The organism is Paraburkholderia bonniea (assembly GCF_009455625.1).
GTDB lineage: Bacteria > Pseudomonadota > Gammaproteobacteria > Burkholderiales > Burkholderiaceae > Paraburkholderia > Paraburkholderia bonniea.
This window is the reverse complement of record NZ_QPEQ01000001.1, coordinates 2,471,960-2,529,052: the sequence shown is the minus strand read 5'-3', so window position 1 is coordinate 2,529,052 and position 57,093 is coordinate 2,471,960. Positions and strand designations below refer to the sequence as shown.

The 57,093-nt window shown below is 59.7% G+C and carries 53 protein-coding genes (1 of these 53 running past the window's edge); 35 read left to right on the top strand and 18 right to left on the bottom strand.

What is annotated here, in order from left to right; all coding sequences use genetic code 11:
* The first annotated feature begins 11 nt into the window (after positions 1-11).
* From GH656_RS11170 to nadC, 3 genes are all read left to right on the top strand, one after another.
* Positions 12-1,208, top strand: coding sequence for a DesA family fatty acid desaturase (locus tag GH656_RS11170; RefSeq protein WP_153075947.1), 1,197 nt, complete (start codon positions 12-14; stop codon positions 1,206-1,208).
* A 112-nt stretch (positions 1,209-1,320) separates the two neighbouring features.
* Positions 1,321-2,457 carry a quinolinate synthase NadA gene (gene nadA / locus GH656_RS11165; RefSeq protein ID WP_153075946.1) on the top strand — a complete coding sequence of 379 codons (1,137 nt, stop codon included), beginning with the start codon at positions 1,321-1,323 and terminating at the stop codon, positions 2,455-2,457.
* Positions 2,454-3,356 (top strand): carboxylating nicotinate-nucleotide diphosphorylase, encoded by a 903-nt coding sequence (gene nadC / locus GH656_RS11160; protein ID WP_153075944.1) that lies wholly within the window; start codon positions 2,454-2,456, stop codon positions 3,354-3,356. The genes nadA and nadC overlap by 4 nt, the downstream gene beginning before the upstream one ends.
* A gap of 78 nt (positions 3,357-3,434) precedes the next feature.
* Here the strand turns inward: nadC and nadB are convergent, their stop codons facing one another.
* The 4 genes from nadB to radC form a co-directional block, all read right to left on the bottom strand.
* Positions 3,435-5,033 (bottom strand): L-aspartate oxidase, encoded by a 1,599-nt coding sequence (gene nadB, locus GH656_RS11155; RefSeq protein WP_153075943.1) that lies wholly within the window; start codon positions 5,031-5,033, stop codon positions 3,435-3,437.
* Between the two features lie 260 nt (positions 5,034-5,293).
* Entirely contained in the window at positions 5,294-5,461 is a 168-nt protein-coding gene (gene rpmG / locus GH656_RS11150) for a 50S ribosomal protein L33 (RefSeq protein WP_006050116.1), read from the bottom strand.
* Between the two features lie 10 nt (positions 5,462-5,471).
* Entirely contained in the window at positions 5,472-5,708 is a 237-nt protein-coding gene (gene rpmB / locus GH656_RS11145) for a 50S ribosomal protein L28 (protein WP_153075942.1), read from the bottom strand.
* Positions 5,709-6,113: 405 nt separating this feature from the next.
* Entirely contained in the window at positions 6,114-6,836 is a 723-nt protein-coding gene (gene radC, locus GH656_RS11140; protein ID WP_153076653.1) for a RadC family protein, read from the bottom strand.
* Between the two features lie 248 nt (positions 6,837-7,084).
* Here radC and GH656_RS11135 point away from each other — a divergent pair, with 248 nt between their 5' ends.
* Positions 7,085-7,540 carry an FKBP-type peptidyl-prolyl cis-trans isomerase gene (locus GH656_RS11135; protein ID WP_153075940.1) on the top strand — a complete coding sequence of 152 codons (456 nt, stop codon included), beginning with the start codon at positions 7,085-7,087 and terminating at the stop codon, positions 7,538-7,540.
* A gap of 9 nt (positions 7,541-7,549) precedes the next feature.
* On the top strand, positions 7,550-8,512 hold the full coding sequence (gene ispH / locus GH656_RS11130; protein WP_153075939.1) for a 4-hydroxy-3-methylbut-2-enyl diphosphate reductase: 963 nt from the start codon (positions 7,550-7,552) through the stop codon (positions 8,510-8,512).
* A 273-nt stretch (positions 8,513-8,785) separates the two neighbouring features.
* Here the strand turns inward: ispH and thiD are convergent, their stop codons facing one another.
* Positions 8,786-9,649 carry a bifunctional hydroxymethylpyrimidine kinase/phosphomethylpyrimidine kinase gene (gene thiD, locus GH656_RS11125; RefSeq protein WP_153075937.1) on the bottom strand — a complete coding sequence of 288 codons (864 nt, stop codon included), beginning with the start codon at positions 9,647-9,649 and terminating at the stop codon, positions 8,786-8,788.
* 239 nt (positions 9,650-9,888) lie between these two features.
* On the opposite strand from thiD, the gene GH656_RS11120 reads away from it, so the two are divergent.
* The 8 genes from GH656_RS11120 to GH656_RS11085 all read left to right on the top strand — a co-directional run bounded on the left by GH656_RS11120 (position 9,889) and on the right by GH656_RS11085 (position 16,895).
* Entirely contained in the window at positions 9,889-10,059 is a 171-nt protein-coding gene (locus GH656_RS11120; protein ID WP_153075935.1) for a rubredoxin, read from the top strand.
* A gap of 242 nt (positions 10,060-10,301) precedes the next feature.
* Positions 10,302-11,759: a hypothetical protein gene (locus tag GH656_RS11115; protein ID WP_153075934.1), complete on the top strand. Its 1,458-nt coding sequence runs from the start codon at positions 10,302-10,304 to the stop codon at positions 11,757-11,759.
* A 240-nt stretch (positions 11,760-11,999) separates the two neighbouring features.
* Positions 12,000-12,578, top strand: coding sequence for a YqgE/AlgH family protein (locus GH656_RS11110; protein ID WP_153075932.1), 579 nt, complete (start codon positions 12,000-12,002; stop codon positions 12,576-12,578).
* Positions 12,575-13,015 (top strand): Holliday junction resolvase RuvX, encoded by a 441-nt coding sequence (gene ruvX / locus GH656_RS11105; protein WP_153075931.1) that lies wholly within the window; start codon positions 12,575-12,577, stop codon positions 13,013-13,015. Before GH656_RS11110 ends, ruvX begins: the two co-directional genes overlap by 4 nt.
* The gene (pyrR, locus tag GH656_RS11100) at positions 13,002-13,508 is read left to right on the top strand and encodes a bifunctional pyr operon transcriptional regulator/uracil phosphoribosyltransferase PyrR (RefSeq protein ID WP_153075930.1); all 507 of its coding nucleotides are present in this window, start codon (positions 13,002-13,004) and stop codon (positions 13,506-13,508) included. Before ruvX ends, pyrR begins: the two co-directional genes overlap by 14 nt.
* Before the next feature lie 83 nt (positions 13,509-13,591).
* Positions 13,592-14,614 (top strand): aspartate carbamoyltransferase catalytic subunit, encoded by a 1,023-nt coding sequence (locus GH656_RS11095; RefSeq protein WP_153075929.1) that lies wholly within the window; start codon positions 13,592-13,594, stop codon positions 14,612-14,614.
* A gap of 123 nt (positions 14,615-14,737) precedes the next feature.
* Complete coding sequence (locus GH656_RS11090) at positions 14,738-16,039, top strand: dihydroorotase (protein ID WP_153075928.1); 1,302 nt, start codon at positions 14,738-14,740, stop codon at positions 16,037-16,039.
* A gap of 31 nt (positions 16,040-16,070) precedes the next feature.
* Complete coding sequence (locus GH656_RS11085; protein WP_153075927.1) at positions 16,071-16,895, top strand: lysophospholipid acyltransferase family protein; 825 nt, start codon at positions 16,071-16,073, stop codon at positions 16,893-16,895.
* A 45-nt stretch (positions 16,896-16,940) separates the two neighbouring features.
* Here the strand turns inward: GH656_RS11085 and GH656_RS11080 are convergent, their stop codons facing one another.
* Positions 16,941-17,795 (bottom strand): symmetrical bis(5'-nucleosyl)-tetraphosphatase, encoded by an 855-nt coding sequence (locus tag GH656_RS11080; RefSeq protein WP_153075926.1) that lies wholly within the window; start codon positions 17,793-17,795, stop codon positions 16,941-16,943.
* Positions 17,796-18,082: 287 nt separating this feature from the next.
* Between GH656_RS11080 and rfbB the strand changes: the two genes are divergently transcribed.
* The 10 genes from rfbB (at position 18,083) to GH656_RS11030 (ending at position 31,029) form a co-directional block, all read left to right on the top strand.
* Positions 18,083-19,144, top strand: a complete 1,062-nt coding sequence (gene rfbB, locus GH656_RS11075) for a dTDP-glucose 4,6-dehydratase (RefSeq protein ID WP_153075925.1) — start codon at positions 18,083-18,085, stop codon at positions 19,142-19,144.
* A 9-nt stretch (positions 19,145-19,153) separates the two neighbouring features.
* Positions 19,154-20,047 carry a glucose-1-phosphate thymidylyltransferase RfbA gene (rfbA, locus tag GH656_RS11070; protein WP_153075924.1) on the top strand — a complete coding sequence of 298 codons (894 nt, stop codon included), beginning with the start codon at positions 19,154-19,156 and terminating at the stop codon, positions 20,045-20,047.
* The gene (gene rfbC / locus GH656_RS11065) at positions 20,032-20,583 is read left to right on the top strand and encodes a dTDP-4-dehydrorhamnose 3,5-epimerase (protein ID WP_153075923.1); all 552 of its coding nucleotides are present in this window, start codon (positions 20,032-20,034) and stop codon (positions 20,581-20,583) included. The genes rfbA and rfbC overlap by 16 nt, the downstream gene beginning before the upstream one ends.
* An 8-nt stretch (positions 20,584-20,591) precedes the next feature.
* The gene (rfbD, locus tag GH656_RS11060; RefSeq protein WP_153075922.1) at positions 20,592-21,491 is read left to right on the top strand and encodes a dTDP-4-dehydrorhamnose reductase; all 900 of its coding nucleotides are present in this window, start codon (positions 20,592-20,594) and stop codon (positions 21,489-21,491) included.
* Positions 21,473-22,384: a glycosyltransferase family 2 protein gene (locus GH656_RS11055; protein ID WP_153075921.1), complete on the top strand. Its 912-nt coding sequence runs from the start codon at positions 21,473-21,475 to the stop codon at positions 22,382-22,384. Before rfbD ends, GH656_RS11055 begins: the two co-directional genes overlap by 19 nt.
* 581 nt (positions 22,385-22,965) lie before the next feature.
* Positions 22,966-26,475, top strand: a complete 3,510-nt coding sequence (locus GH656_RS11050) for a rhamnosyltransferase WsaF family glycosyltransferase (RefSeq protein ID WP_153075920.1) — start codon at positions 22,966-22,968, stop codon at positions 26,473-26,475.
* 82 nt (positions 26,476-26,557) lie between these two features.
* The gene (locus tag GH656_RS11045) at positions 26,558-27,523 is read left to right on the top strand and encodes an NAD-dependent epimerase/dehydratase family protein (protein WP_153075919.1); all 966 of its coding nucleotides are present in this window, start codon (positions 26,558-26,560) and stop codon (positions 27,521-27,523) included.
* On the top strand, positions 27,520-29,460 hold the full coding sequence (locus GH656_RS11040; RefSeq protein ID WP_153075918.1) for an HAD-IIIA family hydrolase: 1,941 nt from the start codon (positions 27,520-27,522) through the stop codon (positions 29,458-29,460). The genes GH656_RS11045 and GH656_RS11040 overlap by 4 nt, the downstream gene beginning before the upstream one ends.
* Positions 29,450-30,430 carry a GHMP family kinase ATP-binding protein gene (locus GH656_RS11035; protein ID WP_153075917.1) on the top strand — a complete coding sequence of 327 codons (981 nt, stop codon included), beginning with the start codon at positions 29,450-29,452 and terminating at the stop codon, positions 30,428-30,430. The genes GH656_RS11040 and GH656_RS11035 overlap by 11 nt, the downstream gene beginning before the upstream one ends.
* Before the next feature lie 29 nt (positions 30,431-30,459).
* A complete protein-coding gene (locus tag GH656_RS11030) occupies positions 30,460-31,029 on the top strand; it encodes an SIS domain-containing protein (RefSeq protein WP_153075916.1) in 570 nt (189 codons plus the stop codon).
* Positions 31,030-31,115: 86 nt separating this feature from the next.
* Here GH656_RS11030 and GH656_RS11025 read toward each other — a convergent pair whose 3' ends face one another.
* Positions 31,116-32,126: a methyltransferase domain-containing protein gene (locus GH656_RS11025; RefSeq protein ID WP_153075915.1), complete on the bottom strand. Its 1,011-nt coding sequence runs from the start codon at positions 32,124-32,126 to the stop codon at positions 31,116-31,118.
* Positions 32,127-32,618: 492 nt separating this feature from the next.
* Between GH656_RS11025 and GH656_RS11020 the strand changes: the two genes are divergently transcribed.
* The 4 genes from GH656_RS11020 to GH656_RS11005 are packed head-to-tail and all read left to right on the top strand — an operon-like array spanning position 32,619 to position 37,385.
* Complete coding sequence (locus GH656_RS11020) at positions 32,619-33,464, top strand: glycosyltransferase family 2 protein (protein ID WP_153076652.1); 846 nt, start codon at positions 32,619-32,621, stop codon at positions 33,462-33,464.
* The gene (locus GH656_RS11015) at positions 33,461-34,417 is read left to right on the top strand and encodes a UDP-glucose 4-epimerase family protein (protein ID WP_153075914.1); all 957 of its coding nucleotides are present in this window, start codon (positions 33,461-33,463) and stop codon (positions 34,415-34,417) included. The genes GH656_RS11020 and GH656_RS11015 overlap by 4 nt, the downstream gene beginning before the upstream one ends.
* 8 nt (positions 34,418-34,425) lie before the next feature.
* Entirely contained in the window at positions 34,426-35,454 is a 1,029-nt protein-coding gene (locus GH656_RS11010) for an MraY family glycosyltransferase (RefSeq protein WP_153075913.1), read from the top strand.
* A 41-nt stretch (positions 35,455-35,495) separates the two neighbouring features.
* Complete coding sequence (locus GH656_RS11005; RefSeq protein WP_153075912.1) at positions 35,496-37,385, top strand: polysaccharide biosynthesis protein; 1,890 nt, start codon at positions 35,496-35,498, stop codon at positions 37,383-37,385.
* A 38-nt stretch (positions 37,386-37,423) separates the two neighbouring features.
* On the opposite strand, the gene GH656_RS11000 is transcribed toward GH656_RS11005, so the two are convergent.
* From GH656_RS11000 to GH656_RS10980, 5 genes are all read right to left on the bottom strand, one after another.
* The gene (locus GH656_RS11000) at positions 37,424-38,536 is read right to left on the bottom strand and encodes an MraY family glycosyltransferase (protein ID WP_153075911.1); all 1,113 of its coding nucleotides are present in this window, start codon (positions 38,534-38,536) and stop codon (positions 37,424-37,426) included.
* Positions 38,537-38,562: 26 nt separating this feature from the next.
* Positions 38,563-39,591 (bottom strand): UDP-glucose 4-epimerase GalE, encoded by a 1,029-nt coding sequence (gene galE, locus GH656_RS10995; protein ID WP_425495859.1) that lies wholly within the window; start codon positions 39,589-39,591, stop codon positions 38,563-38,565.
* A 14-nt stretch (positions 39,592-39,605) separates the two neighbouring features.
* A complete protein-coding gene (locus GH656_RS10990; RefSeq protein WP_153075910.1) occupies positions 39,606-40,766 on the bottom strand; it encodes a glycosyltransferase family 4 protein in 1,161 nt (386 codons plus the stop codon).
* 31 nt (positions 40,767-40,797) lie between these two features.
* Complete coding sequence (locus tag GH656_RS10985) at positions 40,798-41,610, bottom strand: glycosyltransferase (RefSeq protein WP_246184305.1); 813 nt, start codon at positions 41,608-41,610, stop codon at positions 40,798-40,800.
* 92 nt (positions 41,611-41,702) lie between these two features.
* Positions 41,703-42,965 (bottom strand): oligosaccharide flippase family protein, encoded by a 1,263-nt coding sequence (locus GH656_RS10980; RefSeq protein ID WP_153075908.1) that lies wholly within the window; start codon positions 42,963-42,965, stop codon positions 41,703-41,705.
* A gap of 269 nt (positions 42,966-43,234) precedes the next feature.
* On the opposite strand from GH656_RS10980, the gene GH656_RS10975 reads away from it, so the two are divergent.
* The 4 genes from GH656_RS10975 (at position 43,235) to waaA (ending at position 48,133) form a co-directional block, all read left to right on the top strand.
* Positions 43,235-44,653, top strand: coding sequence for a phosphomannomutase/phosphoglucomutase (locus GH656_RS10975; protein WP_153075907.1), 1,419 nt, complete (start codon positions 43,235-43,237; stop codon positions 44,651-44,653).
* A 139-nt stretch (positions 44,654-44,792) separates the two neighbouring features.
* Entirely contained in the window at positions 44,793-45,818 is a 1,026-nt protein-coding gene (gene waaC, locus GH656_RS10970; protein WP_153075906.1) for a lipopolysaccharide heptosyltransferase I, read from the top strand.
* A gap of 79 nt (positions 45,819-45,897) precedes the next feature.
* On the top strand, positions 45,898-46,782 hold the full coding sequence (gene kdoO, locus GH656_RS10965; RefSeq protein WP_153075905.1) for a Kdo hydroxylase KdoO: 885 nt from the start codon (positions 45,898-45,900) through the stop codon (positions 46,780-46,782).
* Between the two features lie 55 nt (positions 46,783-46,837).
* Positions 46,838-48,133: a lipid IV(A) 3-deoxy-D-manno-octulosonic acid transferase gene (gene waaA / locus GH656_RS10960; protein ID WP_153075904.1), complete on the top strand. Its 1,296-nt coding sequence runs from the start codon at positions 46,838-46,840 to the stop codon at positions 48,131-48,133.
* A 190-nt stretch (positions 48,134-48,323) separates the two neighbouring features.
* Here the strand turns inward: waaA and GH656_RS10955 are convergent, their stop codons facing one another.
* The 6 genes from GH656_RS10955 to GH656_RS10930 all read right to left on the bottom strand — a co-directional run bounded on the left by GH656_RS10955 (position 48,324) and on the right by GH656_RS10930 (position 53,177).
* Complete coding sequence (locus GH656_RS10955; RefSeq protein ID WP_174769741.1) at positions 48,324-49,910, bottom strand: DUF3443 family protein; 1,587 nt, start codon at positions 49,908-49,910, stop codon at positions 48,324-48,326.
* Positions 49,911-49,940: 30 nt separating this feature from the next.
* Positions 49,941-50,393, bottom strand: coding sequence for a DUF2844 domain-containing protein (locus GH656_RS10950; protein ID WP_153075903.1), 453 nt, complete (start codon positions 50,391-50,393; stop codon positions 49,941-49,943).
* Between the two features lie 261 nt (positions 50,394-50,654).
* Positions 50,655-50,978, bottom strand: a complete 324-nt coding sequence (locus tag GH656_RS10945) for a rhodanese-like domain-containing protein (protein WP_153075902.1) — start codon at positions 50,976-50,978, stop codon at positions 50,655-50,657.
* 75 nt (positions 50,979-51,053) lie between these two features.
* A complete protein-coding gene (locus tag GH656_RS10940) occupies positions 51,054-51,707 on the bottom strand; it encodes a protein-L-isoaspartate O-methyltransferase family protein (protein ID WP_153075901.1) in 654 nt (217 codons plus the stop codon).
* Between the two features lie 157 nt (positions 51,708-51,864).
* Positions 51,865-52,122 carry a hypothetical protein gene (locus GH656_RS10935; protein ID WP_153075900.1) on the bottom strand — a complete coding sequence of 86 codons (258 nt, stop codon included), beginning with the start codon at positions 52,120-52,122 and terminating at the stop codon, positions 51,865-51,867.
* Between the two features lie 113 nt (positions 52,123-52,235).
* Entirely contained in the window at positions 52,236-53,177 is a 942-nt protein-coding gene (locus tag GH656_RS10930) for a CysB family HTH-type transcriptional regulator (protein WP_153075899.1), read from the bottom strand.
* Positions 53,178-53,397: 220 nt separating this feature from the next.
* Between GH656_RS10930 and GH656_RS10925 the strand changes: the two genes are divergently transcribed.
* The 4 genes from GH656_RS10925 to cysD form a co-directional block, all read left to right on the top strand.
* Entirely contained in the window at positions 53,398-55,080 is a 1,683-nt protein-coding gene (locus tag GH656_RS10925; protein WP_153076649.1) for a nitrite/sulfite reductase, read from the top strand.
* Between the two features lie 36 nt (positions 55,081-55,116).
* Entirely contained in the window at positions 55,117-55,650 is a 534-nt protein-coding gene (locus GH656_RS10920) for a DUF934 domain-containing protein (RefSeq protein WP_153075898.1), read from the top strand.
* A complete protein-coding gene (locus GH656_RS10915; RefSeq protein WP_153075897.1) occupies positions 55,647-56,417 on the top strand; it encodes a phosphoadenylyl-sulfate reductase in 771 nt (256 codons plus the stop codon). Before GH656_RS10920 ends, GH656_RS10915 begins: the two co-directional genes overlap by 4 nt.
* A gap of 124 nt (positions 56,418-56,541) precedes the next feature.
* Positions 56,542-57,093 carry the 5' portion of a sulfate adenylyltransferase subunit CysD gene (gene cysD, locus GH656_RS10910; RefSeq protein WP_153075896.1) on the top strand. It continues 447 nt past the right edge of the window, so only the first 552 of its 999 coding nucleotides appear in the window; its start codon is at positions 56,542-56,544; the stop codon falls past the right edge of the window.

Genomic DNA, 57,093 nt, shown 5'->3' with positions numbered 1-57,093 from the left:
GGTAAATGGCCTTGCTGAATTCTCTGCTCGACTTTCTCTCCCACGGACTGCTGCGCTTCTCATGGTGGCAGCTCGTGTTGTATACGCTGGCAGTCACGCACGTGACGATCATCGGCGTTACGGTTTATCTCCATCGCTGCCAGGCGCACCGCGCGCTTGAACTTCATCCGGCGGTGGCACATTTTTTCCGTCTCTGGTTGTGGATGACCACCGGCATGCTGACTGGCCAGTGGGCGGCGATCCATCGCAAGCACCACGCCAAATGCGAAACCGAAGAAGATCCACACAGCCCGCAAACGCGCGGCATCTGGAAGGTTCTGCTGGAAGGCGCTGAGTTATATCGCGCTGAAGCAAAGAACGAAGAAACCATGCGCAAGTTCAGCCACGGCACGCCGAACGACTGGATCGAGCGCAACGTCTACACGCGTTACCCAATTCTGGGCGTGAGCTTGCTGATGGTGCTGAACGTCGCGCTTTTTGGCGTCGTAGGCCTGACCATCTGGGCCGTGCAAATGGTGTGGATTCCGTTCTGGGCGGCAGGTGTGGTCAATGGCATTGCCCACTTCTGGGGCTATCGCAATTTCAATTCATCAGATGCCAGCACGAACATTTTGCCGTGGGGCATCCTGATTGGCGGCGAAGAGCTGCATAACAATCACCATACTTACGCGACCTCGGCGAAGCTGTCGAACAAATGGTTCGAGTTCGATATCGGCTGGATGTATATCCGGATTCTGTCGGCGTTGCGTCTTGCTACGGTGAAGAAGGTCGCGCCGACGCCGCGTTTGAATGCGGGCAAGCTGGTGCTGGATCAGGACACTTTGCAGGCCGTGCTGGCCAATCGCTATGAAGTGATGGCGCGTTACGGCAAGGCACTCAAGCGGGCGTACCGGCAAGAGCTGGCTCATCTGAAAGAAGTGGGTGCACGTGAGAAGTATCAGTTGATGCGCGGTGCGCGAAGCTGGCTGCACAAAGAAGAAGCCGGGCTGAATGAACCGCAGAAGCGCCAACTGCCACAGATTTCTGCCAGCAGCCAGAAATTGCGGACCTATCTCGAGTTGCGCAGTGAACTGGCCGCGATGTGGGAGCGTTCAAACGCTTCACGCGAGCAGTTACTGGTTCAGTTGCAAGACTGGTGCGTGCGCGCGGAACAAAGCGGCATCAAGGCGCTGCAGGAGTTTGCAACCCGGTTGCGACGCTACGCCTAGACCTGAAATCTATTAAGATTCGGTTACGTCACAAAACCCCGCGTTGGCGGGGTTTTTCTTTTGAGGCGCGAGAAATTGCCTCAAATGACACGCTTACCAGGTAGAGGAGACTATGAGTCAGGCGATCAAAAGCGTCGAATATGACCGGCCGCAAGCGTCGGGTTTGACGTGTGGCGTGGGTGAGGCGTGGGCCAAAGTGCCCGATATGCCCTCTGCGGAAGAAAAGATCGCGCTTAAAGCACGCATTCGCGCATTGCTGGCCCGTGAAAAGGCGGTGCTGGTTGCCCATTACTACGTTGATGCGGTGTTGCAGGAACTTGCCGATGAAACCGGCGGTTGCGTGGCAGATTCGCTCGAAATGGCGCGCTTTGGCCGGGATCATGATGCGCAGACACTGGTTGTCGCTGGCGTGCGTTTTATGGGTGAGACGGCCAAGATTCTCAGCCCATCGAAGCGCATTTTGATGCCCGATCTCGATGCCACTTGCTCGCTTGATCTTGGTTGTCCAGTGGCCGAATTTTCGGCTTTTTGCGATGCTCATCCTGACCGTACCGTTGTGGTCTACGCCAATACCAGCGCGGCGGTGAAAGCCCGTGCCGACTGGATGGTGACTTCTTCGATTGGGCTTGAAATCGTCGCCGACCTGCACGCGCGTGGCGAAAAAATCATCTGGGCACCTGACCGGCATCTGGGCGGATATATCCAGAACAAAACGGGTGCCGACATGTTGTTATGGCAAGGCTCCTGCCTGGTACATGACGAATTCAAGGGCATTGAGCTGGATCTGCTTCGCACCGAATATCCGGCTGCCAAAGTGCTGGTCCACCCTGAGTCGCCCGCTAGCGTGGTGGCCTTGGCCGACGTGGTGGGCTCAACCACACAGCTGATTGATGCCGCCCAACGGCTTGATGCAACGCACTTTATCGTTGCAACCGATCTCGGCATCTTGCACAAGATGCGTCTGGCCGCGCCAGGCAAGACTTTTATCGCCGCGCCAACGGCCGGTAACAGCGCAACCTGTAAAAGCTGCGCGCATTGTCCCTGGATGGCGATGAATGGTCTGGCAAATCTCGCGTCGGTGCTGGAGCTTGGGCATCACGAGATTGTCATTGACCCGGCGCTAGGGGAGCAGGCGCGCCGTCCAATCGACCGGATGCTCGATTTTGCCGCGCGTCACAAGAAGCGGGTGCAGACGAGTGGTGATCTGGCACGTGACAACACACTATTTTCGAATGTGGGAGCAGCATGAGCGGCACGCTGAAAAATGCTGACGGTGCCGCTGCTGTGCCGTTGTTGACGCAAATCCGGCTGCAATATGGCAGCGCTTTCGATACGGCGCTGGCTCGCAACGTCGCTGATGCGCTTGGCGAAGATATCGGCCCAGGTGACCAGACCGGGCGTCTGGTGCCAGAGGATGAGGTGCGTGCCGCACGCGTGGTGGTGCGAGAAGCCGCCGTGCTGTGTGGCACGCCTTGGTTTGACGAAGTGATGCGGCAGGTTGAGCCGCGCATCGAGGTGCGCTGGCTTTATCAGGAAGGGCAGCGGATGGTGGCGGATTCTCCGGTGTGCGAGCTGCGAGGACCGGTTCGGGCGCTTTTGACCGCCGAGCGTCCGGCACTTAATTTTCTTCAATTGCTGTCTGGCGTATCGAGCGCGACGCGCCGTTATGTCGATGCCGTGGCTCATACGTCTGCGCGCATTCTGGATACGCGTAAAACGTTGCCGGGCTTGCGTCTGGCGCAGAAATACGCGGTGCGCGCTGGTGGCGGTGAGAATCAGCGGATTGCGTTGTACGACGGTATTTTGATTAAGGAAAACCATATTGCGGCGGCTGGAGGTGTGGGCGCTGCAATGGACGCGGCGCTTGCCCTGAATGCGGGTGTGACGGTGCAGATCGAGGTCGAAACCTTGCTCCAGCTTGAAGAAGCGTTAGCGCATCGGGCGCAATCGGTGCTGCTGGATAATTTTTCATTCGCGGCGATGCATGATGCTGTGCGTATCGCACAAGGGCGAGCCGTGCTGGAAGTGTCGGGCGGCGTCAATTTCGAAACGGTGCGCACGATTGCCGAAACCGGCGTCGACCGTATTTCAATCGGGGCGCTGACCAAAGATGTCCGGGCGACCGATTACTCGATGCGGGTTGTTTGACGGCTCGGGTCGATACGCTTCAGATTTCAGGTAAAAGGCCACGAAGTCCGTGGTACGGCGCATAGGTGGCCTTGATTTTTATACGTTGCGATTGCGAATGTGTTCAGGTGCCAGCACCGTGGGCAGCGCTTTGGGCAGGGTTGCGGGCCAGTCGCGGCTGTAGTGAAGCCCGCGGCTTTCGCGCCGTGAACGTGCGCTATCGACGATCAGCGTGGCAACTTCGACTAGATTGCGCAGTTCGAGCAGATCTCGAGTCACCTTGAAGTTGGCGTAGTACTCATGGATTTCATCGCGTAACAGCATCAGACGGTGCTTGGCTCGTGCCAGCCGCTTGTCGGTACGGACAATGCCAACGTAATTCCACATCAGGCGACGTAGTTCGTCCCAGTTATGGGCGACGACCACCTCTTCATCCGGGTCCGATACACGGCTTTCATCCCAGTCCGGCAAGGGAGCATGCACGGCATGGCCAAAGCCTTCGTGCTCGATTGCCGCAGCCGCTGCCCGGCCCGTTACCAGACATTCGAGCAATGAATTGCTCGCTAGCCGGTTGGCGCCATGCAGGCCCGTGCATGAGGTTTCGCCCACGGCGTAGAGCCCTGCCAGATCAGTGCGGCCAGCGAGATCAGTGACGATTCCGCCGCAGGTGTAGTGCGCAGCAGGCACCACTGGGATCGCTTCTTTTGTGATGTCGATGCCGAACTCAAGGCAGCGCGCGAGGATGGTCGGAAAGTGCTCGTGCAAGAACGCGGCAGGCTGGTGGCTGATATCGAGGTACACGCAGTCGACTCCGCGTTTTTTAATCTCGAAGTCGATGGCCCGGGCGACGATATCGCGCGGAGCGAGCTCCGCACGTTCATCGTGCTGAGGCATAAAACGCGTGCCGTCGGGCAGTTTGAGAATGCCGCCTTCGCCACGTACTGCCTCTGATATCAGGAACGATTTGGCATACGGATGAAAAAGGCAGGTGGGATGGAACTGGATGAATTCCATATTGGACACGCGGCAGCCCGCGCGCCAGGCCATCGCTATGCCATCACCGGTGGCCGTGTCGGGGTTGGTGGTGTAGAGGTACACCTTGCCTGCGCCACCCGTGGCGAGAACCGTGTGCGGAGCTTCAATGGTGACGGTGCGGCTGGTCGAAAGATCAAGCGCATACAGGCCGTGACAACGCCGCCCCGGCAAGCCGAGGCGATCGGAGGTAATCAGGTCGATCGCGTAATGATCTTCTAGCAGCGTGATGTTCGGGTGGCGCCGCACGCGCTCACCCAGCGTGGCGACTACGGCATGACCGGTCGCATCGGCCGCGTGAATAATGCGCCGGTGGCTGTGGCCCCCTTCACGTGTCAGATGGAAGCCGAGTTCAGCCGCGTGGTCTTTAGTGAAAGGCACCCCTTGGCTGATGAGCCATTCGATGGCCTCTCGGCCGTGCTCAACAATGAAGCGGGTGCTGGCTTCGTCGCACAGTCCGCCTCCGGCGCTCAGGGTGTCGCGGACATGGTTTTCGATGCTGTCGCCTGAATCGAGCACAGCGGCAATGCCGCCCTGAGCCCAGTCGCTCGCGCCTTCAACTAACGGCCGCTTGGCCACGATGGCCACTCGCCGGGTTTGTGCGAGATTGAGCGCAACACTTAGGCCGGCAAGACCGCTGCCAACAATAGCGACATCGAAATTCATCTCCGGTAAGCTCCAGTCTCTTGTTTGTTGCCGCTGTAGGGCAGGCCTAAAACGAGACAGGATACGCGTCGTTAGCTGTCACGAACAGTCAGCCGGACGGCGTAGCGAGCAAAAAAAGCGGAGGGAGCAAAGGCTAATTGCGATGCGCGGGCTGCATCAAAAAGTCAGAAGGCAGCATAAAAAGGAAAAGACAAAGCAAAAGCCCCGCATGAAAAATGCGGGGCTTTTGCTTGTTCGAGCCTTTTCAGGCAGAAACCGGATTATTTAATCTTGGTTTCTTTGTAGTCAACGTGCTTGCGGACGACTGGATCAAATTTCTTGATCAGCATCTTTTCTGGCATGTTGCGTTTGTTTTTGGTCGTTGTGTAGAAGTGACCCGTGCCTGCAGTCGATTCCAGTTTGATCTTGTCGCGTGCGCCTTTTGCCATGATTTACTCCTTAGGCCGTTTTGCCGGACTTGCGCAATTTTTCGAGCACAGCATCAATGCCCAGCTTGTCGATCAGACGCATACCGCTGGTCGAAACCCGCAGACGCACGAAACGCTGCTGGCTTTCTACCCAGAAGCGGTGCCATTGCAGGTTCGGAAGAAACCGGCGTTTGGTTTTGTTGTTTGCGTGGGAAACGTTATTGCCGCTTTTCGGGCCTTTCCCAGTTACTTGGCATACGCGTGCCATCAGAGCACTCCTAATACGCTTAAATTCTGAGTTCGAATGCCGCGAAAAACGTGCCCGGAAGTTGGGTTGAACAGAAAAATGCCCGAGCGCTTCGAGCGCTCGTAAAGCCGCCCTACTAACGAAGACACGATGCAATTTCTGGATCGACCTACAACTTCCCGGAATATTTTTGTGACTTTTGAACCGGGTTGGAAACAGGAAAACGCGATTCTAGCAGGAAAAAAGCCGAAAAATCAAACGCTTTTTGCCTTGGCCCGTCAGATGGCTGCGCGGATAAGTGCGTGCGTAAGTGCGTGCGGCAGGCTGGGCATGGGCTGGTGGCGGACTGGATAGATTGATGCACGTTTGTGTGGTCTGCGAGTGTTTCTCGCGTTTGCGACGCACATTGGGCGCTGCCTGCGGGACTTAGCAGAACTCCTGCATTCCCCAGCCTGCCTCGGCAAATGAGTACGTATCCTGCGCGCCAATGACAAGGTGGTCGATCAGTTGCACGTCGATCAGCGCCAGTGTTTCGCGCAGCACTCGCGTCAGTTTATGGTCGTTGGCGCTGGGTTTGACTGCTCCGGACGGGTGGTTATGCGCGACGATCAGGCTTGCGGCGTTCAGTGAGAGCGCCCGGCGCACGATTTCGCGTGGATACACGGCCATTCTGGTGAGTGAGCCGCGTGCGACTTCTTCGCCATGAATCAGCCGGTGGCGCGCATCCAGAAACAGGCAGAAAAAAACCTCATGGGGGCGGCCGCCAATCTGCAGGCGCAAGTAGTCTGCGACCGTCTGCCGTGAGTCGAGCAGTGAGCCCTCGCGGAGTTTCTCGGTGAGGGCTCGCCGGGCGAGTTCAAGCACCGCGAGCATTTGCGCGGTTTTGGCGGGGCCAATGCCGTGCAGGCCGTCAAAATCGGCGGGCGTCGCGTGCAGCATGGCGCGCAGTGAGCGAAAACGCTCAAGTAAAGAGTGCGCCAGCTTGAACACGTTGTGGCCGGGCAAGCCTGAACCCAGCACCAGCGCGATTAACTCCGTATCCGTGACGGTCCCCGGTCCGGTGCTTAGCAAACGCTCCCGTGGCATGTCGCGCTGCGGCCAGACGTCGCTACGGTTCTTCGGCCGCTCAGACGCAAGCTGAGTGGCCATGGCGGGGGAAAGCGGGCAGATTTTGTGTCCCATAGTTGATTCTCCGTAGGATGGCTTGAGGGCGGACGGGCGAAACGAGACGAGACGGACCAGTACGCGCGATACACCCCAGCCAGCGGGAACTATGTGGCTTACAATGTCGCCTTCGTCTGGCGGCGGCAGTGGCCGCAGGCCCGCCACCCAAGCCGTTCATCCGTCAATACCCACCCGCAGCGCGCGCTTGCGTGTGCTGACCAAAGCCATACGCCATGAGCATCATCGACATTTCAGAAGTGAAACCTGGTTCGCATATCACGCTTCATTACCGGCTTTCGCTGGCTGATGGCACCGAGGTCATCAATACCTTTACCGAAAAGCCCGCTACGCTGCTGCTGGGTGCAGGCCAGCTGGCACCGCCGCTGGAAGATATTTTGCTGGGTCTGAAGGTGGGGCACCATTCAACCTTTCAGCTAGCGTCGGGGCAGGCGTTCGGGCCGCGTAATCCTGATCTGGTTCAGCGGGTGTCGCTGGCGACGCTGCGTGAAAACAGCATGATTGGCGAAGATTTCGCCCCGGGCGATCTGGTCGAATTCAATGCACCAGGAGGCGGGCGTTACGCCGGAGTGCTGAAGGAGGTGGGTGCAACCTCCGCGCTATTTGATTTCAATCATCCGCTTGCTGGCCAGGCGCTGGCATTCGAAGTGAAAATCATCGGAATTTTGTAAACAAACACTATGAGCATCATGGATACGACTCTCGCCGAAGCCGAAATTCTGCTGGCGCAGCCGCGTGGTTTTTGCGCTGGTGTCGACCGGGCGATCGAAATCGTTGAGCGGGCGATCAAGCTGCACGGCGCGCCGATCTACGTCCGGCACGAAATTGTGCATAACGCGTATGTGGTCGAGGACCTGCGCAAAAAAGGCGCGATCTTCATTGAGCTGCTCGATGAAGTGCCTGCTGGCAATACGGTGATTTTCAGCGCACATGGCGTGTCGCAGGCTGTGCGTGCAGAAGCGAAGGCGCGGGGCTTGAGGATCTATGACGCCACTTGCCCGCTGGTCACCAAAGTGCATATCGAAGTGGCCAAGATGCGTCAGGAAGGCTTCGACATCGTGATGATCGGCCACAAGGGTCATCCTGAGGTCGAGGGCACGATGGGGCAGGCGGGCGAAGGCATGTACCTCGTCGAAGATATTGCCGACGTCAACAAGCTGGTGCTGGCGGACCCCGAGCGGGTGGCGTTTGTCACGCAAACGACGTTATCGGTGGACGATGCCGCTGAAATCATCGCTGCGCTCAAAGCCCGTTTCCCGGCAATTCGTGAGCCGAAAAAGCAGGATATTTGTTACGCGACGCAAAACCGCCAGGATGCGGTGAAGTTCATGGCACCACAGTGCGACGTGGTGATCGTGGTTGGAAGTCCGAATAGTTCGAATTCAAACCGGCTGCGCGAGGTGGCTGAGAAGCGCGGGATTCCGTCTTATATGGTGGATTCGCCCGACCAGATTGATCCAGCATGGGTCGCGGGCAAGCGCAGGATTGGCGTGACGGCTGGGGCATCAGCGCCCGAGGTGCTGGCTCAGGCTGTGATCGGGCGTTTGCGTGAACTGGGGGTGCGCAATGTGCGGGCGCTTGAAGGCATCGAAGAAAATATTGCGTTTCCGTTGCCGCGCGGGCTGGGTTTGCCTGCTGAATAATCCGAATCCGGCACGGCGTAGCTGCCTGGGCCATGAAAAATTCTTATGGGTGTGGCTGATACGCCTCAAAGCCGGACAGCCTCAGGCCACGACGCTGAAAGAGCGGGGTTCTGTATCTCACAGAACCCCGCTCTTTTTATTTCCGCGCGGTACAAAAAAGAGCCCGGCGACCTATCCATCAGCGGTGAGATTTCAGGGCTCGTGTGGCTGCCATCAGAAGCTAGAGGCCAGAAGCCCGAGCCCAGGCGGCTAGCGCGGAGGGTGAAGCGTGGCTTAATGCCGGGCTTCGTCTGGCGGCGGGGTTTTGTTGGTTGCGGGGCGCGGCGCGTCGTCATCGTTGCTGCGAGCCCAGAAGAAGCGATCGGGCAGACAGGCGCCCATGCCTGGCCGGAACGCCGAACGGGTGGCGCGATACAGATATTCCTGGGCTTCGCGCACGGCTTCGACCGGTTCCTGGCCGTTGGCCAGCAAGGCTGCGATGGCTGATCCCAGCGTATCGGTGAGCCCCATGACGCGCTGGCCATCGCGCTCCCACGTGTCCTGGCGCAACTGGCCGTCGTCGCTATGCAGCGTGTTCACGAGCCGGTGTGTTCCCGCTTCCATCGACAAAATATATTCACAGCCATGCGCGAGTAAGTGGGCAATCGCGGCTTCCAGACTGGGTGCTTCGGCATCGCCATCCGGTTGTGCCAGCGCGAGCAGCGTGGTGTGGTCGGCGACCAGCAACGTGGTTTGCGGCACCAGCAGGTCTGCCATGGCTTCGCGTAATTCGTCAGCAGCCAGCACGTGTTCGTCATCAAGGGTGAAATCAGGCGCGAGAATCAATGGCACGTCGTCGTAATCGGCGACGACTTCAGCGATCGCGCTGACCACTTCAGCTCGTGTGGCGGCACCTACCTTGAACGCCGCGATGGGCATGTCTTCAAGCAGCATCCGGGCCTGGGCGGCAACCGCTTCGGGGTCGAGGCCGGTTACTTCGTCGCAGCTTGCCGAATCGCGCACGGTGTAACCAGTTAGCACGGTAACGCCGTGACAGCCCATGCTGGCCAGCGTCATCAGATCGGCTTGCACGCCACTGCCACCGGTGGGGTCGAAGAGACCGAAGGTGAGAACGATCGGAGGGGAGGCGCTTGGCATGAAAAATGATTGAAAGAAAATGAGAGGGGGAAATGGGGGTGCGTGTCGCGCACGGGGATGCGTGCAGCGTACGTAACTGGCTGGATTATGCGGCCTAAACCGTGACGCGGGCTTTTTTCCCTGTGCGAGGCTGGACGGGGCTAGCAGTATGGCTTGGCTAGGCACTAGCCCGGCAACACGGTACCATCACGGCTTCCGCTGGACGGGATCTCCCCCTGATTTTTCGACACGATACAAGAATGGAATACAAAAGCTGGATGTGCCTGATTTGCGGCTGGATTTACGAAGAAGAAGCCGGTTTGCCTGATGAGGGCATCGCGCCTGGCACGCGTTGGGAAGACGTGCCGATCAACTGGACTTGTCCGGAGTGCGGCGCGCGCAAGGAAGATTTTGAAATGGTCGAGATCTAACCGGACCCGGCCGGGTTGATGTTCTGGTGTCTTTGCTGGTGGGCGTGGGCGCATAGCCGCCGGATCGCGCCGGTAGCCGAGCCGGCATAGACATCGGTGCGGTGTGATGCACTTTATGCACTCTTTTCCGATACCAGCGCCGTGATTGCGCCTCCGGAGGTTGTTCTGGATGGCGCGCTTGGCTGCATGGCTGGTTGTCATTTCGCTGTGTTCTGGCTTGTTCACGTTTCTTGTGTGTACTCATGAGCCTCCAGCCTGCTGTTTCCAATATTCCCGCTATTCCCGCTACTTTGCCTGGTTCACGCGGCGGCTCGATTAATGCCGCGGAGCGTGCGCTGGCTGGCGCGGAGCATGCGCTGGCGCAGCGACGCGACCCCGATATGCTGCTGTCACGGGTGGCCGAGCTTTTGCGCGAAGCGGGCTGGCTGGCGGGTTGCCGTTTTGCCGAGGTTCTGGCGCAGGCTTCGCGGCTGGTGCCGCAAGCCGCCGTTTCTGGCGGAGCAGACAACGCACTGGCACTGGCGAGAGAGCAGGCGCTGAATGATTTTCGGGCGGTACTGGCGCGTCACAACTTGCATGAAATGACGTGCTCGCCGACGCTGTTTGCGCATTATTCGCGGCTGGGTGCGGCTTTGCCGCCCACGGCCGCTGGCGCGGGTTATCTGCTGGAAGATCTCGCGCTGGCAGGCCGTCCGGTGCCGCCAGCCACGCATCAGATGCAGCCGACCCATCGGCTGCTGCATCTGCGGGCGCATTATGAGCGGGCGCTATTGCCGGTTTTGCGTGCTACGCCTGTTGCTGGATCTGGCGCTGGCACTGCAAGCACGCGTCAGGCTGCGTGCGACATGCTCGACGCGTGTCTTGCCGATCTGCGTGGCGCTGATCCCTATGATTTCTGGCGCTTGGCGGTGTCGTGCTCGCAAGTGTTGCGGGCCAGTTCCGCGCCATCGCGGCACACCGATGCGCGGCGTTTTTACGCGCGCTGCAATCTGGCTTTGGCCGATTGCGCCCGGAGCAACTGGCGGCCGCCGCCCGCGCTGGTGCGAAGCATGCTGGCATTGATCTGGCGCGAATGCGCGTGGTCAGCGGCTGGCGCCCATGATCCGGCTCATCTTGAACTTTTGCTGGACTACGGCTTGGTGGCACCCGCTGTAGCGGCGGATTCCTCTGCTGCCACAGCAGTGCTTTGGGAACATGGCACCGACTTGCCCGCCTGGGCCTCGACGCCGCAGCCACGCGAGGCGGGTTCCACCCGTGAGCTGGGTGTCCTCACCGTGAATCTCCATGCGTATGAAGATTTTCTGCAAACCGCTGATGCGTCCATGGTGGCGCTAGCCGAACACACCCAGGCAGCGAGCGATGCCGCCCCGGTTCTTCCCAGCGCCGCTTTTCAGGCGAGTGTCGCCGCCACGCGCCTGGGCAATGCCGCAAGTGCGCTGGGGCTGGGCCATATCGGCTTGCTGGCGGATGCATTGGGGCTGGCATGGCGGATGCAGGCGCACGAAGCCGCCGGGGCAACGAAACGGCGGTCTCAACTGCAGCCCGGCGTGCTGGTATCTGAAACACGCGTGCTGGGTCAGGCGCTCGAAAAACTGCATGTGATGCTGCACAAAGTGGCGGCTGGCGTGGCCTCGCCTGATGGCGGAACGGCCTTTGCGGCGCTGGTGCGCTATCTGGAGCACGTGGAGCGGGCCGAGTAAGCGAGGGGCGGCCGGATCAAGATGCTCCAGCGCTCCAGCTGAAATCCGCATCAAGCTCGCCGGAATGCCGTCCGCAAGCGCTTCAGGCGCTGCTGCGCGCGGATGCTGGGACGCCCGCTGGGGGCGGCGCGCATGATAGAGTGCGGGCTAATCCAAATCACCACTGATGGGTCTGGCAAAACGCTTTCAGCGGCCACGCCGGGCCCATTGTCTTGCTCTGCCTTAGCTAGAATTCGAACCATGTCCACGAGTCCTGATCGCATCAACCTGACCAACCAGTTCTTGATCGCCATGCCGAACATGGCCGACCCCACTTTCTCGGGGACGGTGATCTATCTTTGCGATCACACCGAGCGTGGCGCGCTTGGCCTGGTGATCAATCGCCCTACCGATATTGATCTGCAAGCACTCTTCAGCCGGATTGATCTCAAGCTCGAAATTGAACCCCTGTTGCATGTCCCGGTGTATTTCGGCGGCCCGGTGCAAACCGAGCGCGGCTTTGTGCTGCACGATGCAGCCGGCGGGCATGCGTATACCTCGTCGATGCAAGTGCCGGGCGGGCTCGAAATGACCACCTCAAAAGACGTGCTCGAAGCCGTGGCCAGTGGCACTGGTCCCGAGCGCTTTTTGTTGACGCTGGGGCACGCGGGCTGGGGGGCGGGTCAGCTTGAAGATGAAATTTCAAAAAATGGCTGGCTCTCGGTCGAAGCTGATCCGAAGATCGTGTTCGACGTGCCTGCCGAAGAACGTTTTGAGGCCGCACTCGGGTTGCTCGGCATTTCATTGCCGATGCTCTCAGGCGAAGCAGGCCACGCATGATCCAGGCGGGCCGGCGTGAGGCGACGCTGCTGGCGTTCGACTATGGCGAAAAGCGTATCGGTGTGGCGGTCGGTAACTCGCTGACCAGAAGTGCGCGCCCGCTGGTGGTGGTGCAAAACCGGGGCCGTGACTATCGCTTCGAAGCGGTTGGCAAACTGATCGACGAATGGAAGCCCGATGCACTAGTGGTTGGTTTGCCATTGCATCCCGATGGCGCGCCGCATGCCATGACACAACTAGCCAAACGATTTGGCAATCAGCTCAATGGCCGCTTTAACTTGCCCGTGACATGGATCGACGAACGCTATTCGTCGGTCGAGGCGAAAGCGGAAATCCGCGCTGGCATGGGCCGCGCCGACATGCTCGATGCGCAGGCCGCCAGCATCATTCTTCAGCAATATCTAGACGGACTTTCCGACGATCATGAATTCCATTGACGCCGAAGCGCTGTATCGCGTGCTGCTCGAACAGATTCGCACCGCGCTGAACCAGACGCCTGGCGACGTTGCCCTGGTAGGTATCTATAGCGGTGGTGCATGGCTGGCCGAGCGGCTGGCGCACGACTTGCAGCGTCCTGCGTTTGGCGTCATCAACGTCGCGTTGCACCGCGACGATTACGCGAAAAAAGGCCTGCACGCGCAGGCAAGCCCCACGTCGTTGCCATTCGAGATTGAAAATCGCCACATCATCCTGGTGGACGATGTGCTGTCGACTGGCCGCACTGTCCGCGCGGCGCTCAACGAACTCTACGATTACGGCCGGCCGGCTTCGGTCGAACTGGCTGTGCTGGTTGACCGTGGTGGACGGGAATTGCCGGTTGCGGCGCGCTTTGCGGGCGGAGTGGTGGATTTGCCGGCTGGCACGACGCTCGTGCTGGCTCGCGGCGACGACCAGTGTTTTTCGTTTCACACCGAAGTCATCGAAGCCTGAGTTTTTTGCCCTTTCCCGGGCCGCAAGCCCCCAGGCGCATTGCGCAGCCTACGTTGAATCGTCACGTCTGAAGCAGGTACATCATGAACACCGTTACCCCGGGCCCATCGGGCAGCGCCGCACCAGTAGAGCGTTTTCGCTACGGCTTTCTGAAGGGGCATCCGCAGCTCACCAAAAATGGCGAGTTGAAACACCTGCTGTCGATCGAAGGCTTACCGCACGCGATCGTCAAACATATCCTCGATACCGCTGAACAATTCGTCAGCGTCACCGACCGCGAAGTGAAAAAAGTCCCGCTGTTGCGCGGCAAATCAGTTTTCAACCTCTTTTTTGAAAACTCGACGCGCACCCGCACCACGTTCGAGATCGCCGCGAAGCGGCTCTCAGCCGACGTCATCAATCTGAATATCAATGCGTCGTCCGCCAGCAAGGGTGAGTCGCTGCTCGATACGATCAACAATCTTTCCGCGATGCACGCCGATCTGTTCGTGGTGCGGCACGCATCGAGTGGCGCGCCTTATCTGATTGCCGAACACTGCGCACCGCATGTGCATGTCATCAATGCGGGCGACGGCCGTCATGCGCACCCCACCCAGGGGCTGCTCGACATGTACACCATCCGCCACTACAAGCGCGATTTCACCCAACTGCGGGTGGCGATTGTGGGCGACATCCTGCATTCGCGTGTGGCGCGCTCGGATATCCACGCGCTCACCACACTCGGCGTGCCGGAAGTGCGGGCGATTGGGCCACGCACCTTGCTGCCAGGCGGTATCGAGCAAATGGGGGTGCGGGTGTTTCATAACCTCGATGAGGGGCTCAAGGACGTCGACGTGATCATCATGCTGCGCTTGCAGAACGAACGGATGAGCGGTGCGTTGCTGCCCTCGGCGCAGGAGTATTTCAAAACCTGGGGCCTGACGCCTGAGCGCCTCGCGCTGGCCAAGCCCGATGCCATCGTGATGCATCCTGGGCCAATGAACCGGGGCGTCGAAATTGATTCGCAGGTGGCCGATGGCCCGCAGTCCGTGATCCTGAATCAGGTGACGTTCGGCATCGCTGTGCGCATGGCTGTGATGGGTATTGCCGCCAGCGCCAATGATTAATCAGATGTGAATTCGCAGGTTTGAATGCGTGCGGCAGGCAATGCGTTGCCTGCAGTGCGGTAGACAGGTAAGCCTGGCGGCGCGGTATGCGCCTGGCAGGCAAACGCAGAAAAAAGGCAGCGTATGAAGATTCATATCCAGGGCGGCACGCTGATCGACCCGGTAGCCGGTACCGAGCAGCAGCAAGACGTGTTCATTGCCGCAGGCAAAATCGTCGCGCTTGGCGCTGCGCCAGCGGGTTTTCTCGCGGCCAGAATCATCGACGCTCGAGGCCTGTCGATTGCGCCAGGCCTTGTTGACCTGTCCGCGCGTCTGCGCGAGCCGGGCTACGAGCACAAGGCCACGCTGGAATCCGAAATGGCGGCGGCACTCGCCGGTGGCGTGACCAGCCTCGTGTGTCCGCCCGATACCGATCCGGTACTCGATGAACCGGGGCTGGTGGAAATGCTGAAGTTTCGCGCGCGCAACCTGAACCAGGCGCATGTCTATCCGCTGGGCGCGCTGACGGTGGGCCTCAAAGGGCAAACCATCACTGAGATGGTTGAGTTGACCGAAGCGGGCTGCATGGGTTTTTCCCAGGCGGATGTGCCGGTGCTGGATACCCAGGTGCTGATGCGCGCGTTGCAATACGCGAGCACGTATGGCTACACCGTCTGGCTGCGCCCGCAAGACGCGTATCTGGCGCGCGGCGGGGTGGCCGCGAGCGGTGCGCTGGCGTCACGGCTGGGTTTGTCTGGCGTGCCGGTTTCAGCGGAAACCATCGCGCTGAACACAATCTTCGAGCTGGTGCGCGTCACGGGTGCGCGGGTGCATCTGTCGCATGTGTCATCGGCAGCGGGCGTGGTGCTGATGCGCGCAGCCAAAGCTGAAGGCCTGCCGGTGAGTTGCGATGTGACGGTGAATCACATTCATCTGATCGACGTGGATATTGGCTACTTCGATGCGCAGTTCCGGCTTGATCCGCCGTTGCGCGGCCAGCGCGACCGTGAAGCGATTCGTGCTGGGCTGGCCGACGGCACGATTGATGCGATTTGCTCCGATCACACGCCGGTTGACGATGATGAAAAATTGCTGCCCTTTGACGAAGCGACGCCCGGCGCGACCGGGCTGGAGTTGCTGCTGTCGCTCACGGTGAAATGGGCCGACGAGGCAGGCGTGCCGCTGGCGCAGGCCCTGAAGCGCGTGAGCGCCGCCGCCGCCGATGTGCTGAAACTACCTGCTGGGCGGATTGCCTGCGGTGCGGTGGCTGACCTGTGCCTCTTTAAGCGCGATGCGCACTGGCGGGTTGAACCGCGTGCGCTGAGAAGCCAGGGGCGCAATACCCCGTTTCTCGGTTACGAATTGCCAGCGCGGGTGAGCATGACGATTGTTTCGGGGCATGTCGCGTTTGAGCAGCGGCTTGAAGCGCCGCTTGAACAACATTAAGCCGCACGTGCCACACCTTAGTACTCAAAAGATGAAGCCCAGATGGCGCAAGGTGCGGCTCGTGCTCCATTTGCTGCGCGGTATGTGGCTGGTCGCAACGCGTTTTCCGCAGGCCTCCGATGCGCAGCGGCAAGCGATCAACCAGGCGTGGTCGCTGGGGGTGTTACGGCTGTGCGGCATGCGTCTGGTGGTGCATCACGATGCCGCCCGGCTCGATCATGGCGTGCTGATGGTGAGCAATCACGTGTCATGGCTCGATATCTGCGTGATTAATGCGTGGCGGCCGACACCGTTTGTCTCGAAGGCGGAGGTTCGCGCCTGGCCGATTGTTGGCTGGCTGGCACAGCAGGCGGGCACGGTGTTCATCCAGCGTGAAAAACGCCGCGACGCGCAACGCATCATGCACGACCTGGCCGCCCGGCTGACGGCGGGCGAGCGGATGTGCCTGTTTCCAGAAGGAACCACGTCGTCGGGCCACGCGCTGCTGCCGTTTCATGCGAATTTGCTGCAGGCGGCTGTTTCGGCATCTTGCCCGGTGCAGCCGGTCTGCCTGATGTATGAAGACGCCAATGGCAGGCAATCCACCGCGCCCGCTTATATCGGTGAGATGTCGCTCTCGACTTCGCTTGATGCGGTGCTGCGCGAGGGGCCGTTGACTGTGCATCTGCATATCGGTGAACCGCTTGAGGCGGGTGTCGACCGGCGTCAGCTTGCGGCGCGCGCCCAGGCGGCAGTCGGTGCTGCGCTCGGCAGTTTGCAGGCGCGTGCGGGGGAGGGGGCGCAGGATGACGCGGGGCAGTCGGCTAGCCCGAATGATGCTGTGCCGCCGGCGCTGCCACATGACTTGCTCGCCTAAGCGGGCGGGGGCCGGCCGGGCCGATGCGCTGCAAGAAGACTTAATTTAGGCGCTGTGTGCACGGCAGCCTGGACAGTCAACCTGAGTCAGTTGCCGTTCTGCGGGGACACGCGCCAGCCGCACCGCTGACAACTGATTGCCCCACACACAGCCTGAATCAAGCCCGATCAGATTGTCACGCAGGGTCAGCCCGAGTCCGGCCCAGTGGCCAAATACGACGGTGGTGCTGGCGGTTTTCCGCCCAGGCACGTCGAACCACGGGAAATAGCCCGGGGGGGCGGAGTCAAGCCCGCCGCTCGTGGTGAAATCCATCACGCCATCTGCATTGCAAAAACGCATCCGTGTCAGCGCGCTGCATGTCAGCCGCATGCGCTCGATGCCTTTTAGCTTGTCGCTCCACTGATTGGGCGTGTTGCCGTACAGGCCTGCCAGCGTCTCTTTCCAGTCTGGCGCACGCAATGCGCGTTGCAGTTCTTCGGCGAGCTCCAGCGTGAGTGCCACATCCCATTGCGGCAGCACGCCTGCATGCACCAGTAACAAGTTGTTGGCGTAATGCGCGATGGGCCGGTGCCGGACCCAGTGCAACAGCTCGGCGGCATCGGGCGCGGCCAGAATGTCGCTGATCGTGTCGCCCTTTTTCAGGCTTCGGATGCCTGCTGAAACTGACAGCAAATGCAAGTCGTGATTGCCAAGAACCACCACCGCGCGCTCACCGAAAGAGCGCAGAGCGCGCAACGTAGCGAGTGACTCCGGCCCGCGATTGACGATATCGCCTGCGAACCAGAGGGGCGTCTCGGCAGATGGCGCGGCTTTGGCGAGGAGTTGCTGGAACGGGGTGTGGCAGCCTTGCAGGTCACCGAAGGCGAGTGGGGCAGGGGTGAGGTGCGGGGGAGCAGTCATCGGGCGGCGGCCAAGGGCCAGGGGCAGGCAAGCCGCACATTCTAACGTGCTGTCTTGCGCGGTTCTCCGGCTAGCAGGTGCAGAGGCGCGATCTAGCCCGGTTTGTGTTTCTGGTTTTATCCGCTCCGGCTTTATAATCCCGGCTTCGTCAATATCACGCGTTTGCTCCCTGGTTTCCGGCTATTCAAGACGTTGCCGGGCGGGGCACAAGATCTGCGTTTCACCATTCAAAGTGACGGAAGGACCGCTCGGGACACCACTGTCACGCATTTCTAGAAGGGAATTCCATGATTCTGGTAACGGGCGGCGCTGGTTTTATCGGTGCCAATTTCGTACTTGACTGGTTGAATGCCTCCGACGAACCGGTTTTGAACGCCGACAAGCTGACCTACGCGGGCAACTTGAGAACCTTGAAGTCGCTGCAAGACGATCCCCGGCATATTTTTGTGCGCGCAGATATTTGCGACCGTGACACGCTTGATCGTCTGTTTGCTGAGCACAAGCCGCGCGCGGTGCTGCATTTTGCTGCCGAAAGCCATGTCGACCGCTCGATTCATGGCCCGGCAGATTTCGTGCAAACCAATGTGGTCGGCACGTTCACGCTGCTTGAGGCGGCCCGTAGTTACTGGAACACGCTGGGTGAAGCTGACAAGGCGGCGTTCCGCTTCTTGCACGTATCGACCGATGAAGTGTTCGGCTCGCTCAACGCCACCGACCCGCAGTTCTCGGAAACCACGCCATACGCGCCTAACAGCCCTTATTCGGCGACCAAGGCGGGCTCCGACCATCTCGTGCGCGCCTATCACCACACCTATGGCTTGCCGACACTGACGACCAACTGCTCGAATAACTACGGTCCGTACCAGTTCCCCGAAAAGCTGATTCCCCTGATGCTTGCCAATGCGCTCGCAGGCAAGCCGCTCCCGGTTTATGGCGATGGCCAGAACGTGCGCGACTGGCTGTATGTCGGGGACCACTGCAGTGCGATCCGCGAAGTGCTCGCGCGCGGCAAGCCGGGCGAAACCTACAACATCGGCGGCTGGAACGAGAAGAAAAATCTCGACGTGGTGCATACGCTGTGCGATCTGCTCGACCAGCGCCGGCCGAAGTCAGCCGGTTCTTACCGCGATCAGATTACCTATGTCACGGATCGCCCGGGCCATGACCGGCGCTACGCGATAGACGCACGCAAGCTGGAGCGCGAACTGGGCTGGAAGCCCGCCGAAACCTTTGAAACCGGTATGGCAAAAACGGTTCAGTGGTACCTCGACAACCAGGCGTGGGCTGACGAAGTGGCGTCGGGCGATTACCGCAAATGGGTTGAGACTAACTACGCGCAACGCGCATAAGGCACAGCTATGGCGCGCAAAGGCATTATTCTCGCGGGCGGATCCGGTACGCGGCTGTATCCGATCACCCATGTCGTATCGAAGCAGTTGCTGCCGGTGTACGACAAACCGATGATTTATTACCCGCTTGCTACGTTGATGGTGGCGGGCATTCGTGATGTCCTGATTATTTCGACGCCGCAGGATACGCCGCGCTTTGAGGCGATGCTCGGCGACGGCAGCCTCTGGGGCATGAATATCCAGTACGCGGTGCAGCCTTCGCCGGATGGCCTGGCCCAGGCTTTCGTGATTGGCCGCGAGTTTGTCGGCCACGATCCTTCCGCACTGATTCTTGGCGACAATATTTTTTATGGTCACGATCTGGTAAAGCAGCTTGAGCGTGCCGATCAGGTAGACCAGGGCGCGACGGTATTCGCTTATCACGTGCATGATCCGGAGCGCTACGGCGTAGTCGAATTTGATGCGCAATTCCGTGCGCTTTCAATCGAAGAAAAGCCTGCTCAGCCGCGCTCGAACTATGCGGTGACCGGGCTGTATTTCTACGACAACCAGGTGTGCGATATCGCGGCCGAAATCAAGCCGTCGCCACGCGGTGAATTTGAAATCACCGATATCAATTCCCGCTATCTGGCCAATGGCCTGCTCAATGTCGAGATCATGGGGCGCGGCTATGCGTGGCTGGATACGGGCACGCATGATTCGCTGATCGACGCCGCCACCTTTATCGCCACCTTGCAAAAGCGCCAGGGTCTGGTGGTGGCCTGTCCGGAAGAGATTGCATACCGGCAGCAGTGGATTGATGGCGAACAGCTTTTGCGGCTGGCGCAACCGCTGGCGAAAAATGCTTACGGGCAATATCTGCAAAACCTTCTTACGGACCAAGTCGCATGGCCATCCAAGTAACTGCTACCACGCTTCCTGAAGTCAAAATTATCGAACCGAAGGTTTTCGGTGATGCCCGAGGGTATTTCTACGAAAGCTTCAATGCGCGTGAGTTCTCCGCTCATGTGCAAGCCGGGGTCGAGTTTGTCCAGGATAACCACTCCCGTTCGGCGCGCGGTGTTTTGCGCGGGCTGCATTACCAGGTGGAACACGCTCAAGGCAAGCTGGTTCGTGTCGTTGAAGGCGAAGTATTCGATGTCGCTGTCGACATTCGCAAAAGCTCACCGAGTTTTGGCCGATGGGCCGGGGTCACCCTATCTGCAGCAAATCATCGCCAGCTTTGGGTGCCGCCAGGTTTCGCGCATGGCTTCGTGGTGTTGTCGGAGTCCGCGCAGTTTCTTTACAAGACCACTGATTACTGGTTTCCCGAGCACGAGCGCAGCCTGGTCTGGAACGATCCCGAGATTGGCATCGAATGGCCCATCGACTTCGAGCCGTTGCTGGCGGTCAAAGATGCGGCGGGCAAGCGTCTGTCTGAAGCTGACTGTTTTTCATGAGGCATTCGATGACGATGCGTGAACCCCGCACTATCTTGCTGACCGGCGTGGGTGGCCAGGTTGGTTTCGAACTGATGCGCAGTTTGCAAGGGCTCGGGAACGTGGTGGCGCTTGACCGGAGTCGCCTTGATTTGTCTGATCCAGACCAGATTCGCCGGGTCGTGCGCGAGCTCCAGCCCAGCCTGATCGTGAACCCTGCCGCGTACACCGCAGTCGATCAGGCCGAGAGCGATACCGCCGCCGCATTCCAGGTCAACGCTCACGCGCCAGGCGTGCTGGCGGAAGAGGCAAAGCGCCTTGGTGCTGCGCTGATTCATTACTCGACGGACTACGTATTTGATGGTTCTGGCACGGTGCCCTACACCGAGAACGATGCCGTTGCACCGCAGAACGTTTACGGCAAAAGCAAGCTGGCAGGCGAGCAGGCGATCCAGGCAGTGGGCGGCGCGCATCTGATTTTTCGCACGAGCTGGGTGTACGGTTTGCGCGGCAAGAATTTCCTGAAAACGATGCTTCGCCTTGGTGCCGAACGTGACGAACTCTGTGTCGTGATGGATCAACTGGGTGCGCCTACCTGGTCGCGCACGGTCGCGGTGCTGAGCGCGCATGTGCTGGCCCAGGCGGTAGGGCGCGGTGCGGCGTGGGATGAGTGGTGGCATGAGCATCACGGGATTTATCACCTGAATGCTTCGGGCTCAACGTCGTGGCACGGTTTCGCGGAAGCTATCTTTGAGATGTCTGGCATGACAAACAGGCCTCGCGTCAAAGCTATTGCTTCGGCTTCCTATCCGACACCGGCAGTCCGTCCCGCCAACTCCCGGTTGTCGAACGCCCGGCTGACCAGCCAGTTTGGCGTGCAGGCACCTGACTGGCGCGACGCGTTGCGCCTGTGCATGGCGGAGCGTTGAGCACCTCTCCGCGCGCGGGCGCGGTCGTCATTTTTTATCACCCGGATGCGGCTTGTATCGAGCGCGCCAACCGGCTGGCAGCGGCTATGCCTTGCATCGTGATCGACAACACGCCGCTCATGCTGGAGCAAGCTGAACTGGGCCTGTCTGCTGCTGTTACCTATGTCCCGAATGGTGCAAACCATGGCATTGCGACGGCAATCAACCAGGGCGTTGAGCGGCTGATTCAGGCTGGTTTCGAGAGCGCCATCGTGTTCGACCAGGATAGCGATCCACCGGCCATATTGCTGCAGGACTTGCCACAACTGATCCAGGCCGCGAACACAAAAGATGAGCGTGTCGCGCTCGCCGGACCTGCCTATAGCGACGCCCGTTTGCGCGGCGTGGCACCTTTTGTCCGCTTTGGCTGGGGCAAGCTGACGCGGATCGTCCCTGACGGCCGCGAGCCGATCGACGTTGATTTCCTGATTTCTTCTGGCTCGTGCATCAATCTGCGCTATTGGCGGGAGATTGGCCCGATGGACGACGCGCTATTCATCGACTTTGTTGATCTGGAATGGTGCGTGCGGGCCAAGGCGAAAGGTTTTCGGGTGCTGGGCGTGCCGTGGGTGAAGATGACTCATGAACTTGGCGGCGAACCCGTGCGAATTTTCGGTCGCGCTTATCCGATGCATGGGCCATTGCGCCACTATTACCAGTTCAGAAATGTGATTGCGCTGATAAAGCGTGCTTCGATGCCGCTTACCTGGAAGACGACGGAGCTAGTCAAATTACCGGTTCGCGTGGTGCTTTACTGTTTTTTTCCGGCACGCCGCAGCGAGCATCTGTTGATGGTGTGGCGCGGAGTGTGCGATGGCTGGCGCGGCCGGCTCGGTGCTTACCGGCCACGATGACGTGTGATGGAAGGACGGGTTGGCATTGGTGCTGGCCGCTGATTTATCACCCGTGGTTATTGATCGAGAGGTATTTCTGCTTGATTTGGCCCAGGTTATTGCATTCAGATTAATCCGCATGGCTAGCAGAAAATGCCTTGGCAGGATGTAGGTTTTTAACCCGGCATAGCGCCGTTTCAACGGGTCTGCGAGTGTGCGCCCAGCCGTGCCGAATGGGGTGCGTAAGGTATAATCCGCGTCGCTCTTGTCTGCGGCAACGTCAGGTAATGGTTGCCTTTTTGTAGCGGATTTCAGTTGTGTGGGCGATGTGGCTGGAGCGTTAGCCGACTCATGTGGACTATTGCCATGACGCCGTTTTTGCCTCTTGAGCGTCATGCCGCGGAGATCAAGGCTCATCAGAATAGCGTGAGACGCTTTAAATATTTTGCTGCTTTGATCAAGTGCGCCCCACATTTCACTCTCTTTAATATTTATTCTGAAGTATTAAAGTTTCTACTCCGCGAGAAAGCCTGATCGTTGACTGGCGTATAGCCGCCGGGTCTCTAAAACGAGCACGGAATTATGTACCGAGGAAATCGCAGATGAATCAATTTACCGGCGAACGCATCGTTTCTGACGCTGCCCATTGCGAGCCGACGTTCGCAGGAAAAATGTACCAGGAACACCTTGCCCGCTATGTGTTTGCTTCCCAGTGGACCGGCGGCAAAAGCGTGCTGGATGTTGGCTGTGGCGTGGGCTATGGTTCGCACTGGCTGGCTGAGGCGGGGGCGAAGCAAGTTGTCGCATTCGATCTTTCGGCTGAGGCCATTGCGCAGGCAAAAACGGTTTATGCACACCCCAACGTTCGCTTTGATGTGGCGGCAGCAGACAGCTTTCAGTTTGCTGAGCAATTCGATGTCGTCACGTGCTTTGAATTGATTCAGCATGTTGCTGAGCCCGCTGCCGTTATTCAGCGGATACACCGGGCGTTGAAAGACGATGGCGTTTTGCTGCTGTCAATGTCGCGCGCGCTTGAGCCAAAGCACAGCCAGTCCGATACCCCGGCATTCTCGCTCGACACGTTGCGCAAGCTGCTTGAGCAGCGCTTTCCCGAGGTTCAGTTTTTCTTCACCAACAATCATTTTTCGTCGCTCATCAGCGACCATCCGCCCCAGGTGCTGGAGCATGCGTTGCGCTTGAAAGAACCCTGTGAGCTGCAGCAGGCCAGTTATCTGATCGCGGTGGCGCTGAAGTCGTCTAGTGCCGGTTCCGTGCAAACCACCGCTCAAACCACCGCTCAATCCGGGGTATTGCCGAATAACGGGGCCTACGTGAAGCGGTTTGAACACGGGGTCGACGTTCTGAAAAAAATGCAGAGCGATTCACGTGCCGCATCAGGTGCGCGCCAGGATGATCTGCTGCCCCGTCCAGAGGTGTTCACTGCGTCGCTGGCCGAAGCGCACCAGAAATTGCTGGCGACGGATGAGCACATTCTGCAATTGAGCAAAAGCCTGGAGAAACTCGCCAGAGACTTGGGTAGCGAGCAGCAGCTGGTACCGCTTGCGCACAAGCGAGCAGTTGCATCGGGCTTTGCCGGGTCCGATATATCGACTCGGCTGCTGCTCCAGGAGTTGCAGGACTTGCGCCGTGAATTTGAATGGGAGCGAAGTGAAGCGGGTTATGTCGCGGATGTCCTGAAGCAGGTACAGGCATCGAGAAGCTGGAGGCTGACTGCGCCTTACCGGGCGGTAGGGCGTCGGTTTAAATATCCACTCCGCGTTGGCCGCCGGGCGCTGGAATATTGGCACCAGCATGGCACGCGGGCACTGCTGGGTGCGCTCAAGCGCCGGCTGGACGCTCGGGGGCATGCAGGCGGTAGTGGCCAGAGCGTCCAGTACGCGCAGACGCAACCTCTTGCCTCTTTGCTAACGAACCAGAAATTTGATGTCGTGATGGCGATTGGGTGCTGGGAAGGGGAATCGAAGCGCTATCGGGTCTATAACATCGCCGAAGGTTTGCGTGACCTGGGTTATCAGGTTCATGTGATGCCTTTTTCGGACCTCGCAGAAATCGCGCGCTGTAACGTTAAAAGCCGCGTGGTGGTGCTGTTTCGCGCACCGTTCGAGGCGCACGGTACGGATGAATTTCTGCGTTATGCCAACGTTCGCGGCATCAAGGTGGTGTTCGACGTTGATGATCTGGTGTTCGATCCGTCAATCATCGGCCAGATTGACGGCTTCCGTCTGCTGAGCCCCGCGGAGCAAGCGCAATACATCGAAGGCGTTCACCAGTACCGTGAACTATTGCTGCGCGCTGATCTTGTGACACTGCCGACCGACTATCTGCGTCAGCAGGTCGCGCTGCTGGGCAAGGAGGCAATGCTTATTCCGAACTCGTTGAACACGGAGCAGTTGCGCATTGCCGAAGAGCTGGCGCAGCAGGTTGTGACGCCGCGTGAGTGTGTCCGGATCGGATATTTCAGCGGCAGCCGGACGCACCAGAAAGACTTTGCTCAATGCGCGGATGCACTTTTTGCCACGATGGAAGCGCACCCGGAAACCGTGCTGCGCATCGTGGGTTACCTGGGACTCGAAGAGCGCTGGTCACAGTTTGGCAAGCGGATTGAGCGGTTCGATTTTCAGCCCTATCAGGTGATGCTGCAGGTGTTGCAAGAGGTGGATATCAACCTCGCGCCGCTCGATATCACCAGTCCGTTCTGTCATGGCAAGAGCGAGCTTAAATATTTCGAAGCCGGGTTGCTTGGGGTGCCGACCATCGCCAGCTCGACCGATACGTTTGAGCGGGCTATTGAGCATGGCGTCTCGGGCTACTGTGTCAGCACGCCAGCGCAGTGGCGCGAGAGCCTGGAGAGCCTCGTGACGTCGCCCGCGCTACGCGCCCAGATTGGACAGGAAGCTCACAAACGGGCGCTTGAGCAGTACTCCATTAATCAGGTCGCGCGGCAAGCGGCTCAGGTGTACGGCCTGTCCGAGCCCGAAACAAGCGGGATCAGCAAGGTGCCGTCTCCTGCGCTTTTGCCCGGGCGGTTACGTATTTCATGGGTGATTCCTGGGCTGATTATTGGCGGCGGCGGCCACCGGAATATCCTGCGTGCGGCGTATTTCCTGAGCCAGTTTGGGCACCAGATTACGCTGTACTTCGTAGGCACCGAGCAAGATCCGCATACGCTGAAAGAGCTGATTAACAAGCATTTTTATCCGCTCGACTGTCCGGTCTATCTGTTCAACGGCATGATTCATCCGGCCGATGTGGTGTTTGCGACGCACTGGTCAACGGTGAGCGCGGCCCTGAAAGGCCGCGACGTCGTGAAGGAAATCATGTATTTCGTGCAGGATTTCGAACCCGCTTTTGCACCGATGAGCACCGAATACGTGCTGGCGGAAAACACCTACCGGCTTGGCCTGTATCACATCACCTCCGGCCCATGGTGCGAGGTGCTGCTTAAGCGTGATTACGGTGCGCAGGCCGATCATTTCCGTTTTCCGGTTGACCGCGATGTCTACTATCCCCGGGCTCGCACCTATGCGCGCAAGAACGTGGTGTTCTTCGCCAAGCCCGAAATGCCTCGCCGCTGTTTTGAGCTCGGCGTGATGGCGCTAAGGGAATTTCACCGCTTGTGCCCCGAGGTCGAGATCATCATGTTCGGCTCAAAAAATGCGAGCAAGCAGAACTACGACTTCCCCATTACGTTCCGCGAAGTGCTGCCGACGCTTGATGATCTCGCGCAGATGTATTCGAACGGCGATGTGGGCGTGGCGTTTTCCACCACTAATCCAAGCCTGATTCCATACGAGATGATGGCGTGCGGTTTGCCGGTGGTCGATCTGGCGCGCGGCGATAACGAGGTGAACTACGGCGGCCGGCAGGACATCGCGCTGCTGGCGAATCCGTTGCCGGAAAAAATGGCGCTTGATCTGGCCGCGCTGCTCGCCAATCCGGATGAACTAGCCCGGCGTCGTGAAGCCGGGCTGGCGTTTGTTGGCCAGTTCCCTTCGGAAGAGGAAATGGCGCGCCGGATTGAAAGCCTGGTTCTGGCCCGTGTCGCACCTGAAGTCGTACCTGAGTCGTCGTCCCCAGCTGCTGCCGCATAACCACCGCGGTGGGCTGGGATAAAAGCGCGGGCAACGGGCCGTTGCCCGCGTAGTTATTTTCAATGTCAATGGTCTGGAAATTATGAGCGTATTGATTACCGGCGTGGCCGGCTTTGTAGGCTGCAATCTGGCGCAGACCCTGCTGGAGCAGGGCCAGACTGTCTTTGGCGTGGACAACCTGTGCCGTGGGCGGCGTGAAAATCTGGCGGCCGTGTCGGCCAATCCGCGTTTTGCGTTCAGCGTGGTCGACATGGCTGATCTGGCCGCATACCGCACGGCATTCGAGGCGTTTCATGCCCGCGATCCCGTCACCGAGGTGTGGCACCTCGCGGCTAATTCGGACATTCCTGCTGGTGTGAACGACGCCAACGTTGATCTGCGTGACACGTTCATGACGACCTTCAATACGCTGGAAATCATGAAGTCGCTTGAAATCGGCATGCTGGCATTTGCTTCCAGCTCAGCGATTTACGGCGATCTGGGTTCAGCCCCGCTCGTCGAAGATATCGGCCCGCTACTGCCTATTTCGAACTATGGCGCGATGAAACTGGCTTCAGAAGTGGCGATCAGTGCGGCTGCTGAGAGCTACCTGAAAGAAGTGTTCATCTACCGTTTCCCTAACGTGATTGGTGTGCCCGCGACGCACGGCGTGATGCTCGATTTCGTACGCAAGCTGCATGCGACGCCTGACAACCTCACCGTGCTCGGCAACGGGACGCAGCAAAAATCGTATCTGCATGTTGAGGAACTGGTGGATGCGATGCTGTACATCCGCACGCATGCCAAAGACCGGCTGAATTACTTCAACGTCGGCGTGGATGACGAAGGCGTCACGGTACGCTTTATTGCCGAAGAAGTGGTGCGCGCTGCCGCGCCATCGGCGCAGATCACCTTTGGCGAAGGCAACAAGGGCTGGGTCGGAGACGTGCCGCGTTTTTGCTATTCCATCGACAAGCTCCGTGCGCTGGGCTGGCAGCCCAAGCTCAAATCGGTGGAGGCGGTCCGCAAAGCCATCGGGCAAATCGTCGCGCAAGAGTCGCAGGCATGAAGCAGGTCGTCATCCTGGCGGGCGGAAAGGGCACCCGCCTGCGCGAGCGTCTCGGAGACCGGCCTAAACCCCTTGTGGATATTTGCGGCATGCCATTGCTTGAGCGGCAAATTCTGCTGGCAAAAAAGTTTGGCTTTACCGATGTGGTGGTGCTCGTCAACTATCGTGCCGAGCAGATCGTGGAGTTTTGCCGCGCCAACGCTAACTGGGGGCTCGCGGTTCAATGCATCGATGAAGGCGAGGCGCGTGGCACGGCGGGTGCGGTGCTGAATGTGCTCGATGTGCTGGCCGAAGAGTTTCTCGTGATGTACGGCGACACGATGCTGGAAGTCGATTTCGACCGGTTTCATGCTTTTCATGCAGCGATGCCGGAAACAGCCGCAACGCTTTTTCTGCATCCGAACGATCATCCTCACGATTCGGATCTGGTCGACGTTGACGAAACCGGCCGGGTGCAGCGCTTCTATCCCTATCCGCACGATGCTTCGCGGTACTACCCGAATCTGGTCAATGCAGCGCTTTACTGGGTGCGTAAGGCGTCGCTGGAAGGGTGGCGCGAGCAGCAGGGCATGTTCGATTTCGGCAAGGATTTGTTCCCGCAGATGCTGGCGCGCGGTTTGGTCCTGCGTGGCTACAACAGCCCGGAGTACATCAAGGATAGCGGCACGCCAGCGCGCCTCGACAAGGTGTCGGCTGATTTGCTGTCGGGAAAGATCGCGCGCGCGGCGCTGAGCCAGCCTCAGGCTGCGGTGTTCCTCGACCGGGATGGCACGCTCAACCAGGAAGTCGATCACCTGCACAGCGCGGCCCAGTTCGAGTTGCTGCCGGGCGTTGAGCAGGCGATCCGGCGTCTGAACCAGGCCGAGTACCGCTGCTGTGTGGTGACCAACCAGCCGGTGGTGGCGCGAGGCGAATGCACGCTCGACGAATTGCGGCAGATCCACAACAAGATGGAGACTTTGCTGGGGCGGATGGGCGCGTACATCGACCGGCTTTACTACTGCCCCCATCATCCCGACAAGGGCTTTGAGGGCGAAGTGCCCGAGCTGAAATTTGCCTGTTCGTGCCGCAAGCCCAGCACTGGCATGGTCGATCAGGCGGTGAGCGAGTTGAATATCGAGCGAGCGCGCTCATGGTTTGTCGGCGATACCTCAACCGATATGCTGACCGCCCAGCGCGCAGGGTTGAAGTCGATTCTGGTTGAAACCGGTTATGCCGGGCTGGACCAGAAATACCGGGCAGAGCCGGATTTCACCGTGCCCGATCTGACGGCTGCGGTCGATTTCATGCTTGACCTCTACCCAGCGCTTTCTAGTCAATGCGATAAAATCGCGCAGCATTTACGCCCGGGCGAGATTGTTTATATTGCGGGCCAGTCGCGCAGCGGCAAAACAACTTTTGCCAATGCGCTCAGGTATGCGCTGCAGCGCAGAAATATGAAGGCGCAGGTGCTGAGCACGGATCGCTGGTTGCTTGACGAACCAGCGCGCACGGAAGGGGTGCTGGGCCGGCATGATTTGCCCGCATTGCGTAGCTTGCTCGAAACCCTTGCTGAGCCGTCAACCCGGCCTGCCGAAGTGGTGCTGCCGGCGTATCTCAAGCTGCGGCGCGAGCAGATCAAAGCGGCGCAGACCATTGCCATCGGGCCAGATGATGTGGTGCTTGTTGAAGGGATCATGGCCTTTCATGCGGCCGTTCCGGCCACCTCAAGCCAGCGTTTTTTCGTTGAAATCGATGAGCCTTCGAGGCGTGAGCGCGTGATTCGCGCGTATCTGCAGCGCGGCTTGACGCAGGAAGCGGCAGAAGCGGTGTATGCGCAGCGGCTGGTGGATGAAGTGCCGGTCTTGCTCGCGGCGGCGGGTCAAGCGCCACGAATCTCGCTCCCACGTGCCGTGGCGCACCCAGAAAATATTAGGAATACCACTGATGATAATTAGCCGAACTCCTCTGCGGATGAGCTTTGTCGGCGGCGGAAGCGATCTCCCTGCGTTTTACCGCAAAGAAGGCGGAGCCGTGTTGAGCACCGCGATCGACAAGTACGTGTATGTCAACGTCAACAAGAAGTTCGACAGCGGCATTCGTATCGCTTATTCGAAGAACGAAGAAGTGTCGAGTGTGCGGCAGATCGAGCATCGGCTGGTGCGCGCGTCGATGGAATATCTGAACATCGACGGCGGCGTTGAGATTACGACCATCGCAGACATTCCCTCGAAAGGAACCGGGCTCGGCTCGTCGAGCTCTTTTACGGTGGGTTTGCTGCATGCGCTCAATGCCTATAAGGGACGTTATGTCTCCAGTGAGCAACTGGGCGCGGATAGCTGCCGCATCGAGATCGACATTTGCGGCGAGCCGATTGGACGTCAGGACCAGTACGCAGCGGCCTACGGCGGCTTTAACCTGATGGAGTTCCGGCCGGACGATTCGGTGGTGGTGACGCCGGTGATCTGCGAGCCGATGACCATCAAAAAACTCGAGCAGCACATTCTGGTTTTTTACACCGGCATCACGCGCAGCGCATCGGCGCTGTTGAAGCAGCAATCCGAAGACATCACCAGTGACGAGCGCAAACATCAGACCCTGGTCAAGATGGTTGGCTTGACCTATACGCTGTGCGATGAACTGCAACGCAACAATATCGACGCTTTTGGCGACATCCTTCACGAAAACTGGATGCTGAAAAAAAGCATCACGACGGGGATCAGTACGTCCGATATTGATGGCTGGTACGATGCTGCGCGGGCCGCAGGAGCCAAAGGCGGAAAAATTCTCGGTGCGGGGGCAGGCGGTTTTCTGATGCTGTATGCCCCGCCTGAATCGCATGAGCGCATCAAGCATGCCCTCCCGGAACTGAGTCCGGTAGACGTGGGCTTTGAGCCGCTCGGAAGCAGAATCATTTTTTATCATTAACATTGCGCGGCAACATCCAGGAGCTTTACATGAGTGCATACACTGGCGTAGCAGAGACCTATCTCACCAAGCTGTCCGCCATGCTGGCGACGATTGACCGTAAACAGATTGACGATGCAATCGGCGTGGTGGCGGATGCGTGGCAGCAAGGCCGTCAAATCATTACGCTTGGCAATGGCGGCAGTTCAATGACCGCGTTGCACTTCATCACCGACTGGAATAAAAGCGTATTTATGTACGGTGGCGGCAAGCCATTCCGGGGCCGTTCGCTAGTGGACAACATGGGCCTGGTGATGGCCTACGGTAACGACATTTCTTTCGAAGATATTTTCATTGAGCAGTTGAAGAATATTCTTCAGCCAGGCGACCTGGTACTGGCCATTTCCGGTAGCGGCAATTCAGAAAATGTCGTGCGCGCGGTGCAGTACGCGAACGATAACGGTGCGGTGACGCTTGGCCTGTGCGGCTACCGCGGCGGCAAACTGAAGGAGTTGGCCCAGCACGTGGTGTGGGCCGATATTGACGACATGCAACTGGCGGAAGACATTCACGCGATCTTCGGCCACATGGTCATGCAAAAGCTATGCAAGCAGATTTAAGCGAATCTTGAGTTGCATCGGCGGTATTGCAGGTGCACTTCACCCCGGAGCGCTGGACATTTATCCAGCGCTCCGGGGTGTTTTCTTTAGAGTTTTAAATATCGTCTAAGCGTGCGCAGTGGTGCTGTAACGCGCCATGACAGGGAGTTGAGCATTCTCTCAAGATGCTGGTGTGATGCCTCCAGCTCCTCGTGCGAGGTTTGTATATCCCGTTGGGCCTCGATTAATTGCGTATGAATTTCTTCCATTTTCTGTCGTGCTGCAATAATTTCAGAATTGAGTGGATTAATTTCATCGGGTATGTGCCATGCAGGGCTGGTTCTGGTTTGTGCTTTTCGCGCCAGGCAGGTAATAAATTCAGCTTCTTTATCGAACCACACCTGAATGTCTTTAAACCCAGCGCGTTCACACATTGCCCGGCAGGCAAATTCATTGAGGAAGAAATAATGGCTATAAACGACATAATCTGCCTTGAACATCGGGCACTGAAGTAACATTGCGCCGTTATCGCTTAATTTTTCTCTAATGATTTTCAGCTCGGCTTGAGCGTTTGGCATATGCTCGATCGTATGCCAGATGGTTACCAGATCAATGCCGGCTTTGACCTGATCCAGGTCAGTGCATATTTTGATGTTTTCGGATTTCTCGAAGTGCGGGAGCAGTTTTTCAAGCGCGACCGTGTTGTATTCGATAGCGAATGCCTGCTCGAACTGGAGGGCCCCAGCGGCAGTCGTAAAGCCCATGCCCGCACCGAAATCCATGAATGAAACGCGGCGAAAATCCGGCGGCAAATTTGCCAGGGCGAAATCAATAATTGGCGTGGCTTGTGCGACGCGATTTTTTATCGTTCCCAGAATTTCGCTGGTGACCTGATAAAACTCTTCAGATCCCGTTTTCTGGACATCAGTGTTGTTTCCGGTTTTTATCACACTCAGCAAGTCAGTGATATTAACCAGAGAGGTGCAATACATGCAGGTTGCTATTTCGACTTCATGGCCATGCGCATCAATGCGATCCTGATATTTAGTGAGCGTTCCCTGCATGTCGCAACATGGACAGTGGACATTTGAATATTTTTCAGAAAAGATAGCGGCCATGCTTAACTGCTCCGGTTAAACAACATTTGCGCGAAATGCTGGGCTATTTCATTTTTGTAGTAATGGTTGTAATAATTGTGCGAAATAGAAGCGGCATTACTCCAGGTTCAGAACGGGAAATAATAGCATCATTTTTGTGCATTTTTAATTCCTGCTTCGCCATGACTGAAGCTGCTTTATGGCTCATCTAGTTCATTTGCTTTCTAGCGGTTGATGACGATGGCTGAGCGTCGAAGCGTAAGCGTGAAAGTTGGCCGTCACCGGTATTCGACGTGAGGCCTAGCGTGCCCTTTTTAGTCCTCTTGCCGGTTAAACTCTACGTTTTGCGCATGCCGTTGGCGAAAACGGTGCTGCCCATCCCCCCGTTTTCTGCAGAAAAAATAAAAACGGGATCTGCCTCTGGTGCTGCAGGGCATGAACTTATCGTGCAGGGTGGCCAAACGACACCCTGCTTTTAGTGCGCACCGCTTCGATATGTCTTTTACCTCCCCTATGACCGATCTCCGCACGGCCAACCCCGACATCGACAGTCTGTCTGTTTCGGTTGTCGTCTACCGGCCTGACCTGGCCTTGCTGGCGGCAACACTGCAGAGTCTCGCTGCCGCCTGCCGCTGCTGGCAGGCCTTGAAGCCGGATGCGTCAGTTGAGCTTTGTCTCGTGGATAACGGCGGCCTGACGGGGGCCGATGAGCTGCTCGGCGCACTGCGTCAGCAGGGCATTGCGTGCCGCGTCATGACCGGGCATGGCAACGTGGGCTACGGCCGTGGCCATAACCTCGCGCTTGAGGGCACCCAGACACGGTTTCATCTGGTGCTCAATCCCGATGTGGTGCTTGATCCCGATGGGCTGAGCGAGGCCTTGCGCTTTTTTGCCCAGCATCCGGAAGCGGGTTTGCTTTCGCCGCGTGTGGTGGATGAACACGGGCAGTTGCAATACCTGTGCCGCCGTTATCCCGCGTTGTTCGATCTGCTGGTCAGAGGCTTTTTACCGGCGCGCTGGCGTGCGTGTTTTGCACGCCGTCTGGCCCGATATGAAATGCGCGAGGTGATTAACGAGCGGGATATCGTTTGGGACCCGGCGATTGTGAGCGGCTGTTTCATGCTGTTCCGCACGAACGTGCTGCAAGCACTGGGCGGCTTTGATCCGCGCTATTTCCTGTATTTCGAAGACTACGACTTGAGCCTGCGCGCTCACGACCAGGCGCGCGTGGCCTATGTTCCCGCTGTGCGCGTGCTGCACCATGGCGGCGGTGCCGCGCGTAAAGGGCTGGCGCATATTCGCCGGTTCGCCGCGTCGGCGTTCAGGTTTTTTAACCGGTTTGGCTGGAAGTGGTTATGAGCGCAATTCTGGTGACAGGGGCCAATGGTTTTGTCGGACGCGCGCTATGCCGCGTGCTGCTCGAGGCAGGCCACACGGTGACAGGTCTGGTGCGGCACGCCGGGGTTGGCGTGAACGGGGTGCGGGAGTGGGTGGATGAGCGTGCGGATTTCGCCGGCATTAGCGCTGCATGGCCCGTTGATGTGGCGGTGGATTGCGTCGTGCATCTCGCGGCGCGGGTGCATCAACTGCACGATGAAGCGCTCGACCCCGACGCCGCGTTTCGTGCCACCAACGTGACTGGCGCGCTGCGTGTCGCGCAGGCGGCGCGCAACCAGGGCGCGCGGCGTCTGGTGTTTGTCAGCAGCATCAAGGCCGTTGCGGAAAGCGACGGTGGGCAGCCATTAAGCGAGCGCACGCTGGCATCACCTCAGGACGCTTATGGCCGCTCGAAACTCGAAGCCGAACAGGCGCTGCGCGAATACGGTGTGCAAAGCGGGCTGGAGATCGTGATCGTCCGGCCGCCGCTGGTGTATGGCCCTGAAGTGCGGGCGAATTTTCTGCACTTGATGGATGCGGTCTGGAAACGTCTGCCGTTACCGCTTGGGTCGATTCAAGCCAGACGCAGCCTGGTTTTTGCCGGCAATCTGGCCGACGCGCTGGCTTGCTGTGTGAACGATCCACGCGCGGCGGGCGCATGTTTTCATGTGGCCGATCCTCACGCGCCCACCGTCGCGGAACTGGTGCGCTCGCTAGGGGTTCATTTGCAGCGGCCCGCCCGTTTGTTACCGGTGCCAACTGCCGCGCTGCTGCTGGCTGGGCGCATCACAGGCCGCCTGCCACAGATCGAGCGTCTGACGGGCAGCCTGCAGGTCGACGCGACGCAGATTCAGACCGTTCTGGGCTGGCGGCCACCGTACTCACTTGATGACGGGCTGGCCGCTACCGCGCGCTGGTACCGCTCAACGCATTGAGGCTGGATATGCTGAGGCATTTATTAACAACGACAACGGCTCCAGGCTGGATGATTGCGCTGCTGACGGGCGTCGTGGCAGCCGTGGCGAGCGCGGCCATCTTGAGGCTTCTATTACAGACCGGCTGGGCGTGGCGTCTGGCCACCGATATGCCGAACGAACGTTCATTGCATCTGCGTCCGACACCCCGGGTGGGTGGCTGGGGCCTGATTTCAAGCGCCGTGGCCGCGCTGGTGCTGGTCGCGCCAGCGCTTTGGAGCGTGGCGCTAGGCACGGCGTTCCTGGCGGTGGTGTCGCAAATCGACGATCGCCGTGGGCTGAGTGCCCGGGTGCGCTTCACGGCTCATCTGGTTGCGGTGCTGGGGTTCGTGGCGCTGTATCCGGCACCGGTGCCGTGGTGGGCGCTGGCGTGTCTCGTGCTGTTGCTGCTGTGGCTGGTGAATCTATACAACTTCATGGATGGATCGGACGGCCTGGCGGGCGGGATGGCCTTTTTCGGTTTCACGGGCTATGCGCTGGCGGCGCTCAGCGCCCGCCATGCCGAACTTGATCTAGCTTGGGGCGCAGCAGCTGTGGCAGGGGCCGCGCTGGGTTTTTTGCGCTTTAACTTTCCGCCTGCGCGGATCTTTCTCGGCGATGCGGGCTCAATCCCATTAGGGTTTCTGGCCGGGGCGCTGGGTTACTGGGGCTGGCAGCGCGGCGTCTGGCCGCTCTGGTTCACTGCGATGGTGTTTGCGCCGTTTATTGCAGATGCGTCGCTTACTTTGCTGCGGCGTTTGCTGCGCGGCGAACGCTTCTGGCAGGCGCACCGCGAGCACTACTACCAGCGGATGGTGCGCTCTGGCATGGGGCATGCAGCCACGGCACGCGTGTGGTATGGGGTCATGGCAGCAGGCATAATGCTGGCTCTTTACCTGCTTGATTCCCCTGAGGTCATTCAATGGTGCGTGGTGAGCGCGTGGATGATCTTGCTCTGCTTGCTTGGCCTGGCAGTGGACCGGCGCTGGCACCGTTATCAGGCGTCTTTGTCCGAGTAATTTGAGATTGTTCCTGATTGTTCCTTTGAGATGCGCTGAAGATGATTCGAAATAAAGCTTCGTGGCTTTCCGTCAGTGCTTTTCTGTTCGACCTGTGCGCGGTGGTGGCGGCATGGTTGACGGCTTATATCGTGCGTTTTAACGGTATGGTTCCGCTTGAATTCAGAACGGGTGCGCTGCATTCGTTTGCCTGGGTGCTGCCCACCTATGCGGTGATGTTCCGCATTTTTGGTCTTTACCGCGGGATGTGGGTGTTCGCCAGCCTGCCGGATCTGCTGCGAATTTCCAAAGCGGTTATTTCCGGGGCGCTGGTGGCGATGGTGGTGTCGGTGCTGGTGCAGCCGGTGCCGGTCGTGCCGCGTTCCGTGTTGCTGGTTTCGCCGCTGTTTCTGTTTTTGCTGATGGGCGGCTCACGCGCGCTATATCGCGCGGCCAAAGAGTTTTATCTGTATGGCGGCCTCGTCGCACAAGGCAAGCCGGTGGTCGTGCTGGGGGCCGGGCTGGCGGGTGCGAACCTGGCGCGTGAGCTGTCGCGTTCGAGTGAATGGCGTCTGGTGGGCTTGCTGGATGACGACGTGTCCAAGCATGGCCGCGAAATTTACGGCTACAAGGTGCTGGGCCCCATCGACCAGCTCGCGCCGCTCACCGAAGCCTTCAAGGTGGAGGACGTCATCATTGCGATTCCATCGGCCTCGATCGAAGCACAGCGGCGCGTGGCGACGCTGTGTGTGCGGGCGGGGGTGCGAGCGATGACGCTGCCTGCGCTGACGCCACTCACACGGGGTCAGGCATTTTTGTCACGGGTGCGGCAAATTGATCTGGAAGACTTGCTGGGCCGCGAACCGGTAAAGATTGATACGCCGCACGTCGAAGCCTTGCTGCGCAACCGGATCGTGATGGTGACCGGCGCTGGCGGGTCGATCGGTTCGGAATTGTGCCGGCAGATTTTGCGTTTTGAACCGGCGCAACTGGTGGCCTTCGATTTATCCGAATACGCGATGTACCGCTTGACCGAAGAGCTGCATGAGCACGCGCCGGGCATCGTGGTGATCCCAGTGATTGGCGATGTAAAAGATTCGCTGCTGCTTGACCAGGTGCTGTCGCGCCACACGCCGCACATCCTGTTTCATGCCGCCGCCTACAAACATGTGCCGCTGATGGAAGAGCTGAATGCCTGGCAGGCGGTGCGCAATAACGTGCTGGGCACCTACCGGGTGACGCGTGCGGCGATTCGCCATGACGTCCGGCATGTGGTGCTGATTTCCACCGACAAGGCGGTCAACCCGACCAACGTGATGGGCGCGAGCAAACGTCTGGCTGAAATGACTTGCCAGGCGTTGCAACAGAGCACCACTCGCACCCAGATCGAAACCGTGCGCTTTGGCAATGTGCTGGGCAGTGCGGGCAGCGTGATTCCCAAGTTCCAGCAGCAGATTGCCAAAGGGGGGCCGGTCACGGTCACTCACCCTGAAATCACCCGTTTTTTCATGACGATTCCCGAGGCTTCGCAACTGGTGTTGCAGGCCTCAAGCATGGGGCGGGGCGGGGAGATTTTCATTCTCGACATGGGTGAGGCGGTGAAGATCGTCGATCTGGCACGCGACTTGATCCGGCTGTATGGCTATAGCGAAGAACAGATCCGGATCATCTTTACCGGCTTAAGGCCCGGCGAAAAACTCTATGAAGAGCTGCTGGCCGACGACGAAGCCACCATCCGCACCGAGCATCCCAAACTGCGCATCGCCAAGGCGCGTGAAGTGCCGCTGGCGTTGCTCGATGAACTCCTGCCGTGGCTGATGCAGCCCCGGGTGCCAACTGACGATGAGGTGCGCCGCGATTTGCGCCGCTGGGTGCCGGAGTATCAGCCGATGCTGGCACCGATGCTGCAAAGCGTGCCAGCCGGGGTGAATGGCTTGCATGGTTCCCGCTAAGCCCGGGGGCAGGTAAAAAAAGCGCGTCAGCGCTTTTTTTATTTCTCCTCCGCCTGGCGCGCCTTGCGCACCACCATCCAGCGAGGCGAGCGAAAGCGCACGATGCTCAGATATAGCCAGACATAGGTCGCGGCAAACACCACGACAAAAACAAACAGATGCAGCGTATGACGCCAGAACAGCGTGGCGGGCACGACGGCGACGAGACACAGCAGCCACAGGTACGGTGAAGTGAGCGAGTTGCGCCGGGTGAGTTCGCGCGCGGTGCGAGCCCCCACCACCCAGCGCATCAACCGCTTGTAGACCAGCATATGCAGATGCACGCCGTCCGGGATACCCGGTGACATGCCACGCACGAATTTCTTGCGATAGATCGAAAAACAGGTTTCGAAGATCGGATACATGAAGAGCAGCACGGGATACCACGCGGAGACCTCGTGATTGCGCATCACCAGCAGGATTGACAGTTCGGCCAGCATGAAGCCAATGAAATACGCGCCACCATCACCGAGAAAAATCAGGCCAGCCGGAAAATTCCAGATAAAAAATCCGAGCACCGCGCCCATCATGATGAGCGACGCTGACAGCACCACCGGGTCCGAAACCTGAAACGCGACGTAGGCCAGCGAGGCAAACATCATCAGCGCCACCATCGAAGCCAGGCCGTTGAAGCCGTCGATGATATTCACCGCATTGGCGAGCGCGGCCACGGCGAGCACTGTGACGGCGCAGGCGATGACGGGGTAGCTCAGCAGAAAGTCGAGCGGCGGCACGCTGATGCGCGTGATGCCAATGTGCAGCACGAAGTAGGCCAGCGCTGCGGCGGCCATGGTGCACAGCAGCCGCGCCAGTGGCGACACGCGTTTGGTCAGGTCTTCTGTCAGCCCTGAGGCAAAGGCGGGCAGCCCGCAGGCACTCAGCCCAAGAATGCCGATGGCGACCGCCGGATAGGTGCTGTACAGATGCAGCGCCGACGCCACCAGCCCCAGCAAGATGCCGACGCCGCCGATGCGCGGCACAGGACGCACATGAAATTTCTGCACGCCAGCTAGATCGGTGTCCGTGGAGAATTTTTCATGCAGATGCGCATAGCGCACGATCAGCAGCGTGACTGCCAGCGAAACGATGAAGCCAAACGCGAAACTGAGCATGACGCGACCCTGAAAAAGACGGCGAATTAGACAAAACCATGGGGATTCAGCGCTTGCCAGCGCCAGTGGTCGGCGCACATCTGCGGCAGATCGCAGAGGGCGCGCCAGCCCAGCAGCTGTTCTGCCGCGTGAGCATTGGCGTAACACGCGGCAACATCGCCTGGGCGGCGCGCGACGATGTCATACGGAATCGCGCACCCGCTAGCCTGCTCGAACGCATGCACGACATCCAGCACGCTATAGCCGCGCCCGGTGCCGAGGTTCACCACGAAGCTCGCATTGCGCTGGCCAAGCGCATCGAGTGCCGCTAGATGCCCGCGCGCCAGATCAACCACGTGAATGTAATCGCGCACCCCAGTGCCATCGGGCGTGGGGTAATCGCCGCCGAAAATACGCAGGCGCTCGCGCTTTCCTGCCGCAACCTGGGCCACGTAAGGCATCAGATTGTTGGGCACACCTGCGGGGCTTTCTCCGATCAGTCCGCTTTGATGTGCGCCGACCGGGTTGAAATAGCGCAGCGTGGCGATGCGCCAGGCAGGGTCAGCGGCTTCGACGTCACGCAGAATCTGCTCGGCCATCAGCTTGGTCTGGCCGTAAGGGTTATGCGCGGTTAGCGGGAATGATTCGTCGACTGGGGAGGATTGCGGCACACCATAGACCGTCGCTGACGAGCTAAATACCAGTTGCTTGATGTCATGCGCTTGCATCACGTCAAGCAGCACCAACAGGCTGTCGAGGTTGTTGCGGTAGTAGCGCACGGGTTGTTCGACCGATTCGCCTACGGCCTTGAGCGCGGCGAAATGGATCACGGCGCTCACGGGGTGGGTGGAAAAAATGCGCTTTAGCTGGGTTTCATCGCGCGCATCTGCGGCGTAAAACGTCAGCGTTTTGCCGGTGATCTGCTCAACTCGCTGCAGCGCTTCGCGGTGGCTGTTGATCAGGTTGTCCAGCACCACGACGTCATAGCCGCGTTCAAGCAGCTCAACGCAGGTGTGCGAGCCGATAAAGCCCGCGCCGCCGGTCACGAGAATCGTGCTCTGGCCTTGGATTGGCATGCTGTGTTCCTGCTTCATGGTTGGAGTGAGACCTGAGTCAAGCGCTGGATCAACGCCAGATAGCGCGCGATCACGTCACGCTCGTCAAATTCGGCGGTGACCTTGTGCCGGCCCTGTTCGGCCATTTGCTGGCGGGCTGTGGCAGGCAGTTCGAGCATCTGCGTCAGCGCTGCCGCGAGGCTCTCGGCACTACGTGCTTCGCACAGCAGGCCATTGACGCCATCGGCGACCACCTCGCGGCACCCGGGCACGTCGGTGGCGACGATCGGGCGGCCCATCGCCGCGGCTTCCATCAGTGTGCGTGGCACGCCTTCGCGGTACGACGGCAGTACTACGCAACTAGCGGCGGCGATGGTGGGGCGCACATCGTCTGCTTCACCGAGGTATTCGATCAAGCCTTCACGCTCCCATGCTGCGACGTCGGCGCGGCTGAGCGCGCTGGGATTGGCCACGCCCACCGGCCCGAGCAACTGAAAGCGCACATGCGGATAACGCGGGCGCAACTGACGCGCGGCGGTGACATATTCTGCGACGCCCTTGTCCCACAGCAAACGCCCAATTAGTACGAATACGAACGGAGCCGACGCTGATGTTGCCGACGACGGTGGCAAGGCACTGAAGGCGAACTGTTCGAGATCCACGCCTTCACCATGCAGCAACTGGGCGCGTTCCGGATGGGCCAGCAGTTTTTGCGCGAGGAACGTGGCCTGGTCATCACGGTTCAAAAACCAGATTTCGCGCGGAAAGCGAAACGCGAGGCGATACAGGCGGCGCGCGATTTGCGCGGCGCGCCCGGACTGGATGAACACATAACCGAGCCCGGTAGTCACCGCCACCGATGGCACGCGTGCCAGCCAGGCAGCGATGGAACCATAAATGTTCGGCTTGATCGTGTAGTGAAACACGAGGTCTGGCCGGAGCGCGCGATAGTGCCGGTACAGCGCGCCAAGCGTGCGCAGGTCAGCGAACGGATTCGTGCCTTTGGAGGCGACTGGCAGCGCGATGCAGCGGCAACCCATTGCGCTTAGCAGCGCGAAAGTGCGGTCGGGCGGTGCCAGCACGGTGACTTCGACCTTCTGCGCGAGCAAGGTACGGATCAGGCCGTGACGGTAGGTATGGATCGCCCATGCGGTGTTGCACACGAGGCTGATGCGAAGGGTTGAGGCAGGTCTCATGCAAGGGCCATAAAGCGGGCGAGGGACGGCATTAAGGTTCCGTGTGGCGTGAAGCAGCGTGTGAGGCAGAGCGTGCAGCGCGTGAAGTGAACAGCACGCGCTTGATACGGTGCAGCAGCGGATAAGGGGTCACGAGATGCAGCAGATTCTTCACGAGGCCGAGCCAGTCATAAAGATTGAGCGGGTTGAAGTAGCTCAGTTGCAGTTGCAGCGTCGAGCGTATCTGGCGGCGGCGCCGGGTCGCGCTGATGCCGCCGTCGTTTAGTTCGTAGTACACGCCGGTGTGCGCCAGATTGGCGCAGTCGTAACGCGCCATCAGACGCAGGAACAGATCGAGATCTTCGGCGGCGGGATAGGCGTTGCGGTAGTTGCCCACGGCCTGCACGGCCGCGATGCGCAGCATCATCGACGGATGGACGAAGCAGCTGCGCATGAAGCGCATCCGGCGGATCGCCGCGGGGGCAGTGGGTGGCGTCAGCATAAAAAGCGGCTGACTGGCTGGCGTTACGACCTGGGCCCACATGCCAAGTGCCGCGACGTCAGGATGCGCTTGCAGATAAGCGCGTTGCTGCGCGAGCCGCTGAGGCACCGCCCGATCTCCCGCATCAATGCGCGCCGCGTATTGATAGCCGCCTGCCGCGAGGGCCTCGATACCCCGTTGCAACGCGCGTTCGATGCCGCCGTTTTGCGCCAGCCGCAGCACGTCGATCAGCATGCCTGGCAGTACCGGCGCGACCAGCGGCGGCGTGCTGCCATCGTCAACTAGCAGCACCCGGATCAGCGTGGTTTCGCTAAATGACGCGAGCGTGCGTTCAACCTCCGCCTGGGCGTTAAAGACCGGCATCAGCACGGCCACATCATCCAGCGAGACCGTGAGATTCGTGCCAGGCGCGGTCGTTGCCGTTGCCGCCAAAGGCGCGCTGGAAGAAGAAAAGGTCATGGGCGCACCCGGTAACGAAGGTAGAAGAAGTTCACGCTGGCGGCGGCGATATAGCCCGCAGCGAGCCCGATCAGCGCGCCATAAGCACCGAAGCGCGGAATCGCCAGCCAGTTCACGCTGAAGGCAATCAGCAACGCCAGAAGCCATTTCGCCAGCAAGACGAATTTCGCCTGATATTTAAGGACGGCCAGATTGCCGATGGCCTCAATCCCGGCCGGCACCGAGAGCCACACCGCCCAGCGGAAAATTTCAGCTGCACCGGTGTAATCCGGTCCGAACACCAGGCGGATGATGACCCCCGCGAGCAGGTCTAGCACCAGCGCCCCTGCAGCCATTAACGCGGCAGTTAGCACGGTCAGCCGCAAGATATTGCGGCGTAGCTGGGCCGCTTCCTGCACCCGGTAGACAAACCCTGGCGCGAGCGTCTGCGCCAGCATCAGCGCCAGCGCAATCCAGTTCTCGTTGAGCTGCTGCGCGGCGGAATAGCGGCCAAGGTCGGCAAATGAAATCGTGCGCTCGAGCATCAGCCGGTCGAGCTTCAGAAACAGGTACATGCAGATCAGGCCCAGCCAGAACACACCGCCCGCGCTGGCGAAATGGCGCACCAGGGTGCGGTCGATACGCCAGTCGAGCGTGCCGCCATGGCGGCGGATGTAGTACGCGAGCAGCACTGCACCAATGACGGCGGCCTCAAACGCCCAGAGCCAGCCAAAGCGCGCGGGCGCGAGTGTTGCGCGGACGCAGAGATAGACCAGCCCCGCCTTGAGTAACGCGGTGACCATGCTGCTCAGCAACTGCGGCTTGCTGTAAGTCATGCTTTGCAGCCAGGCATTGATGGTGCCGACGAAGGGCTCCCGGAACACCATCGTCAGCGCCAGTCCGGCGAGCATCGCGCCCACCAGCGGATCAGTGAGCCCGGCCGCGATGCCACCCCATGTGAGCAGCAGCGCGGCGGCGGAAACGCTAAGGCGCAATACGAACGCACTGCCAAGCATCGTGCCTAGCGGGGCCGGGCGATGCACGATGGTGGGCACCAGGATTTCTGCGCCACAGACCCAGGTGATGGGGGCCAGCACCAGCAGCAGCGTATTGGCGTACTGCCATTTACCAAAGACATCTGGGCCGAAATAGCGCGCCAGCATGCCGCTGATCGCAATCGCTACGGCAATCTGGGTCAGCCGCTCAAGGCCAAGCCAGACGAGATTGGCTAGCGCCCGGGCAACTTCCGGCTGAGCGCTGCGGCGCGCAAGGCTTAGCATCGGCCGCCTGGCGCTGGCCGGGGGATGGGGGCATAGGGTGTGTTTGGTGCGTGCAGTGCGTGCAGGCAGGGCGGTGCCCATGGCAGCGACTTCATTGGAGGGGCACGCAGAGGCATTAGAATAGGCGCCTTTCTGGGCGCGGCTAAAAACGAAGAAGCGCAATTATAGGTGGGAACCGCAAGGCTTCCAGCCTGCGCCTCATGTGCATCGCGCGTGTTCTCGCGCCGTGCGCCATTTAAATTTTTCTACTGTACGAAGCGAGTCACATCATGATCTCCCAGTCCATTTTCAAGGCGTATGACATTCGCGGCGTAGTCGGCAAGACACTCGATGTGGCAACCGCTCGCGCGATTGGCCAGGCGTTTGGCAGCGAAGTGCGGGCGCAAGGTGGCGATGCGGTGGTGGTGGCGCGTGATGGCCGCCTGTCGGGGCCGGAACTGGTTCAGGCACTGGCGGAGGGCTTGCGTTCGGTGGGCGTGGATGTGGTGGATGTGGGCATGGTGCCAACCCCCGTGGGCTATTTCGCGGCGAGCGTGCCGTTGGCGCTGCCCACTGGCGAGCGCCGGGTCGATTCATGCATCGTCGTGACCGGCAGCCATAACCCCCCTGATTACAACGGCTTCAAGATGGTGCTGCGCGGTGCCGCTATATATGGCGAGCAGATTCAGGCGCTGTATCAGCGGATTGTCGAGCAACGTTTTGCCAGCGGTCACGCTAGTGGTAGCGGTAGTGGCGCTGGCAGCTATGTCGAGCACGATGTCGCATCCGCCTACCTTGAGCGGATTGTTGGCGATATCCGTTTGACGCGGCCGCTGAAGCTGGTCGTGGATACCGGCAATGGCGTTGCCGGAGGGCTGGCACCACGTCTTTTCAAGGCGCTTGGTTGCGAGCTGGTTGAGCTTTTCACGGAGATCGACGGCACTTTCCCGAATCACCATCCCGATCCGGCTCATCCCGAGAATCTGCAGGACGTGATGCGTGCGCTGCGCGAGACGGATGCGGAAATCGGCTTTGCGTTCGATGGTGACGGCGACCGTCTTGGCGTGGTGACGAAAGACGGCCAGGTGATTTATCCCGACCGCCAGCTCATGCTGTTTGCCGAAGACGTGCTGTCACGCCATCCTGGCGCGCAAATTATTTACGACGTGAAATGCACACGCAATCTGGCACCGTGGGTGCGTGCCAAAGGCGGCGTGCCGCTGATGTGGAATACCGGGCATTCGCTGGTGAAGGCGAAGCTGCGCGAAACCGGCGCACCGCTGGCGGGTGAAATGAGCGGCCATGTGTTCTTTAAAGACCGCTGGTATGGCTTTGACGATGGCCTCTACACCGGCGCGCGGCTGCTCGAAATTCTGACGCGCGTAGCCGATCCGAGCCAGTTGCTTAACGGCTTGCCTAACTCGCTTTCCACCCCTGAGCTGCAACTGAAGCTCGAAGAGGGAGAAAACGTGCAACTGATCGAACGTCTGCTGCAGCACGCGAGCTTTCCCGCTGCCGATCAGGTGGTGACCATCGACGGTCTGCGCGTCGAATACCCCGATGGCTTTGGCCTCGCGCGTTCGTCCAATACCACGCCGGTGGTGGCGATGCGTTTTGAAGCGGATACGGAGGCGGCGCTCGCCCGGATTCAAGATGATTTTCGCCGGGCGATTCTCGCGCAAAAACCGGACGCCAGATTGCCGTTCTAACGCGGCGGCGGTGTCCGCGTGAAGCACGGTGACGCGCCGCAGTTCTGTTGCATGACACCTCTGACGGCGCGCTCTTTCGCGCCGCTTGTTCAAGTTTGTTTAATCCATCTTTGGGGCCGGTTTGCCCGGCGTGATCTCCGTGAGCGTGCAAAAAATTCTCCTCGTCCGGGTGTCGTCGCTGGGCGACGTCGTGCACAACATGCCGGTGATTGCCGACATTCGTCGTTGGTATCCCGAGGCACAGATCGACTGGCTGGTGGAAGAGAGCTTCGTGGGCCTGGTGCAACTGGTGGATGGTGTTCACCGGGTGCTGCCGGTGGCGTTGCGGCGCTGGCGCAAGCGCTTTGCCTCGCGCGCCAGCTGGCGCGAGGTGCGGGCGTTTCGCCGGGCGCTGGCCGCAGAAAATTACGATCTGGTGATTGACTGCCAGGGTCTGGTGAAAACCGCGTGGATGGCGCGTATGGCGCGCGGACAACTCGTGGGCCTGGCGAACCGGACCGAAGGCGCTGGCTTCGAGTGGCCTGTGCGCTTTTTTTATGACCGGCGAGTGCCGATTGCACCGCATACGCATGTGGTCGAACGCACCCGGCAACTGGTGGCGGCCGCGCTTAATCAACCACCGCCCCAGCCCACTGACCCAATCGACTTCGGCCTGAACCGGCAGCGTGCGGCACAGGCGCTGGCGGCAGAGGGGCTGAACCTGCCGGTGCCGTATGTCGTGTTCGTCCATGCAACCTCACGCGCGGACAAGCAGTGGCCCGAGGCTGCGTGGCTTGAACTCGGCTCAATCCTGATCCGGCGTGGCATGTCGATCGTGCTGCCCTGGGGCAGTGCGGCTGAGCGGCTCACCAGTGAGCGCCTCGCCAACGCATTTGGTGCGGCCGGCATCGTGCCCCCCCAGTTACCGCTAGCGGCCGTGGTCGGCCTGATTGACGGGGCGGCAGTGACGGTTGGCGTCGATACCGGCCTTGTCCATATTGCTGCCGCGCTCAAACGACCAACGGTCGAGCTGTACAATTTCGAGACAGCGTGGCGCACCGGAGGTTACTGGTCGCCGGAGATCATCAACCTTGGCGGTGCAGGGCGTGAGCCAAGGCTGTCCCAGGTGCTGAGCGCACTAGCGGATTTGGGTCTGCTATCCCCCCCATCACACGACCCGGTTTGAAGCGAAGCGTTGCAGCGCTGAGCGCTGGACGCAATGGCGGCGGCGCGGCACAACGGGTTATTTCTTTTCAATAAAAACGATGAATGAATCCCAGATTATCGAAGTGACGTCTGCCGACTGGAGCGGACGGGGTTTGTCGTTGCCACGCGAAACCTTGCTGGCGGGCGTTGAGCGCGGCAAGGTGCTGTATTTCCCGCAGTTGCCTTTTGCGCTTCATGGCGGTGAGCCTGCGTTGCTCGATCCAGCGCTGGCGGACCCGGCACGCAAGAACATCAGCCTTGAGCCCAATGGCGGCGCGCTGCATGGTGTGCTGGGCAATGCAGTGACGCAGTCGGCGGTGCGCGCGCTGATCGCGCGTTATCAGGCGAGTGCGCGCACGCTGGTCGATGGTTTGTTTCCTGAATATGACGGCGTGCTGCGGGTTGCGCCAACCAGCCTGCGCCTGCATCAGGTCGAAACGCGCCATACCTCCTGGCGCAAGGACGATAGCCGTTTGCATGTGGATGCGTTTCCGTCCCGGCCAAATTACGGCGAACGGATCTTGCGGGTGTTCACCAATGTGAATCCGCATGGCGTGCCGCGAGTGTGGCGCGTGGGCGAGCCATTCGAAGATATGGCCCGGCGGTTTTTGCCACGTATCCGGCCTCAGATGCCAGGTTCTGCCTGGTTGCTGAAGTTGCTGCATGTCACCAAATCCCGCCGCAGCGCTTACGACCATCTCATGCTGAAGCTGCACGATGCGATGAAAGCCGATCTGGCTTATCAGCAAACCTCACCGCAGCAGACCATGCCGTTCCCGCCTGGCAGCGTGTGGGTCTGTTTTTCGGATCAAACCTCGCATGCGGTGATGTCCGGCCAGTTCATGCTGGAGCAGACGTTTTTTCTGCCGGTGCGCTCAATGGCGCAGCCGGAATGTGCACCGCTGGGTATCCTGGAACGGCTGCAAGGCCGCGCGCTAGCGTGAGCGCGCCGGGCATGGGTGCTGCTGCGCGCTGCGTTCTTTCGCCGAAGGGGGCGCGATGTTAAGGGCGTTATACCGGGCCCTGTGGTGGCTCATCGCACCGCTTGCGGTGTTGCGCTTGCTGTTGCGCTCACGCAAGGAACGTGGCTACCGCGAACATATTGGCGAGCGTTTTGGCCGCTCGGCGGGCCGCCGGCCCGACGACGCGGCACCCTTGATCTGGGTGCATGCGGTGTCGGTGGGTGAGACGCGTGCCGCTGAGCCACTGATCAACGCGCTGCTTGCCGCCCGTCCTGACGCGCGCGTGCTGCTGACACACATGACGCCGGGTGGGCGTGCAACGGGCGAGCAGTTATACGGTGAGCGCGTGCTGCGTTGCTATTTGCCCTATGACCTGCCACATACCGTCCGGCGTTTTCTGCGTGCCTGGCGGCCGGCGCTCGGGCTGATTATGGAGACCGAAGTGTGGCCGACGTTAATCGACGAATGCCGCCAGATGAATGTGCCGCTGGTGCTGACCAACGCCCGAATGTCGGCGCGCTCGTATCGCCGCGCGTCGATGTTTGGCCGGGCGACGCGCGAAGTGTTTGGTGGTTTTTCCCGGGTGCTGGCGCAAAGTCCTGCGGATGCGGAGCGGCTGCTGGCGCTGGGCGCACGCAAGGTCACGGTATTAGGCAATCTGAAGTTCGATATGGACACGCCAGCGGAGACGATTGCGCGTGGCCGTGCGTGGCGCGCGGCGTTTGGCGCGCGTCCGGTATGGGTGGCGGCCAGCACGCGTGAAGGTGAAGAAGCGCTGGTGTTGCAGGCCTTTGCGGCACTTGAGGTAGAGCATGCGCTGCTGATTCTGGTGCCGCGTCATCCGCAACGTTTTGACGAGGTGGCCGCGCTGATTGAAAAGCAGGGTTTGCGTTGTGCCCGCCGCTCATCCTGGGGTAGCGCTGCGCTCGCATCAGGTTCGGATGGCATCGCGCCATTGCCCGATGAGGTGGAGGTGCTGCTCGGCGATTCGATGGGTGAAATGGGGGCCTACTATGCTGCGGCTGATATCGCCTTCATCGGAGGCAGTTTGTTGCCGCTGGGTGGGCAAAATCTGATCGAAGCGTGCGCGGTGGGGGTGCCGGTGCTGATCGGGCCACATGTCTTCAATTTCACCCAGGCGACGGCCGATGCCGTTGCAGCGGGTGCGGTGATCCAGGTGCAGGACTGGAGCGAACTTGCCAGGGGCTTGCAGGCGCTGTTCAACGACCGGCCGCAACGCACGGCAATGGGTGCCGCCGCCGCCGCTTTTGCTGCCCGGCACCGTGGCGCGACAGCGCGGACGGTTGAGGTGCTGCTCACGTTATTGCCTTAACCGCTAGTTGGGCGGTGGATGCCATACCGGGCACCGGCTAGATCGCAGACGTTGCGCAATAGCGCAGGGTTCACGAGGTACACAGAAATACCGTTGCGCACTATCTTTGCGGAACAAAACAAGAGGGGCGGTGCCGTATCCGGCATCGCCCCTCTTGTCGTTTAAGTCTGCCAGGAATGACCCGGCAGTGTTAGAAGGCTACGAACGGCCCTGCCAGTCCGCCAATTTTGGCGGTGTCTACCACGGTGTAGACATCTCGTCCGAAGAAGAACGGAAGCCCCCAAGCGGATGCCACACTGGAATAGAGCCCAAGACTGCTAAACGCTGTGTTGCCTGTGGCGAATAGTGTTGTTGAATTTTCGATGGTGAATTTCACCTCTTTTTGCACGGTCGTGCCGCTGGACTGTGCCGCCATCTGGGTGATGAGCGTTGCTGGCGTGAGTGGTTCGTAAAAACCGTTTGGCTTTACAGGGATGGTTGCATCCACAAAAACCAGCGTATTGGTTCCGCTATCGATCAGGCTACGCCGGGCAATGCCGTTGTATGTCGTCATATATCTGCCGTAAGCATCAACGGGAATGATGGCTGCGGCTGCGGGCAATGCATTGTTGGTCCGTGTGCCAATACCGAATACCAGCTCCCCAGTTACCTTGGCTTGCCCTGTTGCAGGCACTGCCGGCAAACGAATGATGGTGCCGTTGTTGTCAGTGGCAAAGGCCATCACAGGATGCATCACCTGCGACGTTGCTGCGACAGTGGCAGTGGTGCAGGACGTTGCGCTCGGGCAATAGTAGTAATTGACGGCTGAATCGCGTGCGGTGTGCCCAATCCCGACAACGCCGTTAGCGATAATCCCATCCACGCTGCCAATATTTGGACCGCCACGCGATGTGCAGGTTGTCGGCACAGTTGAGAGGTCTGGATCACTGACGATCTGAATCGGCAGTGCGGGGGCTTTCTTGTCGCCCATGAGCACATCGGCTTGCTTTATCGAGCCCCATGTAAAGCCGGAGCCGAACAGCGCGCATTCCGCGAGCGGTGCTTTACCAGTCAAATCGTTGGTTGCGCCGGTTTGTGCCGGGAGTTTGGCTTGTAGCGCTGCGGGAATCTGGCTGGCAATCACGCGAACGCCCACTGAGCCAGTGTCGAGCAGCATGTGATCGATCGTCTTGCATTCGGTCGGATCTTTGCTACCTGGCGGACACAAGGTGATCGAGACGTAGGGTTGATTCACGTTGTAGCCAATGGGCGGGCCATATTGCTCGACGGTGATTGGAATCGTGTTGCTGTCCTTTACCGTTTCACCGCCGTCACCGTCGCCACCAGGTGTCGGTTTGCCGCCGCTATCGCCGCCGTCGCCACCAGGCGTTGGCTTGCCGCCGCTATCGCCGCCGTCGCCACCAGGCGTTGGCTTGCCGCCGCTATCGCCGCCGTCGCCACCAGGTGTTGGCTTGCCGCCGCTATCGCCGCCGTCACCACCAGGTGTTGGCTTGCCGCCGCCGTCGCCGCCTGTGGTTGGTGTTCCACCGCCGTCGCCGCCTGTGGCTGGCTTTCCACCACCATCCTTGTTACCACCGCTGTCTGGCGTAGGCGTTCCACCACCATTAGTGGTACCACCATTGCCTGTGCCGCCTTTATTGGTCGTGGGCACATTGGTAGTGGGTTTGCCGATCCAGCTATCGTCCTGCTTGTCGCCCCCACCGCCCCCGCCACATGCGGAGAGCACTGCGCTAGCTGCGAGCACAGTAAGGCAAAGCGTTTTGTTCAAAGTCGTCATGTTGATATTTTTGAGAATCGAGGAGGGGCTTTATTGCAAGGCGGCTGGATCGACGCCGGCCGGTACGAGTCGTGGCAGATAGGCTTTGCCCATGACGTTTCCTGGGCGGCCAAACGATTCGATCCTGAGGTCGCCAGTACGCTCGATTAACGGCCCAGTTCCGTGTCCGGTGGTTGAGCCTGCCTGGACAAAGTTAGGGAAATAGCTGCCCAGCAGCGCGGTCATATCTGGCCGGGTTGGTCCGTCCCAGGTAACAGCAAAGACGATGTTGCCGGGCGTGACATATTCGTGAATCGTGACGCCATCGGCCGAATGCGATTCACGCATGGTGTAAGGCGCAGCTGGCGTTGCCGGAAGAGCTGACAAACGCTTGGCGGGAGTAGAGGCAGAAGCAGCAGGAGCGCTAGGCGCAGCGCCTAAGGTCGCATGTGCGGCGAGGGGGGAAAGCATCGCAATGATTATTGCGACAGCGGTTAATTTCATTAGAGATGCTCCAGATTTGAGTTGGAGCATGGTGCCAGAGAGCAATACGCAATGAATCTAAGACCTTTCTGAATAATTTCAGGAAAAGTTATAGCGCGGTGCATGCCAACGCATGACATCAGGCCGGGTGAGCGCTGAGAAATTCGCTGGGCGTGGGGGAAGGGAATACAGCGCAAATACGGCCTGCCGCAGGGCGCGGGGCAGGCGTAAAAAAACCCTGCATGGCGCAGGGTTCAGCGTGGTTCAGGGGACGCTCAGATTTTAATAAACAGCCACGCCAGGATCAACCAGCTGCGACCATGCATGAATGCCGCCATCCAGATTGAATATCTCAGCGTAGCCGTTGGCCTCAAGAAAACGCGCCACTTGCGCGCTGCGTGCGCCGTGATGGCAGATGCATATCAGCGGTGTGGCGTCATCGAGTTCAGCGTAGCGCGCGGGAATCTCGCGCATCGGAATGGCGAGGCTGCCAGCGATTTTCGCGGTTTCAATTTCCCATGGCTCACGGACATCGAGCAGCACAGGAGCCGGACGGGAAGAATCAGCCAGCCATGCGGCAAGCTCAGGCGCGGACAGGTTTTGCATCGGGGGATCCGGGGGCTTTAGCGTTCAGCGATTATCAGGACGACAGGATGAAAAGCAGGAGGCAGGGCAATCAGCCTAGAACTTGAAGCGCGGCAGTTGTTCGGCGTTAACCAGCGGCGTGACCATCGTCTCGAAGATATTGACGGTATGAAACTGCCTGGCGTCGATGCGCGTGATGATCTGCGCTTCCATGACCGGGGCGGTGCCAACGAAGACCCCCAGGCGTCCGCCCGGCTTGATTTGCTCCAGCAGGCTTTGCGGTACCACGGGCAGGCTGCCAGAAACGCAGATCACGTCGTAGGGTGCCGAGCCTGACCAGCCACGCGCGGCGTCGCCGCAGACAACATCCGCATTCTGGATGCCATTGGCCGCGAGTTTGGCGCGAGCGTACTCAACCAGTTCTGCTTCGATTTCGATGGAGAGCACATGCTGGGCCCGATGGGCCAGCAGCGCTGCCATGTAGCCCGAACCCGCACCGATTTCCAGCACGTTTTCGTGCTTTTTCACCTCCAGCGCCTGCAACATGCGCGCTTCGACCCGGGGTGCCAGCATGTGCTGGCCACAAGGCAGCGGCACTTCGAAATCGGCGAAAGCCAGATCGCGGAACGCGGCGGGGACGAAGTTTTCACGCTTGATGATGGACAGCAGGTTCAGCACGTCCTGGTCGAGCACATCCCAGGGACGGATTTGCTGTTCGATCATGTTGAAACGCGCTTGCTCGATATTCATGATGGGGTTCGGCGGTGTGAAGGCGGCCCGCTAAGGGCGGCCGAGGTCTGAAAGGAGAAAAACTGGGCGATTGTACCAAACGGGCTGCGCCGGTCCTGCTGGCCTTGCGGGCTGTGCGGCCCGCCACGGCATGCGCTTGCAAGCCGTGGCGGGCGTTTTAGCTTTTGCTCTTTTTGATTTGCGCTTCGAAGGCGAGGTCCAGCTTGCTGGCGCGGCGTGGTTTTTGCGGCCCAAATGCATCAACAAATTTCACGAATTCATCGAGCGCCAATGGCCCGGATAGTTTCGCTGGGGCCTCAGCGGCTTTGTCGGCGAGATAAAACAGTCCGCCAGGCAGGCTGATGGCCGCGTAATAAGGATGACCGCTGCGGCTTTTGAGCCGTTCGACAGCATGGATCGCGCGTGTGGTGCGCATGATGACGAGTCCAGGTAGAGAGAAATTTGCCGCTCGCGGATCGTACGGATCGCGCGGATCGTGCCCATCACGCTGGCGCGTTGCTCCAGTTCAGCATGAGGCCGGGATTTACATCAGAGCTCATAGGTTTCGTGCTCGCCCTTGAGCGCTTGCTCGATGAGCTTGCGGTTCATGCCTGGCGAGAGCAGTTCGACCAGCGTGTACACATAGCTGCGCAGATACGCGCCGTGCTTGAGTGCGACTCGCGTCACATTGCTGCCGAACAGATGGCCCACGGGGAGTGCGCGTAAATGACGGTCGCGTTCAGCGCTGAAGGCGATATCGGCCATGATGCCAACCCCCAGCCCAAGTTCGACATAGGTTTTGATCACGTCAGCATCGATGGCTTCCAGCACGATGTCGGGCGTCAGGCCGCGCAAGCGGAAGGCTTCGTCGATCTTGGTGCGTCCCGCGAAGGCGTTGCCATAGGTAATCAGCGGATGGTGCGCCAGATCATCCAGAGACAACTGCTTGCGTTCGAGCAATGGGTGGTCGGGCTGCATTACGGCCACGTGCCGCCACTGAAAGCAGGGCAGCGAGACCAGATCTTTGTAGTTCGAGAGGCCTTCGGTGGCGATGGCCAGATCGGCCTGGTCGTGCAGCACCATTTCTGCGACCTGGGTGGGGCTGCCCTGAAGAATGGACAGATGCACCTTGGGAAAGCGTTTTTTGAATTCAGCGATGGCCGCTGGAAGCGAGTAGCGCGCCTGGGTGTGCGTGGCGGCGATGACCAGGTTGCCCTGATCCTGGGCGGCATAGTCTTTGCCGATGCGCTTGAGGCTTTCCACTTCCTGCAGGATTTTTTCGACCGAAGCCAGAATGATCCGGCCCGGTTCAGTAAGTGAGCGCACCCGCTTGCCATGCCGCGTGAAAATCTCCACGCCCAGTTCATCTTCGAGTTCGATGATCGCTTTGGAGACGCCCGGCTGGCTGGTGAACAGGGCTTTGGCCGCTTCGGTGAGGTTGAAGTTTTGCCGCACGGCTTCACGCACAAAGCGAAATTGGTGCAGATTCATTTATAACCTCTGTGCATATAAGAAGAATTTTTTAGTCGTTTGAAATATAAAGCGAGTTTATTACGATCTGTCCATCTTTTCCAATATGGATATCTGCCTTTGTCATTAGCGCGGGCGAACGAGGGGTCAGAAGGTCTTGTTCGAGCGTGGCGGCAATGGCGGCGGGTATCTGGGTGCGGCGCGCGGGCATGGTGCGTTGCGTCACTTCAGGGCTCCCCGAATGTACCAATACGACCAGTACGATCAGACCATCGTCGACGAACGCGTGGCGCAATACCGCGATCAGGTGCGGCGGCGGCTGTCGGGCGAGTTGAGCGAAGAAGAGTTTCGCCCGCTGCGTCTGCAAAATGGCCTCTATATGCAGCGGCATGCCTACATGCATCGCATCGCCATCCCTTATGGCAACTTGCGCGCGGACCAACTGCGGATGCTGGCGCGGATTGCCCGTGAGCACGACCGGGGCTATGGTCATTTTTCGACCCGCTCGAATATCCAGTACAACTGGATCAAGCTCGAAGACACCCCTGAGATTCTGGCGAAGCTCGCTTCGGTGCAGATGCACGGCATCCAGACTTCAGGCAACTGCATTCGCAATATCACCGCTGATCAATTCGCGGGCGTGGCACCTGACGAAATGGTGGATCCCCGCCCATGGGCTGAAATTCTGCGCCAATGGTCGACCTTTCATCCCGAGTTCGCGTGGCTGCCGCGCAAGTTCAAGGTGGCCGTCTCGGGTTCGCGCGAAGACCGCGCAGCGGTGCAGGTGCACGATCTTGGCGTGTATCTGAAGAAAAACGCGCAAGGCGAAATCGTGGCCAGCATCCTGGCGGGCGGTGGCCTTGGGCGCACGCCGATCATCGGCGCGATCATCCGCGAAAACCTGCCGTGGCAGCATTTGCTGAGCTATTGCGAAGCCGTGCTGCGGGTTTATAACCGCTACGGCCGGCGCGACAACATCTACAAGGCGCGCATCAAGATTCTGGTGAAAGCGCTGTCGCCTGAAAAATTCGCTCAGCAAGTCGAAGAAGAATGGCAGCACCTGAAAGACGGCCCGGCCACGCTGACGCAAGCCGAACTGGATCGCGTCGCGCAATACTTTCAGCCGCCGCAGTACGAAAAGCTGGCGGATACCGATGCTTCGTTCGAAGTTCATCTGCTCGAAAATCGCGCGTTCGCCCGCTGGGTCGAACGCAATGTCCGGCCGCACAAAGTGCCGGGCTATGTGTCGGTCACGCTCTCGCTCAAATCTCCAACCATCGCTCCCGGTGATGCCACCGATAGCCAGATGGAAGCTGTGGCGGACTGGGCCGATGCGTATTCGCTGGGTGAAATTCGTGTGTCGCACGAGCAAAACCTGATTCTGGCGAACGTGGCCAGGCGCGACTTGTTCGCGTTGTGGGAAAAAGCCAAAGCGGCTGGTTTCGCCAGCGCGAACATTGGCTTGCTGACCGACATCATTGCTTGCCCTGGTGGCGACTTCTGCTCGCTGGCCAATGCCAAATCGATTCCGATCGCGCTCGCCATTCAACAACGTTTCAGCGATCTCGATTACGTCCATGACCTGGGCGATGTATCGCTGAATATCTCTGGCTGCATCAACGCCTGTGGCCACCATCACGTGGGCAACATCGGCGTGCTAGGCGTCGATAAGGATGGCTCGGAGTGGTATCAGGTCACCCTCGGCGGTGAGCAAGGCAGCGGCGTGGGCGGTGGTGCGCAACTAGGCCGGGTGATGGGTCCGTCGTTCTCCGCTGATGAAATGCCGGACGTGGTGGCGAAGGTGATCGAGACGTTTGTCGAGCATCGTCAGGATGGCGAATGTTTTATCGAAACCTATAACCGCATCGGCATGGCTCCGTTCAAGGAGCGCGTGTATGCCGCGCGCCAGCCAGCTCATGCGTGAACGTCCCCGTGACCAGGTTTAACAGGAACAAGTCAAATGGCTTCGATTATTAAAAACCGCGCGATTGTGGCCGATCACTGGAACGTGATTCGCGCCGCTGAAGATGGCACGCTGCCAGACGTCGAGGCGTTGCCGCCCGGCCCAGTGCTAGTGCCGCTGGCGTTATGGCTGGCTCAGCGTGAGGCGTTGGGCGCAACGCGCGCTGCGGCTGAACTCGGGGTGTGGCTTGAGCCGGATAGCGAGCCCGCTGATCTCGCGGGGGACTTCGACCGGATCGCGTTGATCGCGGTTGATTTCCCTGTGTTCCGCGATGGCCGGGGGTACAGCATTGCGCGTTTGCTGCGCGAGCGTTATGGCTACACCGGCGAAATTCGCGCGATTGGCGATGTGCTGCGCGACCAGTTGAATTACCTCGCGCGCTGCGGCTTCGACGCCTTTGCCGTGCGCGCGGACAAAGATTTGCACGATGCGCTGAAAGCCTTCGATGAATTCACCGTGCAATACCAGGGTGGGGTGGATAACCCGTTGCCGCTGTTTCGCCGCCGGGCAGCGGTGGCCGCCGCATCATGAGCGCCGCGACGGTGCAGGTGGTGCTGCCAGCCGCGCTTGAAGCGAAAGTGGCGCGGCTGGAGGCATTGCTCGATTCGATCGCAGCCCGCCATGCTCACGTGAAGCTGGCCAGCAGCCTCGCTGCCGAAGACATGCTGCTGACTCACGCGATTCTTTCCCGTGGCGTGGCGATTGGCATCTTTTCGCTCAATACCGGCCGCTTGCATGCCGAAACCCTTGGCATGCTTGACCAGGTACAGCAGCGTTACGGTTATCAGATCGAGCAGTTTTATCCCGACGCTGCCGCAGTTGATGAATACGTCGGCGCGCATGGCCTGAATGCGTTTTACGAGAGCGTCGATTTACGCCGCCGCTGCTGCGAGATCCGCAAGGTGGAACCACTGAATCGCGCGCTGGCCACGGTTAGCGCATGGGTTACGGGGCAGCGTCGTGAGCAGTCGGTGACCCGTGCTGAGCTGCATGAAGAAGAACCCGATAGCGCGCGCCAAATCGTCAAGTTCAATCCGCTGGCGGACTGGAGCGAAGCGGAGGTGTGGGCCTATCTGCGCGCCTTTGAAGTGCCGGTGAATCCGCTGCATGCGCGGGGCTATCCCAGCATTGGCTGCGAGCCCTGTACGCGAGCGATTCGTCCAGGTGAGGACAGCCGGGCCGGCCGCTGGTGGTGGGAAAACCGCGACACGAAAGAGTGTGGTTTGCACCTGAGCCAAGCGGTACCCGCAAGTGCCAGCGCCAGCGCAAGCGAAACCGTGACTGGAACGGCCGCTTAAAGCAGCGTTACCGCCATCTCACCCGGCACCCATCTTTGGCACGACCCCCCTTTGGCACGAACCCTTGTGTCAGCGCAGCGCGACTGTGCCTGGCGCTCATCCCGAACTCAGGAAGGCACTGAACATGACTGCTGCACTCGATTTCACCGCAACGCCTGGCGCGACTGCCGCCAGCGCCCGTACTTCATCCGCACCGCATGCACCACGCGCCAGCCGGATGGACCATCTCGACTGGCTCGAAGCCGAGTCGATTCATATCCTGCGTGAGCTCGTGGCCGAGTGCAGCCACCCGGCGCTGCTGTTTTCGGGCGGCAAGGATTCGGTGGTGGTGCTGCATCTCGCGCTAAAGGCATTCGGTCTTGGCGCACAGCGCAAAACCGTGCTGCCGTTCCCGCTGGTGCACATCGACACGGGCCATAACTACCGCGAAGTTATCGGCTTCCGTGACCGGCGTGCCGAACAGATTGGCGCGCAACTGGTGGTGGGCCACGTTGAAGATTCGATCCGCCGTGGCACGGTGCGGCTGCGGCGCGAAACGGATTCACGCAATGCGGCGCAGGCGGTCACGCTGCTCGAAACGATTGCGCAACATGGCTATACCGCATTGATCGGCGGCGCGCGCCGCGATGAAGAGAAGGCCCGGGCTAAAGAGCGCATCTTTTCGTTCCGCGATGAA

Bases quoted from the DNA above. Each gene is read 5' to 3' on its own strand.
- kdoO (WP_153075905.1), top strand. From the start codon at position 45,898: ATGAATGAATCCCAGATTATCGAAGTGACGTCTGCCGACTGGAGCGGA.
- GH656_RS10945 (WP_153075902.1), bottom strand. From the start codon at position 50,978: ATGCAAAACCTGTCCGCGCCTGAGCTTGCCGCATGGCTGGCTGATTCT.
- GH656_RS11040 (WP_153075918.1), top strand. From the start codon at position 27,520: ATGAAGCAGGTCGTCATCCTGGCGGGCGGAAAGGGCACCCGCCTGCGC.
- GH656_RS10980 (WP_153075908.1), bottom strand. From the start codon at position 42,965: ATGCTAAGCCTTGCGCGCCGCAGCGCTCAGCCGGAAGTTGCCCGGGCG.
- GH656_RS10990 (WP_153075910.1), bottom strand. From the start codon at position 40,766: ATGAGACCTGCCTCAACCCTTCGCATCAGCCTCGTGTGCAACACCGCA.
- pyrR (WP_153075930.1), top strand. From the start codon at position 13,002: ATGAATTCCATTGACGCCGAAGCGCTGTATCGCGTGCTGCTCGAACAG.
- GH656_RS10975 (WP_153075907.1), top strand. From the start codon at position 43,235: ATGATCTCCCAGTCCATTTTCAAGGCGTATGACATTCGCGGCGTAGTC.
- GH656_RS11090 (WP_153075928.1), top strand. From the start codon at position 14,738: ATGAAGATTCATATCCAGGGCGGCACGCTGATCGACCCGGTAGCCGGT.
- GH656_RS10985 (WP_246184305.1), bottom strand. From the start codon at position 41,610: ATGCCGGTCTTTAACGCCCAGGCGGAGGTTGAACGCACGCTCGCGTCA.
- GH656_RS11120 (WP_153075935.1), top strand. From the start codon at position 9,889: ATGGAATACAAAAGCTGGATGTGCCTGATTTGCGGCTGGATTTACGAA.
- GH656_RS10955 (WP_174769741.1), bottom strand. From the start codon at position 49,910: ATGACGACTTTGAACAAAACGCTTTGCCTTACTGTGCTCGCAGCTAGC.
- GH656_RS11030 (WP_153075916.1), top strand. From the start codon at position 30,460: ATGAGTGCATACACTGGCGTAGCAGAGACCTATCTCACCAAGCTGTCC.
- GH656_RS11010 (WP_153075913.1), top strand. From the start codon at position 34,426: ATGCTGAGGCATTTATTAACAACGACAACGGCTCCAGGCTGGATGATT.
- nadA (WP_153075946.1), top strand. From the start codon at position 1,321: ATGAGTCAGGCGATCAAAAGCGTCGAATATGACCGGCCGCAAGCGTCG.
- thiD (WP_153075937.1), bottom strand. From the start codon at position 9,649: ATGCCAAGCGCCTCCCCTCCGATCGTTCTCACCTTCGGTCTCTTCGAC.
- GH656_RS11095 (WP_153075929.1), top strand. From the start codon at position 13,592: ATGAACACCGTTACCCCGGGCCCATCGGGCAGCGCCGCACCAGTAGAG.
- GH656_RS10925 (WP_153076649.1), top strand. From the start codon at position 53,398: ATGTACCAATACGACCAGTACGATCAGACCATCGTCGACGAACGCGTG.
- GH656_RS11135 (WP_153075940.1), top strand. From the start codon at position 7,085: ATGAGCATCATCGACATTTCAGAAGTGAAACCTGGTTCGCATATCACG.
- GH656_RS10950 (WP_153075903.1), bottom strand. From the start codon at position 50,393: ATGAAATTAACCGCTGTCGCAATAATCATTGCGATGCTTTCCCCCCTC.
- nadB (WP_153075943.1), bottom strand. From the start codon at position 5,033: ATGAATTTCGATGTCGCTATTGTTGGCAGCGGTCTTGCCGGCCTAAGT.
- rfbD (WP_153075922.1), top strand. From the start codon at position 20,592: ATGACGATGCGTGAACCCCGCACTATCTTGCTGACCGGCGTGGGTGGC.
- GH656_RS11005 (WP_153075912.1), top strand. From the start codon at position 35,496: ATGATTCGAAATAAAGCTTCGTGGCTTTCCGTCAGTGCTTTTCTGTTC.
- ispH (WP_153075939.1), top strand. From the start codon at position 7,550: ATGAGCATCATGGATACGACTCTCGCCGAAGCCGAAATTCTGCTGGCG.
- rfbA (WP_153075924.1), top strand. From the start codon at position 19,154: ATGGCGCGCAAAGGCATTATTCTCGCGGGCGGATCCGGTACGCGGCTG.
- GH656_RS10930 (WP_153075899.1), bottom strand. From the start codon at position 53,177: ATGAATCTGCACCAATTTCGCTTTGTGCGTGAAGCCGTGCGGCAAAAC.
- ruvX (WP_153075931.1), top strand. From the start codon at position 12,575: ATGATCCAGGCGGGCCGGCGTGAGGCGACGCTGCTGGCGTTCGACTAT.
- nadC (WP_153075944.1), top strand. From the start codon at position 2,454: ATGAGCGGCACGCTGAAAAATGCTGACGGTGCCGCTGCTGTGCCGTTG.
- GH656_RS10940 (WP_153075901.1), bottom strand. From the start codon at position 51,707: ATGAATATCGAGCAAGCGCGTTTCAACATGATCGAACAGCAAATCCGT.
- radC (WP_153076653.1), bottom strand. From the start codon at position 6,836: ATGGCCACTCAGCTTGCGTCTGAGCGGCCGAAGAACCGTAGCGACGTC.
- waaA (WP_153075904.1), top strand. From the start codon at position 46,838: ATGTTAAGGGCGTTATACCGGGCCCTGTGGTGGCTCATCGCACCGCTT.
- GH656_RS11115 (WP_153075934.1), top strand. From the start codon at position 10,302: ATGAGCCTCCAGCCTGCTGTTTCCAATATTCCCGCTATTCCCGCTACT.
- rpmB (WP_153075942.1), bottom strand. From the start codon at position 5,708: ATGGCACGCGTATGCCAAGTAACTGGGAAAGGCCCGAAAAGCGGCAAT.
- GH656_RS11080 (WP_153075926.1), bottom strand. From the start codon at position 17,795: ATGACTGCTCCCCCGCACCTCACCCCTGCCCCACTCGCCTTCGGTGAC.
- GH656_RS11050 (WP_153075920.1), top strand. From the start codon at position 22,966: ATGAATCAATTTACCGGCGAACGCATCGTTTCTGACGCTGCCCATTGC.
- rpmG (WP_006050116.1), bottom strand. From the start codon at position 5,461: ATGGCAAAAGGCGCACGCGACAAGATCAAACTGGAATCGACTGCAGGC.
- GH656_RS10935 (WP_153075900.1), bottom strand. From the start codon at position 52,122: ATGCGCACCACACGCGCGATCCATGCTGTCGAACGGCTCAAAAGCCGC.
- GH656_RS11025 (WP_153075915.1), bottom strand. From the start codon at position 32,126: ATGGCCGCTATCTTTTCTGAAAAATATTCAAATGTCCACTGTCCATGT.
- GH656_RS11085 (WP_153075927.1), top strand. From the start codon at position 16,071: ATGAAGCCCAGATGGCGCAAGGTGCGGCTCGTGCTCCATTTGCTGCGC.
- GH656_RS11110 (WP_153075932.1), top strand. From the start codon at position 12,000: ATGTCCACGAGTCCTGATCGCATCAACCTGACCAACCAGTTCTTGATC.
- rfbB (WP_153075925.1), top strand. From the start codon at position 18,083: ATGATTCTGGTAACGGGCGGCGCTGGTTTTATCGGTGCCAATTTCGTA.
- GH656_RS11020 (WP_153076652.1), top strand. From the start codon at position 32,619: ATGACCGATCTCCGCACGGCCAACCCCGACATCGACAGTCTGTCTGTT.
- GH656_RS11045 (WP_153075919.1), top strand. From the start codon at position 26,558: ATGAGCGTATTGATTACCGGCGTGGCCGGCTTTGTAGGCTGCAATCTG.
- galE (WP_425495859.1), bottom strand. From the start codon at position 39,591: ATGCCAATCCAAGGCCAGAGCACGATTCTCGTGACCGGCGGCGCGGGC.
- GH656_RS11015 (WP_153075914.1), top strand. From the start codon at position 33,461: ATGAGCGCAATTCTGGTGACAGGGGCCAATGGTTTTGTCGGACGCGCG.
- GH656_RS11035 (WP_153075917.1), top strand. From the start codon at position 29,450: ATGATAATTAGCCGAACTCCTCTGCGGATGAGCTTTGTCGGCGGCGGA.
- GH656_RS10915 (WP_153075897.1), top strand. From the start codon at position 55,647: ATGAGCGCCGCGACGGTGCAGGTGGTGCTGCCAGCCGCGCTTGAAGCG.
- rfbC (WP_153075923.1), top strand. From the start codon at position 20,032: ATGGCCATCCAAGTAACTGCTACCACGCTTCCTGAAGTCAAAATTATC.
- GH656_RS11000 (WP_153075911.1), bottom strand. From the start codon at position 38,536: ATGCTCAGTTTCGCGTTTGGCTTCATCGTTTCGCTGGCAGTCACGCTG.
- GH656_RS10920 (WP_153075898.1), top strand. From the start codon at position 55,117: ATGGCTTCGATTATTAAAAACCGCGCGATTGTGGCCGATCACTGGAAC.